The sequence below is a fragment of the Arthrobacter sp. JZ12 genome, assembly GCF_035189165.1.
Taxonomy (GTDB): Bacteria; Actinomycetota; Actinomycetes; order Actinomycetales; family Micrococcaceae; genus Arthrobacter_D.
This window is the reverse complement of sequence record NZ_CP045246.1, coordinates 683691-740535: the sequence shown is the minus strand read 5'-3', so window position 1 is coordinate 740535 and position 56845 is coordinate 683691. Positions and strand designations below refer to the sequence as shown.

General features: G+C 64.0%; 57 protein-coding genes and 1 pseudogene (1 of these 58 running past the window's edge). 29 read left to right on the top strand and 29 right to left on the bottom strand.

Annotated features, from left to right (window positions below; genetic code table 11):
• The 5 genes from GC088_RS03560 to GC088_RS03540 all read right to left on the bottom strand — a co-directional run.
• Positions 1-24, bottom strand: partial view of a carbohydrate ABC transporter permease gene (locus GC088_RS03560; RefSeq protein ID WP_323960572.1) — the 5' portion only. The gene continues 879 nt to the left of window position 1, outside the view; the window shows 24 of its 903 coding nt (coding positions 1-24); the start codon lies at positions 22-24; the stop codon falls past the left edge of the window.
• 62 nt (positions 25-86) lie between these two features.
• Positions 87-1379, bottom strand: coding sequence for an ABC transporter substrate-binding protein (locus tag GC088_RS03555; protein WP_323960570.1), 1293 nt, complete (start codon positions 1377-1379; stop codon positions 87-89).
• 91 nt (positions 1380-1470) lie between these two features.
• Positions 1471-2415: a D-2-hydroxyacid dehydrogenase gene (locus tag GC088_RS03550; protein ID WP_323960569.1), complete on the bottom strand. Its 945-nt coding sequence runs from the start codon at positions 2413-2415 to the stop codon at positions 1471-1473.
• Positions 2412-4385, bottom strand: a complete 1974-nt coding sequence (locus GC088_RS03545; RefSeq protein WP_323960567.1) for a beta-galactosidase trimerization domain-containing protein — start codon at positions 4383-4385, stop codon at positions 2412-2414. Before GC088_RS03545 ends, GC088_RS03550 begins: the two co-directional genes overlap by 4 nt.
• A 68-nt stretch (positions 4386-4453) precedes the next feature.
• Positions 4454-5338 (bottom strand): NAD(P)-dependent oxidoreductase, encoded by an 885-nt coding sequence (locus tag GC088_RS03540; protein ID WP_416377493.1) that lies wholly within the window; start codon positions 5336-5338, stop codon positions 4454-4456.
• A 138-nt stretch (positions 5339-5476) separates the two neighbouring features.
• On the opposite strand from GC088_RS03540, the gene GC088_RS03535 reads away from it, so the two are divergent.
• Genes GC088_RS03535 through GC088_RS03525 form a run of 3 tightly spaced genes read left to right on the top strand, consistent with a single transcriptional unit; the run spans position 5477 to position 8704 of the window.
• A complete protein-coding gene (locus GC088_RS03535) occupies positions 5477-6271 on the top strand; it encodes a hydroxypyruvate isomerase family protein (protein WP_323960562.1) in 795 nt (264 codons plus the stop codon).
• A 34-nt stretch (positions 6272-6305) separates the two neighbouring features.
• Complete coding sequence (locus GC088_RS03530; protein ID WP_323960560.1) at positions 6306-7064, top strand: LamB/YcsF family protein; 759 nt, start codon at positions 6306-6308, stop codon at positions 7062-7064.
• Positions 7061-8704: a 5-oxoprolinase subunit B/C family protein gene (locus GC088_RS03525; RefSeq protein ID WP_323960558.1), complete on the top strand. Its 1644-nt coding sequence runs from the start codon at positions 7061-7063 to the stop codon at positions 8702-8704. Before GC088_RS03530 ends, GC088_RS03525 begins: the two co-directional genes overlap by 4 nt.
• On the opposite strand, the gene GC088_RS03520 is transcribed toward GC088_RS03525, so the two are convergent.
• From GC088_RS03520 to GC088_RS03510, 3 genes are read right to left on the bottom strand one after another with little or no spacing between them, the layout of a single operon-like run.
• The gene (locus GC088_RS03520; protein WP_323960556.1) at positions 8701-9966 is read right to left on the bottom strand and encodes a sensor histidine kinase; all 1266 of its coding nucleotides are present in this window, start codon (positions 9964-9966) and stop codon (positions 8701-8703) included. The two genes, GC088_RS03525 and GC088_RS03520, sit on opposite strands and share 4 nt — an antisense overlap.
• Positions 9959-10669: a response regulator transcription factor gene (locus GC088_RS03515; RefSeq protein WP_416377492.1), complete on the bottom strand. Its 711-nt coding sequence runs from the start codon at positions 10667-10669 to the stop codon at positions 9959-9961. The genes GC088_RS03520 and GC088_RS03515 overlap by 8 nt, the downstream gene beginning before the upstream one ends.
• A gap of 8 nt (positions 10670-10677) precedes the next feature.
• On the bottom strand, positions 10678-11073 hold the full coding sequence (locus GC088_RS03510; RefSeq protein ID WP_323960552.1) for a hypothetical protein: 396 nt from the start codon (positions 11071-11073) through the stop codon (positions 10678-10680).
• Between the two features lie 397 nt (positions 11074-11470).
• Between GC088_RS03510 and GC088_RS03505 the strand changes: the two genes are divergently transcribed.
• The gene (locus GC088_RS03505) at positions 11471-13108 is read left to right on the top strand and encodes an ABC-F family ATP-binding cassette domain-containing protein (RefSeq protein WP_323960551.1); all 1638 of its coding nucleotides are present in this window, start codon (positions 11471-11473) and stop codon (positions 13106-13108) included.
• Here the strand turns inward: GC088_RS03505 and GC088_RS03500 are convergent.
• On the bottom strand, positions 13105-14310 hold the full coding sequence (locus GC088_RS03500) for a hypothetical protein (RefSeq protein ID WP_323960549.1): 1206 nt from the start codon (positions 14308-14310) through the stop codon (positions 13105-13107). The two genes, GC088_RS03505 and GC088_RS03500, sit on opposite strands and share 4 nt — an antisense overlap.
• 190 nt (positions 14311-14500) lie before the next feature.
• Between GC088_RS03500 and GC088_RS03495 the strand changes: the two genes are divergently transcribed.
• Together GC088_RS03495 and GC088_RS03490 are read left to right on the top strand one after the other, a co-directional pair.
• The gene (locus GC088_RS03495; RefSeq protein WP_323960547.1) at positions 14501-15778 is read left to right on the top strand and encodes a class I SAM-dependent methyltransferase; all 1278 of its coding nucleotides are present in this window, start codon (positions 14501-14503) and stop codon (positions 15776-15778) included.
• A gap of 94 nt (positions 15779-15872) precedes the next feature.
• Positions 15873-17264, top strand: a complete 1392-nt coding sequence (locus GC088_RS03490; protein ID WP_323960545.1) for a protein kinase domain-containing protein — start codon at positions 15873-15875, stop codon at positions 17262-17264.
• Between the two features lie 5 nt (positions 17265-17269).
• Here the strand turns inward: GC088_RS03490 and GC088_RS03485 are convergent, their stop codons facing one another.
• The 5 genes from GC088_RS03485 to GC088_RS03465 form a co-directional block, all read right to left on the bottom strand.
• Positions 17270-17497, bottom strand: coding sequence for a sulfurtransferase TusA family protein (locus GC088_RS03485; protein ID WP_323960543.1), 228 nt, complete (start codon positions 17495-17497; stop codon positions 17270-17272).
• 41 nt (positions 17498-17538) lie between these two features.
• A complete protein-coding gene (locus tag GC088_RS03480) occupies positions 17539-18597 on the bottom strand; it encodes a YeeE/YedE family protein (protein WP_323960541.1) in 1059 nt (352 codons plus the stop codon).
• A gap of 99 nt (positions 18598-18696) precedes the next feature.
• Positions 18697-19491, bottom strand: coding sequence for a maleylpyruvate isomerase family mycothiol-dependent enzyme (locus tag GC088_RS03475; protein WP_323960539.1), 795 nt, complete (start codon positions 19489-19491; stop codon positions 18697-18699).
• 18 nt (positions 19492-19509) lie between these two features.
• Positions 19510-20142, bottom strand: coding sequence for a TetR/AcrR family transcriptional regulator (locus tag GC088_RS03470; protein WP_323960537.1), 633 nt, complete (start codon positions 20140-20142; stop codon positions 19510-19512).
• A 156-nt stretch (positions 20143-20298) separates the two neighbouring features.
• Positions 20299-22101 carry a bifunctional metallophosphatase/5'-nucleotidase gene (locus GC088_RS03465; RefSeq protein ID WP_323960535.1) on the bottom strand — a complete coding sequence of 601 codons (1803 nt, stop codon included), beginning with the start codon at positions 22099-22101 and terminating at the stop codon, positions 20299-20301.
• Positions 22102-22318: 217 nt separating this feature from the next.
• Here GC088_RS03465 and GC088_RS03460 point away from each other — a divergent pair, with 217 nt between their 5' ends.
• The 4 genes from GC088_RS03460 to GC088_RS03445 all read left to right on the top strand — a co-directional run bounded on the left by GC088_RS03460 (position 22319) and on the right by GC088_RS03445 (position 25065).
• Positions 22319-22528 (top strand): prevent-host-death protein antitoxin of TAS system, encoded by a 210-nt coding sequence (locus tag GC088_RS03460; RefSeq protein WP_323960533.1) that lies wholly within the window; start codon positions 22319-22321, stop codon positions 22526-22528.
• Positions 22529-22594: 66 nt separating this feature from the next.
• Positions 22595-22738, top strand: a complete 144-nt coding sequence (locus tag GC088_RS03455) for a PIN domain-containing protein (protein ID WP_323960531.1) — start codon at positions 22595-22597, stop codon at positions 22736-22738.
• A 128-nt stretch (positions 22739-22866) separates the two neighbouring features.
• On the top strand, positions 22867-24627 hold the full coding sequence (locus GC088_RS03450; protein ID WP_323960529.1) for a S8 family serine peptidase: 1761 nt from the start codon (positions 22867-22869) through the stop codon (positions 24625-24627).
• Positions 24628-24768: 141 nt separating this feature from the next.
• Positions 24769-25065, top strand: a complete 297-nt coding sequence (locus GC088_RS03445; RefSeq protein ID WP_323960527.1) for a hypothetical protein — start codon at positions 24769-24771, stop codon at positions 25063-25065.
• 10 nt (positions 25066-25075) lie between these two features.
• On the opposite strand, the gene GC088_RS03440 is transcribed toward GC088_RS03445, so the two are convergent.
• From GC088_RS03440 to GC088_RS03410, 7 genes are all read right to left on the bottom strand, one after another.
• On the bottom strand, positions 25076-26638 hold the full coding sequence (locus GC088_RS03440) for an amino acid permease (RefSeq protein ID WP_323960525.1): 1563 nt from the start codon (positions 26636-26638) through the stop codon (positions 25076-25078).
• Positions 26639-26731: 93 nt separating this feature from the next.
• Positions 26732-28033 (bottom strand): glycosyltransferase, encoded by a 1302-nt coding sequence (locus GC088_RS03435; protein WP_323960524.1) that lies wholly within the window; start codon positions 28031-28033, stop codon positions 26732-26734.
• Between the two features lie 91 nt (positions 28034-28124).
• The gene (locus GC088_RS03430; RefSeq protein ID WP_323960523.1) at positions 28125-28460 is read right to left on the bottom strand and encodes a nuclear transport factor 2 family protein; all 336 of its coding nucleotides are present in this window, start codon (positions 28458-28460) and stop codon (positions 28125-28127) included.
• A 77-nt stretch (positions 28461-28537) separates the two neighbouring features.
• On the bottom strand, positions 28538-28984 hold the full coding sequence (locus GC088_RS03425) for a G5 domain-containing protein (RefSeq protein ID WP_323960522.1): 447 nt from the start codon (positions 28982-28984) through the stop codon (positions 28538-28540).
• A 209-nt stretch (positions 28985-29193) separates the two neighbouring features.
• A complete protein-coding gene (locus tag GC088_RS03420; protein WP_323960521.1) occupies positions 29194-30036 on the bottom strand; it encodes an LmeA family phospholipid-binding protein in 843 nt (280 codons plus the stop codon).
• 12 nt (positions 30037-30048) lie between these two features.
• Entirely contained in the window at positions 30049-31071 is a 1023-nt protein-coding gene (locus tag GC088_RS03415; protein ID WP_323960520.1) for a 1-aminocyclopropane-1-carboxylate deaminase, read from the bottom strand.
• Positions 31072-31109: 38 nt separating this feature from the next.
• Positions 31110-32735, bottom strand: coding sequence for a ribonuclease J (locus tag GC088_RS03410; RefSeq protein WP_323961896.1), 1626 nt, complete (start codon positions 32733-32735; stop codon positions 31110-31112).
• Positions 32736-33106: 371 nt separating this feature from the next.
• Here GC088_RS03410 and GC088_RS03405 point away from each other — a divergent pair, with 371 nt between their 5' ends.
• The 4 genes from GC088_RS03405 (at position 33107) to GC088_RS03390 (ending at position 38284) form a co-directional block, all read left to right on the top strand.
• The gene (locus GC088_RS03405) at positions 33107-34663 is read left to right on the top strand and encodes an alanine/glycine:cation symporter family protein (RefSeq protein ID WP_323960518.1); all 1557 of its coding nucleotides are present in this window, start codon (positions 33107-33109) and stop codon (positions 34661-34663) included.
• A 312-nt stretch (positions 34664-34975) separates the two neighbouring features.
• Positions 34976-36421 (top strand): APC family permease, encoded by a 1446-nt coding sequence (locus tag GC088_RS03400; protein WP_323960516.1) that lies wholly within the window; start codon positions 34976-34978, stop codon positions 36419-36421.
• Positions 36422-36625: 204 nt separating this feature from the next.
• A complete protein-coding gene (locus tag GC088_RS03395) occupies positions 36626-37201 on the top strand; it encodes an HNH endonuclease (RefSeq protein WP_323960514.1) in 576 nt (191 codons plus the stop codon).
• Positions 37202-37309: 108 nt separating this feature from the next.
• On the top strand, positions 37310-38284 hold the full coding sequence (locus GC088_RS03390; protein ID WP_323960512.1) for a hypothetical protein: 975 nt from the start codon (positions 37310-37312) through the stop codon (positions 38282-38284).
• Between the two features lie 170 nt (positions 38285-38454).
• On the opposite strand, the gene GC088_RS03385 is transcribed toward GC088_RS03390, so the two are convergent.
• Positions 38455-38994 (bottom strand): hypothetical protein, encoded by a 540-nt coding sequence (locus GC088_RS03385; protein ID WP_323960510.1) that lies wholly within the window; start codon positions 38992-38994, stop codon positions 38455-38457.
• Here GC088_RS03385 and GC088_RS03380 point away from each other — a divergent pair.
• The 5 genes and pseudogenes from GC088_RS03380 to GC088_RS03360 form a co-directional block, all read left to right on the top strand.
• Positions 38983-39138, top strand: a pseudogene (locus GC088_RS03380) (FAD-dependent monooxygenase); the annotation flags it as partial. The gene GC088_RS03385 and the pseudogene GC088_RS03380 overlap by 12 nt on opposite strands.
• A gap of 67 nt (positions 39139-39205) precedes the next feature.
• Positions 39206-39388: an FAD-dependent monooxygenase gene (locus tag GC088_RS03375; protein ID WP_323961895.1), complete on the top strand. Its 183-nt coding sequence runs from the start codon at positions 39206-39208 to the stop codon at positions 39386-39388.
• Positions 39385-39507: an FAD-dependent monooxygenase gene (locus GC088_RS03370; RefSeq protein WP_323960508.1), complete on the top strand. Its 123-nt coding sequence runs from the start codon at positions 39385-39387 to the stop codon at positions 39505-39507. The genes GC088_RS03375 and GC088_RS03370 overlap by 4 nt, the downstream gene beginning before the upstream one ends.
• Before the next feature lie 6 nt (positions 39508-39513).
• The gene (locus GC088_RS03365) at positions 39514-39975 is read left to right on the top strand and encodes an aromatic-ring hydroxylase C-terminal domain-containing protein (RefSeq protein ID WP_323960506.1); all 462 of its coding nucleotides are present in this window, start codon (positions 39514-39516) and stop codon (positions 39973-39975) included.
• Between the two features lie 139 nt (positions 39976-40114).
• The gene (locus GC088_RS03360; protein ID WP_323960505.1) at positions 40115-40696 is read left to right on the top strand and encodes a DUF6308 family protein; all 582 of its coding nucleotides are present in this window, start codon (positions 40115-40117) and stop codon (positions 40694-40696) included.
• A gap of 81 nt (positions 40697-40777) precedes the next feature.
• Here GC088_RS03360 and GC088_RS03355 read toward each other — a convergent pair whose 3' ends face one another.
• Genes GC088_RS03355 through GC088_RS03345 form a run of 3 tightly spaced genes read right to left on the bottom strand, consistent with a single transcriptional unit; the run spans position 40778 to position 43766 of the window.
• Positions 40778-41146, bottom strand: coding sequence for a cupin domain-containing protein (locus GC088_RS03355; RefSeq protein WP_323960504.1), 369 nt, complete (start codon positions 41144-41146; stop codon positions 40778-40780).
• Positions 41143-42384 (bottom strand): flavin monoamine oxidase family protein, encoded by a 1242-nt coding sequence (locus GC088_RS03350; protein ID WP_323960502.1) that lies wholly within the window; start codon positions 42382-42384, stop codon positions 41143-41145. The genes GC088_RS03355 and GC088_RS03350 overlap by 4 nt, the downstream gene beginning before the upstream one ends.
• Positions 42381-43766, bottom strand: a complete 1386-nt coding sequence (locus GC088_RS03345; protein ID WP_323960500.1) for an MFS transporter — start codon at positions 43764-43766, stop codon at positions 42381-42383. Before GC088_RS03345 ends, GC088_RS03350 begins: the two co-directional genes overlap by 4 nt.
• 134 nt (positions 43767-43900) lie before the next feature.
• Between GC088_RS03345 and GC088_RS03340 the strand changes: the two genes are divergently transcribed.
• The 8 genes from GC088_RS03340 (at position 43901) to GC088_RS03305 (ending at position 51520) form a co-directional block, all read left to right on the top strand.
• Positions 43901-45319: a PucR family transcriptional regulator gene (locus GC088_RS03340; protein WP_323960498.1), complete on the top strand. Its 1419-nt coding sequence runs from the start codon at positions 43901-43903 to the stop codon at positions 45317-45319.
• 765 nt (positions 45320-46084) lie between these two features.
• Complete coding sequence (locus GC088_RS15455) at positions 46085-46324, top strand: hypothetical protein (RefSeq protein WP_416377510.1); 240 nt, start codon at positions 46085-46087, stop codon at positions 46322-46324.
• Positions 46317-47126: an ABC transporter permease gene (locus GC088_RS03330; RefSeq protein WP_323960494.1), complete on the top strand. Its 810-nt coding sequence runs from the start codon at positions 46317-46319 to the stop codon at positions 47124-47126. Before GC088_RS15455 ends, GC088_RS03330 begins: the two co-directional genes overlap by 8 nt.
• Positions 47123-48268 (top strand): ABC transporter ATP-binding protein, encoded by a 1146-nt coding sequence (locus GC088_RS03325; protein WP_323960492.1) that lies wholly within the window; start codon positions 47123-47125, stop codon positions 48266-48268. The genes GC088_RS03330 and GC088_RS03325 overlap by 4 nt, the downstream gene beginning before the upstream one ends.
• A gap of 102 nt (positions 48269-48370) precedes the next feature.
• Positions 48371-49414, top strand: coding sequence for a polyamine ABC transporter substrate-binding protein (locus GC088_RS03320; RefSeq protein WP_323960491.1), 1044 nt, complete (start codon positions 48371-48373; stop codon positions 49412-49414).
• A 256-nt stretch (positions 49415-49670) separates the two neighbouring features.
• Positions 49671-49922, top strand: a complete 252-nt coding sequence (locus GC088_RS03315; RefSeq protein WP_323960490.1) for an FAD-dependent oxidoreductase — start codon at positions 49671-49673, stop codon at positions 49920-49922.
• Positions 49897-50847: a dihydrodipicolinate synthase family protein gene (locus GC088_RS03310; RefSeq protein ID WP_323960489.1), complete on the top strand. Its 951-nt coding sequence runs from the start codon at positions 49897-49899 to the stop codon at positions 50845-50847. The genes GC088_RS03315 and GC088_RS03310 overlap by 26 nt, the downstream gene beginning before the upstream one ends.
• Before the next feature lie 10 nt (positions 50848-50857).
• The gene (locus GC088_RS03305; RefSeq protein ID WP_323960488.1) at positions 50858-51520 is read left to right on the top strand and encodes a hypothetical protein; all 663 of its coding nucleotides are present in this window, start codon (positions 50858-50860) and stop codon (positions 51518-51520) included.
• Positions 51521-51832: 312 nt separating this feature from the next.
• Here GC088_RS03305 and GC088_RS03300 read toward each other — a convergent pair whose 3' ends face one another.
• Entirely contained in the window at positions 51833-52282 is a 450-nt protein-coding gene (locus GC088_RS03300; RefSeq protein ID WP_323960487.1) for a glycosyltransferase, read from the bottom strand.
• A gap of 136 nt (positions 52283-52418) precedes the next feature.
• Between GC088_RS03300 and GC088_RS03295 the strand changes: the two genes are divergently transcribed.
• Entirely contained in the window at positions 52419-53324 is a 906-nt protein-coding gene (locus GC088_RS03295) for an LAGLIDADG family homing endonuclease (RefSeq protein WP_323960486.1), read from the top strand.
• Between the two features lie 302 nt (positions 53325-53626).
• On the opposite strand, the gene GC088_RS03290 is transcribed toward GC088_RS03295, so the two are convergent.
• From GC088_RS03290 to GC088_RS03280, 3 genes are read right to left on the bottom strand one after another with little or no spacing between them, the layout of a single operon-like run.
• The gene (locus GC088_RS03290; RefSeq protein ID WP_323960485.1) at positions 53627-53791 is read right to left on the bottom strand and encodes an amino acid permease C-terminal domain-containing protein; all 165 of its coding nucleotides are present in this window, start codon (positions 53789-53791) and stop codon (positions 53627-53629) included.
• Positions 53770-54774 (bottom strand): amino acid permease, encoded by a 1005-nt coding sequence (locus tag GC088_RS03285; RefSeq protein ID WP_323960484.1) that lies wholly within the window; start codon positions 54772-54774, stop codon positions 53770-53772. Before GC088_RS03285 ends, GC088_RS03290 begins: the two co-directional genes overlap by 22 nt.
• An 18-nt stretch (positions 54775-54792) precedes the next feature.
• Positions 54793-55029 (bottom strand): hypothetical protein, encoded by a 237-nt coding sequence (locus GC088_RS03280; RefSeq protein ID WP_323960483.1) that lies wholly within the window; start codon positions 55027-55029, stop codon positions 54793-54795.
• A gap of 246 nt (positions 55030-55275) precedes the next feature.
• Between GC088_RS03280 and GC088_RS03275 the strand changes: the two genes are divergently transcribed.
• A complete protein-coding gene (locus tag GC088_RS03275; RefSeq protein WP_323960482.1) occupies positions 55276-56664 on the top strand; it encodes an FAD-dependent monooxygenase in 1389 nt (462 codons plus the stop codon).
• Positions 56665-56845 lie beyond the last annotated feature (181 nt).

The following is a 56845-nucleotide window of genomic DNA, read 5'->3' as shown; positions in this document are numbered from 1 at the left end:
AGCTTTGACGGGCTTAGCCGACATTCGCGGATGCTTCGGCGGGCTGCCGGATGTCGACGGTTGCTTGGGCTTCAGAATTGTTGACATCAGGCCTTCTCGATTTCGGCGCTGACTCCACTCACGAAATTGTTGGCGGCGTCGGAGACGCTGCGTTCACCGAGTGTGACCGCTTCCAGCTCGCGCGTGAGCATGGTCCGCCAGGAACCGGATCCGGCCGGAGCCTCGTAACGAGGACGCTGTTCCGTGGCTGCGACCTCTTTGGTAATAGCGATGACCTTCTGCTCGTCAGGTGTGGCGAACTCCTCGTATTCAGCCAGAAGCTTGGAACTGGGCGGTGCTCCTGCCGAAAGTCCCACCAACTTGAGCAGGTCGATCGAGTTCAGGTTGAAGCTCATCAGCTCGCCTGCTGCCTGGATCCGGTCGTCTTCGATGCCGGAGTACATGGCGAACCGGCTGTAGTAGGTGAAGTGATAACCGGCAGCAGCATCCTCGAGGGCCGGCATATCGCGCTGGTCAAACTCGTAGTCAGGGAAGGCTGCCGCATCATCAACAATGTGATTGGAGTTGGCGAACGTCACCAGCACCTTGTCACCGACGTCCGACCACCCCGGTTCGATTCCATCCTGCTCGCTGACTGTGGTGGTAACTCCGGCCTTTCGCAGCCTTTCCCACCACTCAATCCAAGCCGCGACCCCGTCGGTGCTGGCACCAAGCGTGCCTTCCTGGCTCCACAGGTCCTCGCCGTTCTGGCGAAGGAACGACTCAAACGGCATGTCGTGGTACGGACCGTACGTAGTTCCCCTGCGGCCACTCGGGTTGTTCTTGGTGTAGTCGGTCAGGAACTCAGCGAGGTTGTCCCACGTCAGGTTTTCGGGCAGCGCTACCCCATCCTCCTCCATGAAAGTCTTGTTGTAACGCAGAACCGGGCTGAACATCGACTTCGGCAGAGTGTTGAGTTCACCGTCCAATCGGTACAGCTCGATCTCCTTCTCCGTGAAGGCACTGAGGTCCAGTGAATCGACGTCCTCGAGGCTGCGGTAGATACCGGCATCCCGGTACGTCAGAACAGCAGGCGAGGGGATCCAGAAGACCTCGGGAACGTCCTTCGCCGCCATCTGGGTTGTCATGCGTTCCTGATAGGCGTTGTAGTCGCCGAATTCCGGCTCAACCGTGATGGTGGGATGTTCCGCACCGAAGGTTTCAAGAGAACTGAGGTAGGCCTTCTGACGGTCCGCTCCTCCCCACCAGGCGAAGCGGATTGTGCTGTTCCCGGCCTCGCCTCCACCGGACGGAGCACATCCGCTGAGACCCACCGCGCTCAAAGAGAGCGCGCCAATCCCGGTGAAGGCAAGGAAGTTCCTACGGCTGATGTCCTGCATGGTGTCCTTCTTTCGATACGGCGTTGTATGAATGATTTCTTAGTCGATCCCGGCGTGGATCGCCGTGGCCTGGTGTATTGGTAGCCCGGATTCAAGCCAAGGCAGAAACGTCGACCCGGTTCCTGTAGGGACGGTTGGAGGATCGTCTCCGCAAGTTGTCAAGGAAGATCTCCACACCGCGGGTAGCGGTAGCGGCGGTTGTTGCACCGTTGTGCGGTGTGATGATGACCCCCGGTAGCGTCCAGTAAGGCGAATCGCTCGGAAGTGGCTCTACCGCGTGCGCGTCGAGACCCGCTGCCGCGACTTTGCCGGACCGCAACGCGTCCAACAAATCCGAATCCCGCACGATGTTCCCGCGAGAGATGACGATTACGTGGGCTCCGTCGGGCAACTTCACGAGCACGGAAGAGTCGATGGCGCCCTCGGAATCCGGCGTAAGTGCCGCTGCCACGACGAGTACATCGCACGCGGCCGCAAAGCTGTGTAGCTGATCAGGACCGAACATCCGGTCCACCAAATCCGCATCCATGTCCGGTCTACGTCGCAGCGCGATGACCCGCATGCCGAAAGCGCGTGCCCGCAGAGCCAGCTCGCGGCCCACATTGCCGAACCCGTAGATGCCCATCGTCTGTCCGGCGAGTTCCGAATGGACGAACCGTTCCCAGCGGCGGTCGCGTTGGGAGTCGATCCATCGAACCGCTTTACGGTTCAGCATGAGTGCAAGCATCATCGCGTGCTCGGCCAACGGAACGGCACCGTTACCCGCAGACGAGGTGATCGGGATGCCACTGCTTCGCAACCGGGGCCCGACCTCGGACTCGACTCCCGCTGCCCAGGAGTGAACCCATTCGAGCGAAGAGAAAACTGGCAGTTCATCATCCCGCACGTTGCCCGCAACGATGGTGATCCTGGCGGGGTCAACGTCTAGGTCAGCGGCTGAAACCACCTGTACCTTCGGATACTCCACGCGCAGCCGTTCAGCGAGGGAAGCGGCTTGACTGCCGCGCACCAGCACCACGTCAACCGATGTGGTCACGGCTGCCTGCCCTCCAGCACAAGGACCTCGAAGTCTCCGACCTCGTCGAGCGTCAGCACAAGGTCGTTGCCCACGATGGTCGTCGACATCCCTTCCGGAGACACAAGGCTATGCACCCGCTGCCCGGCGGCTCCTGGAACCCGAACCGTAACTCCAGTAAAGGGAACCGCCGGGCCGAAACCATTCCGGCGTTGACCGGAATGGTTGAGCAGGTGAATGACCAGGCCCGCATCCGAGTGTCCCAGTACCACCTCCAGCTGCTCGGGCGCCTCGACAGTGACCTGCACGTCGGGACCCAGGAGTTCGACGACAAGGTCGACTGCCGCGTCCCTGATCCTCGTCAGTGAAAGGTCGCGGTATGCGGAGCCGGGCGTCCAGGGAACCTGGATGGCGCGTCCAGCCCCGAAGGAGCGCTCACCCAGCGCATGTTCTCCTCCGTGAACGTGCCCGTACGCTTTCTCGGGCGGACCGTAGGGCGCAGACGGAACGACTCGATGGCGCAGGCGCGCGTCAATCCGCCAGAGGAGAGAGTGGTGTCGGCCATACCGGGGAACCAGCGCCGAACCCTCAACCTGATCGGACCGATCTACTTGCACATAGGAGGATTTGAGGGCATGTGGGTCGCAATGGACGTTGGTTCGGCGTTCCCCGGGAAGCCAGTCGCTCACTGTGCCGTCATGGCGGACGCCGCTGGCACCCGTGGCCAACACCCGGCCTCCGTTTCGTACAAAGTTTTCCAACGCGCCATCCTGATCTTCTTTCAAAACCGGGAGATCTGGCAGAACCAGCACATGGAACCGTGCTAGTGGGACGCGTGCCAGGCTCCCAGCCGGAACGATGTCGAACGGGACGTGCCGCTCAACCAACGAGGAAAAGAGACCGTGGTACTCCGACAGGGAGTCCGAGTACCGGTCCGGCGATGTGCTCAGTGAGTCAGGCTTGATCAGTCCAACTCGCGCGGCGGGAAGCAAATCCTGATAGATGGCAGCATGATCGCGGTGGAAACGGGTGACGGCCGCGGCCGCCGGGAGGCAGTCGTACCTAATCCGTCCCGGCGCCCCCATGATGTACGTCGAAGGATTGCCTCCACGCGCAATCGTCTGGGTGAAGTACTGCGCAAACATGTGGGGTTGTTCGTCCGCCATCCGGTATGGCATGTCGAAAAAGGCAACGGAGTTCACGAGGACGGGCTTCTGTGGTTGCGAAACGCGGAACCCACCGACGGCCTCAGAGGTGGCGTGCGGCCAGAGTGTCCTGCCAAGCGCGTTGTTGGCCTCGTGGAACAGGATGTCCGCCGATCGACCCAAAATGAGACCTGCCTCGGGTTTTCGATCTGCAATATGCGCCCGGATCTTTGCGGTCAGCGCGTCAACGGTGTGCGCTGAGAACCGTTTCCAATCGAGATATCCAGGTGCCGAGGAATGTTCGGGCAGTTCGTCGATGCCGGTGAATTCGGTGAATTTCCTCCTACATGAACTGCAGTGGCACACCCCGTGCACACGGGATCCGTAATCCACTTCATTGAAGCCGAACCAATTGAAGAAGAAGCCGTCGACCGGGTACCGATCCAGGACCTCATCGATAATCTCCAGTGTGCGTTCCTGGTAGTACTCGCCGCTCGGGCAGACGCTTACCAGGTCTTCGAAGACCTGCAGTTCACCGGTCCTGGAAACGAAACACCATTCGGGGTGCTCCTGTGCAATACGCGGATGCACCTTGGAGAAGTCCATGCGGGCGAGAAGTCGCACACCCCGTTCATGGGCAGCGGCAACTGCGTCCCCCACCAGATCACCGCTCGACCGTGATCTAAGCAGCGGATTCCGTGTTTGGAACGGTAGGTCGGTTGGGTAGTGGGAAAGAATCCCACCAACGTTCAGGAGCCAGACGTTGGCGCCGTGGTCCTGAATGGCGTCGAGGGCGTCCTCAACATCGAGGTCGGCATCGATCTCGCGGAGATTCGTCTGGAACATTTGAAAAGGCCGATTCCACCAGCCGGTCCGAACCTGCTCGCCCGCCTGCGAGACGGGTACGGCGGCCGTCATGCGTTGACCGCTGCATTCGCATTGCGAGCGGAGGAGACCAGAATCGAGTGGTCTAGCCCTCCATCGCCACGCTCAACAATGGATTGCACAAGGCCGGAGACCAGTGAAGTGACCGGCAGGGAAAGCCCAGCCGTCCGGGCTGCGTCGTTGACTATGTTCAGATCCTTGTGGTGCAGCTCCGCTCGGAACCCCGGCCGATAGTCATCCTCGAGTACGCCGGCGGTCTTCCGGTCGATCACCGTACTGCCACCAAGACCCCTTGCAATAACGGATAAGGCAAGTCCGACGTCGGCCTGCTGGGCTTCAAGAAATACAACAGCTTCGGCGAGCATCTGTAGGTGCCCAGCCACCACCAACTGGTTGGCAGCCTTGACTGTCTGCCCCGCCCCCGATTCACCGACATGCACCACTGTGGTGCCCATGGCCCCCAGTTCCTTATGCCACCGCTCAAAGTCTCCTTGGTCTCCTCCGACCATGATGGAGAGGGAGCCTTCTTTCGCTCCTGCTTCGCCTCCTGATACAGGCGCATCCAGTACGCTGTAACCCTGGTCGCGGAACGCGGCTGCAATCCTCCGCGCCACCGCAGGGGAGATCGTGCTCATGTCAATGTAACCGGCTCCCGGACCGAGGGAGGCGAGAATACCTTCATCGCCCAGGGCCACCGCTTCAACGTCGGGGGAATCCGGCAGCATCGATATGACCACGTCCGCGGTTTCGACTGCTGCCCTCACCGACTCGACCACCGGAATTCCTAGAGCGGACGCAGCGTTTCTGCTTTCTTGACTGCGGCTGAAAGCCGAGACGGAATGACCCGCCTTGACCAAGTTGGCAGCCATCGGCCTACCCATGATTCCCAGGCCGATGAATCCTATCGAGGTCATACGGGCAATCTCCTTCGACTGTTCGTAAATCGTTGTATCAGTAAGCCGTAGCTTTGTGATGTGAGCCACAACGTGCATTAGTATTTCGATTTACCAACCGAGAGTCAACCCCTCGGGTACTGAAGCCGAAGGAGCACCGTGATCTTCACAGCGAACATCTCCATCCTGTTCACCGAGCTGCCTCTCCTCGAGCGCCCTGCAGCGGCCAGGGCAGCCGGATTTCGAGCAGTTGAATGCTGGTGGCCCTTTGAGCAACCCGTTCCAACACGCTTCGAGGTTGATTCGTTTCTTGCCGCGCTCGACCGCGCCGGGGTCGCTCTGAGCGGTCTCAACTTCTTCGCTGGGGATATGTCATCCGGGGACCGCGGTATCCTTTCCCATCCCGACCAACGCGAAGTTTTTGACGCCAACCTGGACGTGGTGCACGCGTTGGCACAGTCCACCGGCTGCCGGTCGTTCAATGCCCTCTACGGGCAGCGGCTTCCAGGGATCGAACCGGCCGAGCAGGAGGAGACTGCTATCGAAAACCTGAAGAGGGCCTCCGCCGCCGTGGCACCTTTCGACGGGCAGATTCTGCTTGAACCGCTCACTGGCGGCGAAAATGGCGACTATCCCCTCCTCAGGATGGAAGACGCGCTGGCCGTGGTCGACCGCGTCGGTTCATCCTCAGTGAAGCTCCTGTTCGATGCGTATCACCTGCACAACAACGGGCATGATGTGACGCAGGAGCTGAAGCGTCACGCTGAGCGAATCGGGCACGTCCAGATCGCTGATAGCCCGGGCCGAGGGCAGCCGGGAACCGGCCGCATCGACTTCCAATCCTTCTTCTCGGCTGTAGAAAGCAGCACTTACGAGGGCTTGATCGGATGTGAGTACCGCCCGCAGGGCCCCACAGTCCAAAGTTTCGAGTGGATGCGCCAGCATGTAGCGTGAGGGATGCCGTGCCGCACCCAGCAGGAGGATCACCATGGCGTCCATCGACCTCAACAGCGATGTCGGCGAATCGTTCGGCAGCTGGGCCATGGGCGACGACGCCGCCATGTTCCGCTCCGTCTCCAGCGCGAACGTGGCATGCGGCTTCCACGCCGGCGACCCCTCCACCATCGCTCAGACCTGCCGCGACGCCGTTGCCTCCGGCGTCACCATCGGCGCCCACGTGGGCTACCGCGACCTCGCCGGTTTCGGCCGACGCTTCCTCGACTGCTCCCCCACTGAACTCGCCGACGATGTCCTCTACCAGATCGGCGCGCTCGACGCGCTTGCCCGGTCGGCCGGCGGGCGGATCCGTTACGTCAAACCACACGGCGCCCTCTACAACACGATCGTCACCCACGAGGTCCAGGCACAGGCAGTGGTCGACGCCGTCCGCTCCTTCGGCGGCGACCTCCCCCTGCTGCTCCTGCCCGGCTCGGTCGCCCTGAAGAAAGCCGAAGCCGCCGGGCTTCGCGGAGTTGCCGAAGCCTTCGCCGACCGCGCCTACAATTCGGACGGCACCCTGGTCTCCCGCCGCGAACCCGGTGCCGTCCTGCACGACGAAAAGACCGTCGCCGCCAACATGGTCCGGCTTGCCACCGAGGGCGTCCTCATCGCGCGCGACGGTACCGCTCTGAAGACGAACGCCGAAAGCATCTGCCTGCACGGCGACACCGACGGCGCTGTGGCGATGGCCGCCGTCGTCCGCCGCGAACTGGAAGCCGCCGGCGTGACAATCCGGAGCTTTGTGTGACCCCTGTTTCGCTGTCAGGGGACCTTCCCGGGAAGGTGCGCGACATCCGATGGGCAGGAACGCAGGCCCTCCTCGTTGACCTCGACTCTTTGAACGCAGTCCTCGCCCTACACTCACACCTTCAGGAGCGTCCCCTCGAGGGGCAGGTCGACGTCCTCGCCGCCGCGGAGACTGTCCTCGTCGTCTTCCGTTCCTCCGCTGCCGCCCGTGCAGCCCGACCGGTCATCGCGGCACTGGATGTCGCGGCGCCCGCCATCGGCGCGGCATCCGCTGATCTGGTTCAGATCGAAGTGGTGTACGACGGCGAGGACCTCACCGAAGTGGGCCGGCTCACCGGACTGGGAGTAGACGGAGTCATCGCCGCCCACACCGACCAGGTATGGACCGCTGCCTTCGGCGGGTTCGCGCCCGGATTCGCCTATATGGTCGGCGAGCACGACGGTCTTAACGTCCCGCGCCGCAGCACGCCACGCACTGCCGTTCCGGCCGGCTCGGTGGCGCTGGCCGGCAACTTCTCCGCCGTCTATCCGCGCCGCTCCCCCGGCGGCTGGCAGCTGATCGGCCGCACCGCTGCACGCCTGTGGGACCTGCACCGAAGCCCGCCCGCCCTCCTGCGGCCGGGTATGAGAGTGCAGTACCTCGCGGTCCGCGAACTCATCGAAACCTCCAGCGCGCACCTCAACAAGGACGACGTCGGTGGCCCGCGCGGTAGTGCCTTCCCCTGCTCGCTCGAGGTTCTATCGCCCGGACCCCAGTCACTGCTGCAGGACCTTGGCCGGCTCGGGCTGGGCGACCTCGGCGTCTCTCCTTCCGGAGCGGCCGACCTCGTGAGTGCCCGCCAGGCCAACCGCCTGGTGGGCAATGAACCGGGGGACGCCGTCGTCGAAATGGTTTTTGGTGGACTGGCGGTGCACACCACCGGTGAGGTGACCGCGGCGCTTACCGGCGCCTCGGTGTCGGCCCGGATAACGGGGCCGTACGGGGAGCGATCAGCTCCGATGTGCGCCGGGTTCGCCCTGCACACCGGCGAGGAGCTGCACATTCCAACGCCCGACGCCGGCCTCCGCACCTATCTTGCCGTGCGCGGCGGCTTCGATGTTCCGCCGGTGCTGGGCAGCCGAGCGACTGACCTGCTGTCGGGGATCGGGCCGGAGCCGCTCAGCTCCGGCTCTGTGTTGCCGGTAGGTGAAGTGACCCGAGGGCACGTGGTTGGCGAGCCGGAGCCGTCGACGCTGCCCGCCGAACTTGTAAAAGACGATGGGCCGGTGACCCTGCGGTTCGTGCGCGGACCCCGCGACGACTGGTTCACCTTCAACTCCCTGAACACCCTCACCGGACAGGAATGGAACGTGACCGCCGAGTCCAACCGCGTGGGTCTGCGCCTCGGACTTCCCATCGAGGATCGTGCCGGAAAGGCGCAGCCGCTTGAGCGGGTCCGCGAAGGTGAACTGCCCAGCGAAGGGGTCGTTGCCGGGGCGCTGCAAGTGCCGCCGTCGGGCCTGCCTGTTCTGTTCCTCGCCGACCATCCGGTGACCGGCGGGTATCCGGTGATCGGCGTCGTCGTGCCCGAGGACCTGCCCACCGCCGCACAGCTCAGGCCCGGCGCGGCAGTACGGTTTGCGGAGGTGGACCCAGGCTAGGGGCGGGACCGCTTCGGGAGCATGAGCGTGAACGTCGTGTGCTCCTCAGGACCTAACACCAGGTGCCCGCCGATGGCGTCGGCCAGCTCGGACGCCACGGCGAGACCGATGCCCTCCCCCGAACCAGAACCCGAAGCCGCCGCAGAGCCGGAAGCATTCGATGCCGTCCGCCGCGCGAAGATGCGGTCGCTGCGCGGGCGAGGACCCTCGTCGCTGACGGACAGGCTGAGGTGGCTGCCGGCGTCGGCCGCCTGCACGGTGATGGCACCCTTCCCGTGATTGAGGGCGTTCTCGATCAGGACATCGAGAATCTGGTTCACCGGACCGGGGTTGGTGACCGCAGGAATTGCGCCCGAACCGCTGACGATCCTGCGGTTGCGTGCCTCTGTCTGGCGCTGCCACCGGTTGGCCGCTTCGGTCGCAACGGTGGCGAGGTCCAGCTCCCTGGCACCGGCCGGCCGATGCCCGCGCGCCAGTTCGAGGAGCTCGCTCACCGCCGTGGAAAGCCGGTCGATTTCGCCCAGCGAGTGGTTCAGCTGCGCGGCTACCGTCGGCGGGGTCTCCTTCCAGTAGCTCAGATCCTCTAGCTCGAGGCGCAGCGCGGTGATCGGCGTGCGGAGCTGGTGGGAAGCGTTGGCGGCGAATTCACGTTCCCGCCGCAAAAGTTCGGCGAGCGCCTGGGAACTCGTATGCAACGCTGTCCCGATCTCCTGCGCTTCGGGGACCGAGTACTGCTTCTCCTCGAGGTCGAATTTGCCGGTACCCAGCTGTTCGGCGACGACGGCGAGCTCCTGGAACGGTCGGGCTAGCAGCCGCGCCAGGATGAATCCGGCGAACGCCGAGAACACAATGAGCGCCAGACCGATGAGGACCACGGGCATCACTGCTCCGGCAACACGGTCGGCAACCAAAGTCCCGGTGCGTTCGAGTGTGACCGACGAGCCGTTGCCGAGTTGCCGGGTGACCCTGATGTCGTCCGGGTGGCCGGTCAGCTCCGGACCGGCGGAGAGCACGGCGCTTGTCGGATCCGTATAGCTGACCCGATCGCCTTCCTGCAGGAGTGTTTGCAGATAGGAAACTGTAATTCCCCTGCTCTCGGCGACATCGGGCAACGTGACGGCCAGCAGGTCCGCGGCGCGCTCGATCTTCTGCTGCTCGAACTGCAAGGCCTGGTCCGCCACAACGTAGGCCCGCGGCACGCCATAGAGTGCAACCACGACGATCGCCAGACCCACAAATGCCGCGATCAGCCGCTCACGCATCCTCCGGGCCGTCCTCCAGCCGAAAGCCTACTCCCCGCACTGTGACGACCCGGATGTCGCCTCCCGCGTCATCGAGCTTCTGCCTCAGCCTGCCGACCGTAACGTCGAGGGTCTTCGTGGAGCCGAACCAATTCTCGTCCCACACCTCGTCCATCAACCGTTCACGTGTGACCACCGCTCCCCGGTCCTGGTCGAGCAGCGCCAGCACGTCGAATTCCTTGGCCGTGAGCGGAAGCTCGGCTCCCCTTATCGAGGCGCGGCGGCCCTGCCGATCCAGTCGAAAGGTCGGCCCACCGGTGTCGGGCGAGGACGACGACGGCGCCGGCTGGCCGCGCACGACGGTGCGGCGAAGCAGCGCCCGGGTGCGGGCGAGCAGTTCGGCCAGCCCGAAGGGCTTGGCCATGTAGTCGTCCGCTCCAATGTCTAGGCCCACCACGCGGTCGAGCTCGCCGCCCCGGGCGGTAAGAATGAGGATGCCGCCGTTGAAGCCCGACTCGCGGATTCGGCGGCAGACCTCGAGACCTTCGATGTCGGGCAACCCAAGGTCCAGGACGATGAGGTCGAAGGGTTCGTGTGCTGCGAGGGTGATCCCGGGAAGGCCCTCCGAAACCCGCTGAACGTTGTAGCCCTCGCGCTCAAGGGTGCGTACCAGCGGCAGCGCGATGCCGTCGTCGTCCTCCACCAGCAGAATCGAGGTCCCCACGCTGGGAATCATACCGGTGGCCGGGCATTCGTATCCGGGCGTGGGTGGAAGAAGCGCGGGAGGAGCAGCACCATAATGAGAAGGCCGAGTGCCACCGAAATTACGCCCAGAACCGCGTTGCTTCCCATCCAAGCATCGGCGACGGTTCCGGGCAGGCCTACGGTGAGCGAGAGAAGATGCCCGATGACGGTGGCGACGGAGATCAACGCTAGAACGATACGACACCCAAAGCAGTAGTTCCGCCACAGCTTGAGGCTGGCGGCGGCTGCAAGGATGCCGAACACGAGCAATAACAGCGATAGGTACTGGGTATCGCGCAGAAACCGCAGCCCCTCGATCGCCTGAATGAGTGCGAGTCCCAGTCCCGCCGTCGTAATCACGATCCCGCGTAGCGGAGGGCGCATCAGCAGCCCCTGCCCAGCGCACAGGTAGCTTTGCCGCACCCGGTAAGTGCACTCATGGTTTCGGTTTCCTTCACGTCCCTTCGCGGCCGAAGCACTGCACCCTCCCCGAACGGTGGGAGGGTGCAGGCTTATTCAGTCCGGGCGGCGTTGCGCCGTCCGAATGAAAGGGTGCGGGAACGGTGGGGGGACACGTCCCCGCACCCCGTCCTGGGGGTACTGCTGATTTGAAGGTTCCGCCTGTGTCTGGACGGCTTCCCAGGTGTTGTTCCAACGTTATGAGAGGGCACGCAACAGCCGGGCAACAGGAGTTCCTCACCCGATCAACGATAAGGACACAGGGTGCGCCCCCATCTTGTTACCCGCGGGTAACTTCAGCGGTGGCTCCTAAACTGAACCAATGACTGCAACCCTCGTGGCCAAGGCGCTCTCCGGCGGCCACGCCCACCGCACATTGTTCTCCGGCCTGGATCTCACCGTCATCCAGGGTGACGTGGTCGGGGTGGTAGGAGCCAACGGTGCCGGGAAGTCCACCCTGCTTCGCCTGCTTGCCGGGGTGGATGAGCCGCTGGCGGGAACCGTGATGACGTCCCCGAAGGATGCGTTTGTCGGGTGGCTGCCGCAGGAACACGAGCGGACCCCGGACGAAACTGTGGAGCAGTACATCGCCCGCCGCACGGGAGCCGCCGCCGCAACAATCGCGATGGAGTTGGCAGCCGAGGAGCTGGGCACCGGAGCCAAGGGCGCTGACGACCGCTATGCCTCCGCCCTCGATCACTGGCTCGCCTCCGGCGCCGCCGATCTGGAGGATCGGCTCCCGGAGGTGCTTGCCGACGTCGCGCCCGGGGTTGCGCAGGACGCATTGGTGACGGGGCTGTCGGGTGGCCAGCTCGCTCGAGTGGCACTGGCGGCGCTGTTGCTCAGCCGCTTCGACATCGTGCTGCTGGATGAACCGACCAACGACCTGGACCTTGACGGGTTGGCGCGGCTTGAGGAGTTCATGCGGAATCTCCGGGGAGGGGCCGTTCTCGTGTCCCACGATCGGGAATTCCTGGCGCGCTGCGTGACCACCGTCGTCGAACTGGATCTGGCACAGAACTCCGTGGCCGTGTACGACGGCGGCTACGACGCCTTTCTCGAGGAACGCGCCGTGGCGAAGCGGCACGCCCGCGAAGCCTACGAGGAGTACGCCGAGAAGAAGCAGGACCTCGTTGCGCGTGCCCGCACGCAGCGCGAGTGGAGTTCGCAGGGCGTCCGGAACGCGATGAAGAAAAACCCGGACAATGACAAGATCCGGCGCCGTGCCAGCGTGGAGTCTTCCGAGAAGCAGGCGCAGAAGGTGCGTCAGATGGAGTCGCGGATCGCACGTCTCGAAGAGGTGCAGGAACCGCGCAAGGAGTGGCAGCTACAGTTCACGATCGGCTCGGCGCCGCGTTCAAGCTCTGTGGTTGCGACGCTCAACGCCGCGGTTGCCCGGCAGGGTGACTTCACGCTCGGTCCGGTGTCGCTGCAGCTCAACGCGGGCGAGCGGATCGGCATTACCGGTCCCAACGGTGCCGGTAAGTCGACGCTGCTGCGGCTGCTCCTCGGGCATCAGGCCCCCGACGACGGCGCTGCCTCGCTGGGTGGCAATGTCGCCGTCGGGGAAATAGACCAGGCGCGGAGCCAGCTTGCCGAGGACGCAACCCTTGCGGCGGCGTTCGAGGCCGCGGTGCCCGAGTTTTCCCAGGCGGAGGTCCGCACGCTGCTCGCCAAGTTCGGGTTGAAGACGGATCAGAGCGGCGCCCTGGTCGGCAGGCTCTCCCCCGGCGAGCGGACCCGGGCGGGGCTGGCGCTGCTGCAGGCGCGCGGGGTGAATCTGCTGGTGCTCGATGAACCCACCAACCATCTTGATCTTCCGGCAATCGAGCAGCTTGAGGAGGCGTTGGAGAGTTACACGGGAGCGCTCCTGCTGGTCACGCACGACCGGAGGATGCTCGCGAACGTGCGGCTCGACGCGCGCTGGGAGGTCGACGGCGGGCAGGTAAGCGTGCGCTAGACCGATGCCTTCGTCGGGTGGCTACCACGGGCATTCAGCCGCGCCCCACGCATTCTCGTTCCGGCCTTGACCACAAGGTACGGAAGCCAGCAGAACGGCTGAAATACAAGGGCGGCAAAGAAGAAGCCGGACCACACTTCCTCCTCCAGACCGGGGCGGCTGGGGATCAACGCCCAGACAGAGGCAATGAGCACTCCCCCGGAATAGATGAATATGTAGGGCCAGCGAAGGTAGCTGCGGAGAAAGTAGAAGAACCCGAATCCGAAAGCGAGGACACACAGGAGGCTGACTAGCGGGTTGAACGGCTCAAGGTACCCGCGCTCTGCCGCCAGCTGCTGGAAGAACACAGCAGTTAACAGCCAGACGAAAATCAGCCCCGTCAAAAACCAGGTCCGGGCCGGGTGCCGGGCGCGCCTGTTCTTAAGCTCAGGATCCTTGGCCTCTTCCGCCTGGCGGACCTGTTGGTCGAGCGCGACCCACCGGGTAGCAAGCTCCTGCTCGTCGGCCAACCAGCCATCCGAGAAGGTGTAAGGAACGAGGTCCCCCGCAGCGTTGAGATGCTCCAACCTGCCGGCGTCATCAAGAACCTGAGTGTCGTGTCGGAAAAGGACCCGCGGAGTGTAAAGCAGCGGAATTCCTGCACTCGCGAAGTGGCTCAGCCACAGGTCAACGCTCTCATCCTTGTGCGATGAGAAGGGCACGCTGAGCAGGTCCTGGCGGCCGTCGTCGTCGTACCGGATGTACAGGACAGGAGCAGTCTCAGTGACGGGCATGCCGCGGGGCGTCAGCGTCCGGCGGACGATAGCGAAGGACGCCACCACGGAGGTCACCGCGGTGAGTGGAATGGTCCGCCGGCGGGCCGGCTCGTCGATGGCAAGTTGCACGCCCTTGCCGAAGGGGCTGCGCCACTCCACGGACTCGATGCGCTCCCGGAACAGGGTGAACGCGGACAGGTGCGCGTAGTGCCAGCGCAACTTGCGCCAGTGCCCAAAGATCTTGACCGCCATCCAGGCTCCTGCCGGCACCACTGGCAGGAGAAGCAGGAGCCAGGCATTCCGGTGGACAACAAACAACAGCAACGGCGCGAGCGCGAGTGTCACCCCGCACAGGGTCCCGACGCCGAAGACAATTGCGGCCGTGGCGCGCCAGAACAAGTCCGGCGGAGTCAGCGCGTTCGTGGAAATCAGGCCTGGCTGGGTCATAAATCCCGTCCCCCCATGAGCAATCAAAAGGGCGAGATGCCCTCAAGCATCCTAGTTGCCTTCGGGAACGAATGCGGCCCACTGCTCAACTGTTCCCGGTCCCACGTGTCCGCCGCGTAATCGTTACATGCGTTGCCGACGTTCCATATACCTCTGGTCGCGGAGCTCAAACCGGAGTACACAAGAACCCATGGCGAAGACAAAGGGAGTAGCGCCACGGCTTGCCGAAGCCCTCGGGATCATCCTCGGAACCGATGAGATTCCGCTGCGGCTGAAAGCGTGGGACGGGTCCGAAGCGGGTCCGTCCAACGCGCCGGTCATCGAGTTCCGGTCCCGGCGCGGACTGCGTCGGATGCTCTGGTCTCCGAACCAGCTCGGCCTGAGCCGCGCGTATGTGGCCGGGGACATTGATGGTCCCGGCGACCTGTTCGAGAGCTTCTCCGCGCTGAGCTCGGTCGGCAAGTTCGCCGAGCTGAAGGCCTTCCGTCCTCCGACCCTCGGCGAGCGCTGGAGGCTGCTGCGCGCCGCCGTCGGAGTCGGCGCACTTGGCCTTCCGCCCGCTCCGCCGCCGGAGGAAATCAATCCGGACCGCGCCGGCCGGAAGCATTCGAAGAAGCGCGACGCCGCCGCGATTTCACACCATTACGACGTCGGCAACGACTTCTACGCGCTCGTCCTCGGTCCGTCGATGGTGTACTCCTGCGCGGTGTGGGAGGACCCGGACACCGGGCTCGACGCGGCTCAGGAGGCGAAGCTCGATCTGGTGTGCCGCAAGCTCGGCCTGCACGAGGGAATGCGCGTACTCGACGTCGGCTGCGGTTGGGGCAGCTTCGCGCTGCACGCAGCGCAAAACTACGGGGTCGACGTCGTTGGCGTCACTCTTTCGAAGGAGCAGGCGACGTACGCGCGCAAGCGGGCGGCCGACGTCGGGCTTTCAGAACGCATTGAAATCCGCGTGCAGGACTACCGCGATGTCGACGACGGCCCATTCGATGCCATCAGCTCGATCGGGATGGCCGAGCATGTCGGGCAGGAGCAGATCGACGCTTACGCGAGGAAGCTCCACGCGCTGCTACGACCCGGCGGGCGGCTCCTCAACCATGCAATCTCGTGGAACGCGGGCGAGATGCCGCCCGATCCGGACTCTTTCATCCCCCGCTATGTGTTTCCCGACGGCGAGATGCTCAGTCTCACGAGGATGATCGGAGCACTGGAATCGGCCGGGCTGGAAGTGCTCGACGTCGAAGCGCTGCGCCGACACTACGGGCTCACCCTTCGCGCCTGGGTCCGGAACCTCGAGGAGAACTGGGACGAGGCGGTGCGGCTTACGAGTGAGGGTAGGGCCCGGGTATGGCGTCTGTACATGGCGTCGAGTGCGCTTGGGTTCGAGCGGGGGCTGAACGGTGTGAACCAGGTGCTGGTGCAGCGCGCCGGCGGTCAGGATCCCCCGCTGCGGCGGGATTACTAGACAATGCCGTACCGTTGGAGTTAGCCCGGCAGCTATGTAGCGCTGACGACCCCATGTCGTCGCTCACCAAACAGACCTGCCAAGAAGGGAAATCATGGTCGAGACGACCACTGTCAGCGCTCCCGAGGTTTTCTTCGGCGGGCGGTACCGCCTGCTGGAGCGGATCGGGCTCGGAGCGAAGGGGACGGTACACCGGGCCCGGGACGAGTTCCTGGGACGGGATGTGGCGATCAAGATCCTGCCCACAGCCGCGCTCGACGAGGATCAACAACGCCGCAACGACGACGAGGTCAAAGTACTCGCACGGCTGAACCACCACAGCCTGGTTGCTCTGCTTGACGCCGGCTCGGACCTGAGCGACCCTGCTTCTCCCCGGGTCTATCTGGTCATGGAACTGGTTCACGGTCTCGACCTGCGGCACCGCCTTGCACTGGGACCCCTGGCATTGCGCCACACCGCGCAAATCGGATTCGATCTGGCCGAGGGCCTGAACTATATCCACAGCCAGTCGGTGGTCCACCGGGACATCAAGCCGGCCAACGTCATGCTCTTCGATTACGGCACTGAGGACGCCCGCATGCGGGCCAAGCTGACAGACTTCGGCGTCGCCGCCCTGGCCGGTACCAAGGAGGACAACGGCACTTACATGACGGGGACCGTCGCCTACATGAGTCCGGAGCAGGTCAGGGGCGAACCGATCAGACCCGCCAGCGATATCTATGCGTTGGGCCTTGTTTTGCTTCAGTGCATTACGGGCAAGCTGGAATTCCCAGGGCCTGCCGTGGAGAGCGCCGTCGTGAGGCTCTTCCGCGATCCAGAAATTCCGGCAGACCTCAACCCACAGTGGTCGGCCCTGCTGAGAGCAATGACCTCCAGGGACCCCTCTGAAAGGCCCTCTGCCCGCGAAGTCTCGATGGCGCTGTATGAGCTGACTTCCGCCGGCCGCTCCCGGCACAAGCTCGGTGATTCCCTCTTTCCGGACGATGAAGAGGAGCGGTTGGCTGCCGTCCGTCGTTACAACATCCTCGACACGCCGCCTGATGGTGCGTTTGACCGCGTAACATCGCTCGCCGCACGCATCTTCTCCGTCCCGACGGCAATAGTCAGCGTCGTCGACCACGACCGCATCTGGTTCAAATCCCACCACGGGACCGACGTAGAGCAACTCGACCGGGACCCGGGACTGTGCGCCTCAGCCATCCTCCAGGACGAACCTTGGGTCATCGAGGATGCCCCGACCGATCCGCGGGCCTTATCCAACCCCCTGGTAGCAGGCGAGTACGGCCTGAAGTTCTACGCAGGTGTTCCGCTGCGGACCCGCGATGGTTACAACCTGGGGACGCTCTGCATCCTGGATACTGAGTCCCGCCAGTTCACGCTCGAAGAGACCGGGATGCTCGAGGATCTAGCGGCCATCGTGATGAACGACCTGGAGCTGCGGCTCGAAAGCCGCAGCTCCAAAGTTGAACAGACTCAGTCAGGCTGATCCGTTCAGGCCTTCTGTACGGTGATGGTCCATTCTGCGTCGCCGCGGCGGTCGAAGTTGGTGACCGGGTAGCCGTTCTCGGCCGCCCACCGCGGGATGGAATCGGTGGCCTGCGTGCAGTCGAAGTTGATGACGAGCTCGTCGCCCACCGGGATGCTTTCGATTGCCGCCTTGGCTTCCACTAGCGGGAAGGGGCAGACCTGGCCGTCGGTTTCGAGGATGTGCTGTGCCATGGTGGAGGTCCTTCTTGCTGGATCTGTTGCTGCTGAGGAGGTTACTTGGCGGACGCGAAGGCGGGTTCCGCCGTCGTTCCGGTCTTCTTGCGGGGGGCGATGAACAGCTTGGCCGCCGCGCCGGTGCCCAGGATCATGAAGATCAGGGAAACCCAGCCCTGGTAGCCGAAGAGCGCGGTGTTTACCATTGCGTTGCCGATGGTGCAGCCGCCGGCCCAAGCCGCGCCGACGCCCATCAGCGCGCCGCCGCCGATGCTGCGGACGGTCTGCGTGGCGTCCGGAACGCGGACCTTGAACTCGCCGCTGAACTTGGCGGCGATGAAGGAACCGACCAGCAGGCCGAGCACCAGGAAGACGCCCCAGTCCACGAGCTCGGTGTCGCCTGTGACCAGGAATCCGGCGAGGTTGGAGGAAGGCGTCGTGATGCCGAGGCCCGACTCGCGGCCGGTTGCCCAGCTCAGCGGCCAGGCGAGGATCGCGATGATGCCGATGACCACGGCGGTGGTGAAGGCGCCCCACGGCTTGTCGAACAGGACCTTCGCGAGGCCGGTGCGGTTGGAGGGCAGCGAGGCGATGTTCAGCTTCGGCTTGCGCAGGTGGTACCGGACCGCGAGGGCGACGCCGGCACCCAGGACCGCGACCAGCAGCCACGGGCTGACGCCGAGTGACTCGTGGATGCTCGTAAGCGGGACAGTGATGGAACGCAGGGACTCCGTGGTTCCTGCCAGCGGGCCGGTCTTGGAGATCGAGGCGAAAAGAGCGTACGCAGCCAGAGCAATCCACGACCCGACCAGGCCTTCACCGGACCGGTAGTACGTTCCGGTGGCGCAGCCGCCGGCCAGCACAATGCCGAAGCCGAAGATGAACGCACCGATGACCGTTGCCAGCCAGGCGAAAGCGTCGCCTTCGAGGGCGATGATCCCGACCGCATCGAGCGCAAAGACGCCCACGCTCTGAATTGCGACGACGATCATGAAAGCGGTCAGCCAACGGGTGTTCTTGGCGATCCACAGGTCACGGAACGCACCCGTGACGCAGAAGCGGCCGCGCTGCATTGCGAACCCGAGGGCGGCTCCGAGCAGAAGTCCGGTAATCAACATGATTCAAGGGTCTCGACCCCTATACCCAGTGCTGAAAACGCGTTAACTTCGGTTGCTTGAGGTTACAGACTACGACGGCGGAGTTTGACTCGAGTGCGCCTAGAACGGAACCTTCGTCTTCAGGAGAGCCGCTCCCGCTACGGGGTCCTGTGACGGACGACCGGAAAGTATGCGGCAGAATTCAATCGCATCCAGCTCGAGGTGCTCGCCGCCGTCGTCGGTTCCCCAGGTGCCGCCGGCAGGACCGGTGAGATGCAGCCGGTAGGGCTGTCCGTGCCGTCCCGCCCACTCTCGGACGACGTCGTCGACTATCACCCCGTCATGTTGCTGGCTGAGCACGAGCTGTGTTCCGGTGGCGCGGCTGAGGTCGATGCGGTGCATCCATGGGTCGCGGGTGAGGATCACGTCCAGCAGGTAGCCGATGGTCCACCACTCCACTACTCCGTCTTGACCCTGCTCATCGGGCAGGCGCCGGTTTCGAATGAACGACGGCGTGAGACGGCGCCCGCGGGCCGCTTTCGGTCCGATCGCCTGCAGTTCCGCAGTGAGCTCCTGCGGCGTCTTACCCTCGCGCTCCGATACCTGCAGGCCGGTGAGTGCGTCGATCTGCTCGGCGCCGGTCCGTTTCATCTCCTTATTCGCCTTCAGGTTCTGGCGGGCCGTCTCCCAGGGCGTGGCCGCCATCGCGGCCATGCCGCAGATGTGGGCAACCATGGCGCGGACATCCCACGCCGGACAGTCGGTCGGCATAGTCCACTGGCCAGGCGAAAGGCCGACGACGGCGTCCGCCACTCGCGCGTATTCGTCTCGTGCCAGCCGCATGGCTGTGGTGCGTTCCAGCGCAGGACGGCGCGGGTGTTCTTTCGTCCCGGCCGCTGGAGTCTCGGTGATCATGGCAAAGTCCTTGAAGGATCAGTTCTTCTTCGTTGAAGAGGTGTCAGCTCTTTGGAGGGGCAGGTCCAGGCCGTCAACGTACATGTCGACGGCGCGGTCCAGCAGTTTCTCCCAGCGGTTGCCGCCGGGATCGTTGGCCAGTTGGGCGTCAATGAGCCCTCCCAGCAGCGCGGTGTAGAGGTCGATGTCTTCCTGCCGGGTCAGCCCAAAGGGTTCCAGTTCCTGTCGAAACCGTTCGAGCGCTTTGATCGAAGGCGCATAGGAATCGGGGGTAGGTTCGAAGCCGGGGATGGTTCGCTGGTTCATGAGCTGGAAGCGTGCGGGATCGCCGACGCAGAACGCGAAGAAGGTGCGCGAGTTCCATTTCAGGAAGTCCCTGACCGTCTCTCTCGGTGCATCACCTATTTCCGCTTCCATTTGGTCGAGGCAGTCCTGCCAGGCGTCGGCGAACATACTGTCAAAGATGGCGTTGCGGGATTCGAAGTGAGTGTAGAGGGACGGCGCCCGCATCCCCACGCTTGCCGCGACCTCCCGTAGGGTCACGGCAGCCAGTCCGTCCCGCCGGGCGATAGCCCAGGCAGCGTCGACGATTTCCCGGCGAACGGCTTCCCGCCGCTTGGCAACCCTATCGCTCGTAGGATTTCCTAACACAGTTAGGATTATGCGCTCCCGCTGGATTGACGTCAATGGGGTTATGGGTGCTCGTGCGCAGCGGCTAAAAAGGCGACGCCCCGGCACCTGGCCGAGGCATCGCCGTCGTACTGGTCTCCGCGCAATGACGGCGCGAGAGGGAGTCGCTTCTGCGTACTAGTTGAAGACGGGCTCTCCGTTTCGGGTGAGCTGCCAGTTCTGCTCGAAGAAGTCGGCCGGGTCGATGCTGCCCTGTGCCACCAGGTAGTCGATGAGGAGCTGGCGGATCTCGACGGTGTGGTTCGCAAGCACCGGAGCCGTAGCGATGTGCGGGAAGTTTCCGCCGCCCGACTGCCGGTAGTTGTTGGTGGCGACGGCGAAGCGCTGGGCCGCTTCGATCGGAGCACCGTTGTAGCTGAGGTTGACGATCCGCTCCCCTACCGGCTTGCTGATGTCAATGTCGTAGGAAACGCCGGAGAACATGTCGTAGTTGTAGTCAGGGGTGCCGCCGGCGTTGGTCAGCGTGGCAGGATCGATCAGAGTGCCGGGAGCGGTCTGGTTGAAGTACCTGGCCGAGAACTCGAGGTAGTCCTTGATGTGGGCACCGGTCATCTCGACACCGGAGAGGGTGTTCGGGAAGACGTAGAGGCCTGCCATGTCGCGGATGGTTACGGGACCCTCGGGGATGACGGCTGCACGGTTGAAGGGCGCCACAAGTGACAGGACCGGCAGGTCGGCGTTCGGGGTGCCTTCGAGGGCCTGGTCAAGCGCATCGGCCTGCACCTTGTTGACGAAGTCCATCACCGCGGTGTCGCGGTAGCGGGACTCGGCTGCCGACATGGTCGCTGTGGCGGTGCCGATCGGAGTGTTGACGTAGTCGATGGTGCGCTGGTGCTGGTCGGCAACTAGCTCCGATATCTCTGGATCCGCCGGCACCGTGTTGGCGTTCAGCAGTTCGGAGGAAGCCGAGGTGACCTCCCACTGTCCGCGGACCTTGGTCAGCTCGAAGTCCATCACTGAGAGGCGCTGGCCCCACTGCTTCGGTTCGGTGAGGAGTACCTGCTCGCCGGTCACCTCGTTGGTGATGAACTGCTCAGCGATTTCGCGGTGCTCGTGTCCGGCGAGGATGGCATCGATGCCGGGAACCTGCTCCGCAATTGCGGTGGAGGCGTTCTCCAGCGGAAGGCTGTCGCCGTAGGACGAGGTGCCGGAGGGGCCGGAGTGGGCACTGACAACGACGACGTCGGCACCTTCCGCCTTCATCTCTGGAACATACTTCTCAGCCTGCTCGACCATGCTGAGGAAGCGCAGTTCGCCCTCGACGTTGTTCTTGTCCCAGATGGCGCTGCCAGGAGTGGTGAGTCCGAGGATGCCGACCTTGATGGGCTTCTGTCCCTTGAGCTTGACGGTCTTCAGTACGTAGGGGGTGAAGGCGGCTTCGCCGGTGGTCCAGTCGGCCACGTTGGCGCCGAGGAGCGGGAAGTCGATCTGCTCCTCGAAGGTGCTCAGTAGCGGCAGTCCGTAGTTGAACTCGTGGTTGCCCACGGTCATCGCGTCGTAGCCCAGGGCATTCATGGCGGCAGCCATCGGGTGCGTTTCGCCGGTTTCCTCGACGGGTTCCACGTTGGCGAAGTAGTCAGTCAGTGCGGACCCCTGGACGGTGTCGCCGTTGTCGATCAGGAGGGTTGACTCCTCGCCTCGGTCAGCACGGACCTGTTTGACCAGGCTCGAGATCTTGGCGAGCCCGATGTCGTTGGATCCCGAGTCGGTGTACTCGGCGTTGGTGAAGTAGTCCCAGTTCTCGATGTAGCCGTGGAGATCGCTGGTGCCCATGACGGTGATCGTCGCGGTCTTGCCATTGGAGCCCTGATCGGCACCGGGTTCGGCTGATGCTGCGGGCGCGAGGCCCAGTGCTGCGACGCAGCCGAGGGCAACTGCCGCCACGGCTCGGCGCTGGCCCTTGAAGGAACGTTCTGACACGTGAAATCAACTCCTGTTCTGATGCGGTGAGCACAGGCTACGCACCGCCGGTGACACTTTGGTGACGCCTGATGCTTACCTGGGTGAACGGAGCGCCGTTTCTTCACAGCGGCAGTCTCACTCTCGACACGGTTGCTACACTTGCACGGAGGTGCAGCCATGACCACGATCCCTCATCGCGAGCTGCGAAACTCAAGCAGCAAAATCCTTTGAACGCGTGCGCGCAGGAGAAATCATCACTGGAACGAACAACGGCGAGGTGGCCGCGACCCTGATCCCGCCGTCGTCGTACCCGTTCGAGCGCCTACTGCTCTCAGGCAATGTCCGGGCCGCAAACCAGGGCGTAGTCGATTTCCGGCTCTTGCCGCGAACCAGCCATGGGGGCAGCTCCGCCGAGATTCTCGCGGACCTTCGCGGCGATCGATGATCCTGTACATCGACACCTCCGCAGCCTTGAAGCTGATCGTCGAGGAACCGGAATCAGGCTCGCTGGATGAAGAACCCGCGAAGTGCCGACGCCATCCACTGGGCCACTGCACTCCGTCTTGAGGCGGACACCTTTGTGGCGTACGACTGCGAACTGCTCACTGCTGCCCCGAACGCCGGTCTTAGCACTCCGGCACCGGAATGCACGTGAGTCGAACGTCGTCCGGAGCTGCGAATCATATTGCCTGCACGAACGATTCGGTAGATCCCCGTGCCAAAGTGCATGAGTTTTAGCGATCACTGTAAACGTTTTGTATGACGGCTGTTAGGTTCGCGGTCATGAAAATGACAAAGAGGCTTACTCTCAGCCTTGCACTCGTCGGTCTTCTCGGTACAACCTTCACACCGGCGGAAGCCTCGACTATCCCCGAGCTTGAGGGCGCTACCCTCTCCGCCTCGGTACAGGAGTTTCTTTCCTCTGCCGACGATTCCATGCAAGTCATCGTGACGTTCGACGACCGGTCGGGCCTCGATGCGTTGAAAGCCCTAGATCCGCAGGTCCAGACCACACGGACGCTCTCCATGGGACTGGCCACGCTTACGGCGGACCAGATTCGGGACATCGCCTCGTGGGGTACGACCCGCAGCATCTGGGAGAACGCCACGGACGATCTCTACCTCGAAGACAGCATCGGCATGATCAACGCAGACGACGTTTGGGCAGGCGAGGGCCTACGAGGCACCTACGACGGAACGGGAGTGACCGTTGCCGTCACCGACACCGGCGTCGACGCCACCCATCCAGACCTCACACACGGCAACAAGGTCATCAAGAACTTCGCTGTGGTCGGAGACCCGCTGAGCGATACCAATGTCGCGTTCGTGGATAACCCCACCACTGCTGACGACCACGGCCACGGCACGCATGTCTCGGGCACCATCGGCGGCACCGGCGCCGCCAGTGAAGGGAAGTTTCGAGGCGTTGCTCCCGCCTCGGACATCATCAGCTTCAAACTCGGTTCGGCCAATGTACTGGCCTGGTGGGCAATCCAGTCCTACGACTGGATCCTGACCGAAGGCGACGAACATAACGTGCGTGTGGTCTCCAACAGCTGGGGCGGTGGCGGAGGCAGCGATTACGACCCCGAAGATCCCGTCAACATTGCCACGAAGGCCGCTTACGACGCCGGCGTCGTCACCGTCTTCGCAGCCGGCAACTCGGGCAGCCCCAACACGATGGGACGCAACTCTGTCTCCCCCTACGTGGTGTCAGTAGCAGCCGCGAATAAGGACTTCACCCTCGCGAGCTTCTCCTCGACCGGTCGTCCCGACGGGAACCAGAACCGTAACTCGAGCGAAGGTCTCTACCGCCCCACCCTCACTGCTCCCGGCGTAGACATTGGAGCAGCCCGGGCGCTCACTGGGGCGCAAATGTCCTCGGGTGTTATCACTGAGAACCCGTTCTATACCCGGGCGAGCGGGACGAGCATGGCAACGCCGCACGTCTCCGGCGTGGTCGCCCTCATGCTGGAGGCCAACCCGGCGCTGACTCCGGCGAATGTCATCAGCATCCTCGAGTGCTCCGCAGCTGAGATGCCCGGCTACGCTTCCTTCGAAGTAGGTGCCGGCATGCTGGATGCCCAGGCCGCTGTCGCCATGGCGGAGAAGGGCAGGACCACCTGCAAGTCTTCCCTGTCAGTCAACGGCTTCGAGCCGATCGGTGAGGAGCAGCCGATCAGCGGAACGGTCCTGCCCGGCGGCTACGCGGTGGACACAGGGGTCTCCGAGATTGATGATGCTTTCTGGCGCTACCACAAGATCGAGGTCACCGAGGGCATGGATGCACTCCACACCCAGATCGCATGGAATAACCCGGCCGAGAACATCTACCTGCACCTTTACGACCCGCAGGGCAACGAAGTGGGTGCTTCGGCCGGGCTGCTCGCCGCGCCGATTACCGAGCGGGAGGTGCTGGTGACCTATCCGGAACCGGGCACCTGGACGGTCGGCGTCGTCGGCCGGGTCAACGCAGTGACCCCATACACCGGAACCATCCAGGCCTTCACGGAGGCCTCGACGAAGCCTGGGAACGGCAAGTAGTAGCCCTCAACCATCGGAAGGAACGACGGCGGCACCCAGCCCGGGTGCGGCCGTCGTTCTGTGTGTGGGCATGACCCCGTTGACACATCCGTCGATCCGAGGACGATCAAAGTACACACTTTCCACCGCACGGGAGTCAGCATGGCAGCGCGCGACGACGGCAAGAACGTTCCCATCCGGGTTGAGGTAGTTCCCGGCTCACCTGCCGACGCAGCGGGCCGTATCCCGGCCGAGCCGACGGATGAACGGTCACCCCTCACAGACGCCGGCTCTTTTGATGTCGACGACGACACCCCCCGCTACCGCGACGCCACCGCCCTAATTGCCGGCGGAGCTGCCGGTGCCACCTTTGTGGGCGTCGCCGTCGATCCGGCGGGAGACAACTCCCCCGGTCTTCCCGACGTCGGCTCTTTCGACGGCGCGGACGGCGGCGAGTAGCGCGCCCGACCTACCGCTCGTCCTCCTTCGGTGCGATTCCCGCACCGCCGAGTCCGACGTCGGTCTGCCGCTGCTGCTCGGGCATCCGCTCGCTGTAGCCCGGCCCGCCGGTCACCATGATGCTGCGCTTCCGTGAGTACAGGAAGTACACCGCAATACCGATCGCCATCCACACGAAGAACCGCAGCCAGGTTCCGCCCGTGAGGTTCAGCATCAGGAAGAAGCACAGGGCGATCGCGATGATCGGCAGCACCGGCACAAACGGCACTCGGAAGGACCGCTTCAGGTCAGGGCGGGTGCGCCGCAGGATGATCACACCGAGCGCCACCAGCATGAACGCAAACAGTGTGCCGATGTTCACCAGTTCAGCGAGGGTGGACAGCGGCACAAACGTGGCGATGATCGCGATGATGATCCCAGCCACCAGGGTGAACCGGTAGGGCGTTCCGAAGCGGGGATGCACTGCGCCCAGCGCCGGCGGGAGCAACCGGTCGCGGCTCATCGCGAAGCCCACGCGGGTCTGGCCCAGCAGCAGGATCATGGCCACCACAATCAGGCCGATGCAAGCACCGATCGCCACCACATTGCCCATCCAGTTGACGCCCACGGCGTCGAAGGCGGTAGCCAGCGGAGCGCCGTCGGCCGGGTCAATGTCCGAATACGGCCGTATGCCGGTGATGATCAGCGACACCGCCATGTACAGCACGGTGACGATCGCAAGGGATCCGAGGATGCCGATGGGCAGGTCGCGCTGCGGGTTGCGGGTTTCCTCCGCGGTGGTGGCGACGACGTCGAACCCGATGAACGCGAAGAACACCAGCGCCGCAGCGGCGAACACACCGCCCAGGCCGTACACGGTCGGTTCGAGGCCGAAGATCGTCTCCACGAGCGGGATGTCGAGCGCACCCGCCTCCGACGGCGCGGTTCCCTCGCTCGGTGGGATGAACGGGCTCCAGTTCGCCACATTGATGAAGAACAGACCCACGATGATCACCAGCAGCACCACGGACACCTTGATCGCTGTGACCACCTGGTTGATGCGGCTGGACAGTTTGATGCCGGTCATCAGCACAACGGTCAGACCCAGGATGAGCAGCCCGGCCGGCAGGTTCATGACGCCGGTATCCACGGAGGCAATCGCCTCGGGAATCGCGAAAGGAGTGCCCTCCAGGACCACGCCGAGGTACTGGCTGAACGACGTCGCAAGGGCCGCCGACCCAACCGTGAACTCCAGCACGAGGTCCCACCCGATGATGAACGCCACCAGCTCACCCAGCGTCGCGAAGGAGAACGTATAGGCGCTGCCCGCGACCGGGACCGTGGAGGCCAACTCCGCGTAGCAGATGGCACTGAGCCCGGCCACCACACCGGCAATAAGGAAGGAAAGCGCGACGGCGGGGCCCGCGTTCGCGCCGGCCGCCTGGCCTGTGAGCACGAAGATTCCCGCACCGATGCAGACGCCGACGCCGAAGACTATGAGATCCAGAGCGCCCAGGTTCTTTTTGAGCTTGTGTCCCGGCTCCTCGGTGTCACGGATGGACTGTTCGATGGATTTGGTGCGGAAGACACTCATTGTCTGGCCCCTTTGCCTGAACTCGTGATGGAATCACTGCGTCTTGCACGAGTCTAGGCCAGCGGGCGAAACTTCACACCGATAGAAGGTAAGTCAGCGGGAACCGGCCATCAGCCCCTCCACCAGGTCCACCAGCGCATCAACACCGCGCGACTCCTGGATGGCCTTCCCGATGCGCTGCGCGTGCCGCCGGTAGGACGGATCGGTGAGGATCTTGCGCACGGCCTTCGCGACGTCGTCGGGCTTGGCGCGGTTGGTGCGCAGGTTGATTCCGACGCCTGACCACGCAACCCGCGCCGACACTTCAACCTTCTCCTCCGTCTGACCGGCGACCACCAGCGGGATGCCGTGCCGCAGCGCGAACTGCACTCCCCCATACCCGCCGTTGGTGACGAAGACGCTGGTCTTGGGCAGGAGCTGGTCGTACGGGAGATAGGAGGAGACGCGCACGTTCGGGGGGAACGGTCCCGGAAGGGTGTCGGTGGGACGACCGCCGGTGGTGACCACGACGAGGACGTCGTCGTTCGCGAGACCGTCGATGGTGGGGCGGATGAGGTCGTCGTAGTCGCGGTTGGCCACGGTGCCCTGCGTGACGTGGACAACCGGGCGGCCGCTGTCGAGGTCGCCCCACCAGTCCGGCAGGTCGACGTCGACCGCGTTCCTGCCGCCGCCCTGCGAGACCGGGCCGACAAAGTGGACGTTGTCGGGGAGATCGGAGCGCGGGTACTCAAACTCGGATACGGAGAACTGGACCATGACGTCCGCGCGGCGCGGCCAGTCCATGAAGAAGCCCGGAAAGCTGCTGCCGGTGACGCCGAGCGCCACCTCGTCCGCGTACTTCTGCACCGGCCCGAAGAGCACCTTCTCCGCCATGACGCCCATCGCACGGTTGCGGAGCCGGCCGACGGGTCCACGCATCGGTGGAATGCCGAGACCGAACGGTGCGGTATCGCGGCTGGCGAGGCTGAGCGGCACAATGCCGCAGACGACGACGGCGGGTCGCTTCTCGCGCGGCGTGTTCAGCAGGAGGGACACACCGATGAACAGCGGCTCGGAAATGACCACATCGACGGGTGCTTCAGCGATGGCCCGCTGAACGGCGTCGTACTGCAACTTGGCGGGCCGCAGGAAGATGTTCCGCAGGTCGAAGCGGATGCCGTCGATGCCCTTGAGGCCTTCCCGCTCAGGGAAAGCTGCGTTGGGATCCATTTCGTCGAAGTCGGCCTCGGGCGGGAGCGGGAGGTAGGTGGCGCCGGTGGCCCGGACGCGGTCGGCGTAGGCCTCGCCGGTCAGGAAGCGGACGGTATGGCCACGGCTGATCAGGCCGGCGGTGACGGCGAGCATCGGAATGACGTGCCCGGCCGCGGGGCAGGAACAGACGAAGATCGATGCCATGGCGGACTCCTGGGAAAGAGTAGTTGCATCACTCTAGCCAGCCGGGGCTTGGGAATTTCTGGGACGACGACGGCGGACCCCGCCCTCTTCGCTAGACGGCCCCGCCGAAGTACACCTCCACCTGGCAGACGAGCCCGTCCTGCACGCGGGTTGCCTCGACGTTGCGGTAGGTGCGGCCGTCGACGTCGTACTGGTAGCGGTGCAGCACCACGCCGTCGGCCTCCACAATCTGCAGGGTGGTGGCCGGGGCGTCGAAGTGGTCAGCCGTGGGGAAGCACCGGGCCAGCCAGGTGTCCTTGTCCAGGTGGTCGTCCTGCGGGCTGGTGAAGGTGAAGTTGTCGGCCAGCAGGGACAGCGCCAGGTTCCGGTCCTGCTCGCGGTAGGCACGCACGAACTCGAGGACCGTCTCCCGGGGCGAAAGAGTCACACGACGATTCTGTTCCTCGCTGCGAACCCTGTCGAGAGGACGCCTGCCGAGAGGGCGCCGTCGATCAGCCCGTCAGGTCAGCCCTCGCAGCCCTGTCCGTCACCATCGGAGTCGAGACCGTAGATGTCGGAGCCGACCACAGTCACCGGACCCTGCGCGTAGGACGGTCCGTTGCCGCTTCCGCCTGCGCAATCCACGTCGCTATCGACCGGCACGCAACCGCCGGCATAGTTGGGATCGCAGTTGCCCGCGGGCACTGCCGCCTGAACCGGAGGCGGCGGCGGTGCAACCGGAACCGGCTTGGAACCGACGCCGATTACCTCGTTGACCGGCGCAACGCGTACTTCTTCGCCAACGGCAACTCGACCGGTCTCTACGCCGTCCGTGATCGTCACTTCAAAACGGGTTGCCTTCACGCCGGCAGCTCCGGCGACGAGCAATGCTTCGGTTCCGACCTCTGCGTTCGGGTCGTCCTGCCGAACCGAGTCGAACGGAATGGCCGACTCGACCCACTCTTCGGTCACGGTGACCTCAGGGGTTGGCGAGGGGGTAGGGGTTGGGCTCGGCGCAGGTGTTGGGCTGGCACTCGGGCTGGCAGCGGCGCTAGAGCTCACCGCGTTGATATCAGCGACAGCTGTGGAGCCGGCACCTCCACAACCAGTGAGAGCCAGCAGTCCGACGCCCAGTATGGCTGAACAGAGCTTCGCCTTGGCAGAAATTCCCGTGAACACAGTTACCCCCAGATACAAAAAGTGCTTGCGATGCATTCAGTATCGAGGTAGCGGATGCGGTGAATTCGCAGGTTCGGCGCAGTATTGCCTTGAGAATCGGCGTGGTTTCTGCGAACTCCGATGGCACGAAGGAGGCGCAGCCTCCCGGGTAACTGCGCGAGGGTCACGTCCTCGCCCCGCAGGTTCGCCCGGAATCCGTCCTCCTGCACCGCAACATCTCGCAGCACTAAGCCTTCGGGCAGCCCCTCAATCGTGTGCTCGATGGTCACGAACTGACGCACGACCGCGGCCGTCGCGTTGGAGAGAAAATCCGGCCCACCGAAGTCGATCGAACGCGGCTCAACGACCAGCCTGCCTCCCTCCGCCTCGACGGTGCCGGTAGCCTCGACCCGCAGCTCGCGCCCCAGGACCTCGACGCTGCGCACTACGCGGGCCTGTCCGCTCTCGGCCGCGCTGACCTCGGAGCCGCCGCCCAACTCCTCCGCAATAACGTCGAAGGGAACCGTCGCGTCGACTGTGAGCTGCTCCGCCACAAGACCGTCCGGTCCGGTCACCACTCCCTGCCCGACGGCGGACACATCGCGAAGCATCGAGCCCTCCGCTACCACTGTCCCGGCGTCGAGCACGACGTCGGCGAACCAGGTCTGGTCCTCGCCTAAGTCGGCGGGAGGTTCAGTGCCAGACGGCGCGGGGTCGGCGTCCGCCGTCGGCGACGGCGTAGGCCCGGCCTCACCACCGGAGGCCGGGTTCGTAGCCGCGAACCAGAAGATCAGGGCCGCAAGCATCAGGAGGACAAGCATCCCGACAGCACCGATCAGCCAGTCCTTCGCACGCGACCAGTTCATGAAGGCAGAGGCCTAGCCCCGGAACAGGCCGCTGTACGCGTTGAGAGCCAACTGGCCGCCGAGGTGGGCGTAAAGCACGTTGCTGTCAGCGGGGATCTCCCGGCTGGTGACCAGGTCGATCATGCCCGCCATCGACTTTCCCTCATACACGGGGTCGGTGATCATCGCTTCGAGCGAGGCGCTCAGGCGCATCGCCTCAAGGGTTGAGTCGACCGGGATGCCGTAGAGGTCGCCGGCCCAGCCCTCGAGGACGGTGATTTCGTCGTCGCGCAGGTCCCGCTCCAAGCCGATGAGGTTGGCCGTATTGCGGGCTATCCGCGCAACCTGGTCGCGGGTCTTGTCCAATGTCGCCGAGGCATCAATCCCCAGGACGCGCCGCCGTCGTCCGCCCGCGTCCTCAAGCGCAGCAAAGCCGGCGATCATGCCGGCGTGGGTGGAGCCCGTCACCGTGCACACCACGATGGTGTCGAAGAAGACGCCGAGTTCCTTCTCCTGCTCCTGCACCTCGTAGGCCCAGTTGGCAAAGCCGAGCCCGCCGAACTTGTGCTCGGATGCTCCCGCGGGAATGGCGTACGGCTTGCCACCGGCTGCCTCCACCTCGGCGATGGCGTTCTGCCAGGAATCTCGGATGCCGATGTCGAAGCCGGCGGCGTCGAGTCGCACGTCGGCGCCCATCAACCGGGAGAGCAGGATGTTGCCCACTCGGTCGGTGAGCGGGTCCGGCCAGTCCACCCAGTTCTCCTGCACCAGCAGCGCCTTGAGTCCCAGCTTCGCGGCCAGCGCAGCGACCTGCCGGGTGTGGTTCGACTGGTACCCGCCGATAGACACGAGTGTGTCGGCTCCCTGCGCGAGGATGTCCGGCACGATGTACTCGAGCTTGCGTGTCTTGTTCCCGCCAAACGCCAGGCCGGAATTGACGTCCTCCCGCTTGGCCCAGAGTTGGGCACCGCCGAGGTGCTTGGTGAGCCGCGGCAGATGGTGCACCGGGCTCGGGCCGAAGGTGAGCGGGTAGCGTTCGAAGTCCGTGATGGCCATGGTGCCTCTTTCTCGCGCGCGGTTGGGTGGTGGCTGGCTCAGGCGTCGACGATGATGACGGTGATGACCGGCTTGCGCCGCAGCGCCCGGTCCGACCAGCGGAGCAGCGCTTCGACAATGGCCTGCTCCGCTTCCGGGCCGGTCTTCTCCCGCTTGAGGCTGTGCAGTGCCTTTTCGACGACGTCGATCGCCTTGTCATGCTCGGCATCGGACAGTGTGAATCCAACAGGGAAGAACTCCGGGTCTTCCTCAAGATTCCCGGTATCCGGGTCGACGATGGCTAGTACGGTGAGCGCACCGTCCTCGGCCAGGCGGATACGGTCCTGCAGGGACTCCTCGGTGGCGGCTCCGGCAACCATGTTCTCCACGTACACGTAGTCCGCCGGAATCTTGCCGGAGACCCTGGCTACGCCGTCCTTGAGGTCCACCGTGGTGCCGTCTTCGACGATTAGCGCCTGCTTGGGGTTCACGCCGGTCCGGACGGCCAGCTCGGCGTTGGCCTTGAGGTGGCGGTGCTCGCCGTGTACCGGCATCACGTTGCGGGGGCGCACGAGGTTGTAGCAGTAGACAAGTTCGCCGGCGCTGGCGTGCCCAGACACGTGGACCTTCGCGTTGCCCTTGTGCACCACGTTGGCGCCGAGCTTGGTCAGGTCGTTGATAAGCCGGTAGATGGAGGTCTCATTGCCCGGGATGAGGGAGCTGGCCAGCAGCACCGTGTCACCCTCGGTCAGGTCGATCATGTGGTCCTTGCTGGCCATACGCGCAAGGGCAGCCATGGGTTCGCCCTGCGACCCGGTGCAGATCAGGACGGCCTTGGTGGGAGCCATCTTGTCCAGCTCCTTGAAGTCCACGAGCAGGCCGCGCGGCACGTTCAGGTATCCGAGCTCGCGGGCGGTCTTCATGTTCCGCACCATCGACCGGCCAACGAAGGCGACCTTCCGTCCGTACAGGTGGGCGGCGTCGATCACCTGCTGGATGCGGTGAATGTGGCTGGCAAAGCTGGACACGATGATCCGGCGCGGAGCGGTGCGGAAGACTTCATCGATAGCCGGGTTCAGGTCCTGTTCCGAGATTTGGAAGCCGGGGACGTCCGCGTTGGTGGAGTCCGGCAGGAAGAGGTCCACGCCCTCCTCACCGAGGCGGGCGAAACCTGCAAGGTCGGTGATTCGGCCGTCGAGCGGGAACTGGTCCATCTTGAAGTCACCGGTGGCCAGGACGAGCCCGGCGCCGGTCCTGATGGCTACGGCCAGACCGTCCGGAATCGAGTGGTTCACCGCCAGGAACTCAAGGTCAAACGGCCCGAACTTCTTCCGGTCCCCCTCCTTGACCTGCACTGTCTTGGCGGTGATGCGGTGTTCCTGCAGCTTGGTCTTGATGAAGGCGAGGGTCAGCTTCGCCGAGATGATCGGGATGTCAGCCCGCTCGCGGAGCAGGTACGGCACCGCACCGATGTGATCTTCGTGTCCGTGGGTCAGGACCAGCCCAACGATGTCGTCCAACCGGTCCCGCAGGTAGGAGAAGTCCGGCAGGATCAGGTCCACACCCGGGTGGTGTTCCTCGGGAAAGAGCACGCCGCAGTCCACGATGAGGAGCTTGCCGCCGAACTCGAAGACGGTCATGTTGCGCCCGATCTCCTCCAGGCCGCCGAGCGCTACGATGCGCATGGCTCCCTTGGCGAGCCTGGGAGGCGTCTGCCGCGCCCGTGGTGATGAGTGACGTGCGGTTCTGGTCATGGGATCCGATCTTCTATGTCGGACGGCGATCCCGGAGCCCAAATACCGTTGGTAGCGTGCTGCGTGGCGGCCGCCCTGCTGCTGGGCACGGCCCGCCACGGGAACAATGGGCGGGACGGCATACTCGAACCCGACTTTACACCGCTGCACCCTGCCACGACGGCGGACGCCACCTGCCAAATGGACCAATCGCGACAGGATGTGAGAAGCTTCACAGGTTTTGGTATCGTGCCTGCCGCTTTGTCCACCGACGACGGCGGCACCGAGCGTGCTACCCGCGCTCTCCTGAAGGGAAACCACTTATGAGCGGTGCTTTATCTGCCATCAATGGCGTGATCTGGAGCGACTGGCTGGTTTATCTCTGCCTTGCCTCCGGCGTTTACTTCTCTATCCGTTCCCGCTTCCTGCAGGTTCGGCACGTCAAGGGAATGCTTCAGCAGCTGGTTCACGGTGAGAAGTCGGCTTCCGGCGTCTCCTCGTTCCAGGCCCTTGCGATGTCCCTGTCCGGCCGTGTTGGCACCGGCAACGTCGCCGGCGTCGCCACCGCGATCGCCTTCGGCGGACCGGGCGCCCTGTTCTGGATGTGGATGATGGCCTTCCTGGGCGCGTCGACGTCGTTCATCGAATCGACCCTCGGCCAGATGTACAAGACCAAGGATCCGCTGACCGGCGAGTACCGCGGCGGCCCTGCCTACTATTTCTCCCGTGCACTGGCGCACACCAAGGGTGCCGCATTCTTCAAGGGCTACGGCTACGTCTTCGCCGCCGTGACCGTCCTGGCCTGCGGCCTCCTGCTGCCGGGGGTTCAGGCCAACTCCATGGCGACCGCCATCGACGGCGCGTGGACCCTCCCCGCGTGGGTTGTCGCCGTCGGCTCCGTGATTCTTCTCGCGCTCGTGATCATCGGCGGTGTGAAGCGCATCGCCAATGTCGCCTCGTTCGTAGTGCCGTTCATGGCCCTGGGCTACATCGTCCTTGCCCTGATCGTGGTCTTCATCAACGCGGCCCAGCTGCCGGAAATGTTCTCACTCGTCTTCCGCAGCGCGTTCGGCATGGACTCGGCTCTCGGCGCGATTGTCGGCATGGCCGTCATGTGGGGCGTCAAGCGCGGCGTCTACTCCAATGAAGCCGGCCAGGGCACCGGCCCCCACGCCGCTGCGGCAGCCGAGGTATCGCACCCGGCCAAGCAGGGCCTGGTCCAGGCCTTCGCCGTATACGTTGACACCCTGTTCGTGTGCTCGGCCACCGGCTTCCTGATCCTGTCCACCGGTGCGTACCGCGTCTTCTCCGGCGGCACCGAGGACGGCGATGTCCTCGCCGAGGGCGGCCTGCTCTCCGCCACCGCCGCCGTCGGACCGCAGTATGTGCAGACCGGCTTCGACTCCGTATTCCCCGGCGTCGGCGCCTCCTTCATCGCGATCACGCTGATCTTCTTCTGCCTGACCACGATCATCGCCTACTACTACATGGCCGAAACCAACCTTCGGTTCCTGCTGGGCAAGGCATCGAACCGCCTGATCCCCGGCCTGAACGCCAGCCTCGGGCGGGTCACCACCGTGGCCCTGCAGGTGGCCATCCTCATCGCCGTCGCCTACGGCTGCGTGAACACCGCCGCCGACGCCTGGCTGATGGGCGACATCGGCGTAGGCCTCATGGCGTGGCTGAACATCGTGGGCATCCTGATCCTGCAGCAGCCGGCGTTCAAGGCGCTGAAGGACTACGAGCGTCAGCGAAAGCTGGGCCTCGACCCGGTCTTCGATCCGCGTCCGCTGAACATCACCGGCGCCACCTTCTGGGAGACCTACAAGCCGTCCGGCCCGGAAAGGGACAACCGCGAGAGGGAATCCGCGCGCAGCTAGCGGACACTCCTTCCGGAGCTAAGCACAAGAACGACGACGGCGCTCGCCACCCAGGCAAGCGCCGTCGTCGTTGTTTTGGTGTCAGTTCCCGCGACGCTAGTTCAGGCCTCATGGGCTGCAAACCCGGGTCGGTCACACTCAAAAACGATGGACGACCGTTTTAGTATTGACGCGTCCAACCGTGCCGACGCACAATGCGACTGCTGCGGAAGTGCGTCTAGGTTAAACGACGGCGTGGCGCGCTTCACATTGGGTGTGTGGGGACGCCTGAATCTCAATCTGCCGGAAGCACGGCGCACTAAGCGAGGATCTATGCAACATTCACAAGCGGCGCAAGAGCCGGACACTTCCCTTCTCAAGGTCCTCGGAAACTGGGATGCCCTGGCTCTTGGTTTCGGGGCCATGATCGGCTTCGGCTGGGTTGTCCTAACCGGTGGCTGGATAGCGTCGGCCGGCACCATGGGCGCGGTCCTGGCCATGATCACCGGTGGTGTGATCATGGGCGTGGTGGGGCTGACCTACGCTGAGTTGACCGCGGCGATGCCCAAGGCAGGCGGCGAGCACAACTTCCTTCTCCGAGGAATGGGTCCTCGCTGGTCCTTCATTGGCTCCTGGGCAATCACCGGCGGATACGTAACGATCGTCGCCTTCGAGGCGGTTGCCCTGCCCCGGACGGCCCAGTACCTCTTTCCGAACCTCAGCCAGATTCCGCTGTGGGAAGTGGCGGGCTATCAGGTACACCTGACGTGGGCGCTGGTCGGCGCGATAGCTGCAGTGGTCATCACCGGGATCAATATCCTTGGGGTCAAGCTCGCCGGTGCCGCCCAGACCTTCGTGGTGGTTTTCCTTCTCGTCATCGGCCTCATGCTTGTACTCGGCTCCTTCACCGGGGGATCTGCCGCCAACATGGAGCCCTTCTTCACGGGCGGCTTGAACGGCTACTTCGCGGTCCTGGTTGTGGTTCCGTTCCTGTTCGTCGGATTTGACGTGATCCCTCAGTCATCCGAGGAAGTCAACATCCCGGCAAGGCAGATCGGCAAGCTGGTTGTCATTGCCGTCATCCTGGCAACGATCTGGTACGCCATGACCGTACTCACTACCGCCTCCTCGATGCCCGCCGGAGACATTGCCCAGGCTGACATAGCAACTGCCGATGCCATGGGAGCGCTGTTTGGCACCGATCTGATGGCGAAGGTGCTGATCGCTGGTGGAATCGCCGGCATCCTCACCTCGTGGAACTCGCTGCTTCTGGGCGCCTCGCGGCTCATGTTCTCGATGGCGCGCTCAGGCATGCTGCCGGCCTGGTTCGGCCGGCTGCACCCGAAGTACCGCACCCCGGCCAATGCCCTGCTGTTCATCGGCGTGCTGTCCTTCCTTGCACCGTTCTTCGGCGAGTCGATGCTCGTCTGGCTGGTGGATTCCGGCGCTCCGAGCATTGTCATCGCCTACATCCTGGTATCGATCGTGTTCGTGATCTTGCGCCGCCGCGAACCCCAGATGGATCGCCCGCTTCGTGTTGGCGGTGCGGGCAACGGCGGCATGATCATTGGCGTCGCCGCGGCGGTCCTGTGCGTCGGCCTGCTCAGCCTCTACCTTCCCGGAATGCCGGCCGCGCTCACCCCGCCCCCGTGGATTCTCTTCGGTCTCTGGTGGGTGCTTGGAGTGTTCCTGCTCTTCCGCATTCCATCGGGGATTGCTCCGGGTGAGGATGCTGAACACCGTCTGCTCGAACGCCTCAAGCAGCGAAACAGCAGATAAAACAGCTAAGAACAGCTGACCGGCGGATGCCGACTCCGCTCAGCGAAGGCCCGTCACCTTGGAAGGTGGCGGGCCTTCACTGTTGATGGTGCAGTTCTTGACGGGTCCGACGTCGACGCCCAAGTAGGGCACGGTGCCCACGCAATGCTCTAATTGCTGAGTGCCGAAATGGGGGAAGGTAATGCGGATGCATGGTGTCAGGCGATGAGTGAACTGGGCCGTATCTACTGGTCGAGGCAGCTTCTAAAGCTGGGCTACTCCGCTGCAGTTCTGTGGCTCGGATGGTCGATCATTACTCCCCTACTGCGCGGGCCCGCTGCTCCGGCGCAGGTTGCAGCCGGGCCCTCGGGAGCTGCGGACGTTCTCATGTCGATTTTCCAGCCGGTGCTGGACGCTGCTATCGCGCCGGCCGCGGTCCTGCTGGCGCTGGGCCTTACTGCCGCGGTCATCACCTCACGGGATGCACGACGCCGCGATCCAGTCCGGCGCTTCACTCGCCAGCAGCGCCGCGAAGGAATGGCTCGTGCGGACGGGCGGTGCGAGTTTGGTGTGGGTGCACGCCGCTGTTCCCGTCCTGCGGAGCACGGTGACCACTTCTATCCGTGGTCCAAGGGCGGGTCGACCACGCTGCAGAACTTTGTTGCGGCGTGCAGCAGGTGCAACCGTTCCAAGGGGGCGCGGATCCCGTCACCGAGCGTGCAGCGACGGATCGAACGACGACGCGTAGCTGATGGGTTGGACGCGGCGGACATTCTGGTCGGCGAGCGCGGGAGGCTCTAGGCGGCGCAAACCAACATCGGCCAAGCGCCGATCGTGCGTTCCCATTCCCCGTAAGCCTGAATGCGGCTAGCGTAAGGATTCCCATTGTCGAGTCTGGGGGAAACTTCGATGCGCCACATGATCAGCCTCACTACTGTCGCCGTAGCTACTGCGCTCGGGCTCCTCGGCTGCTCGATGAGTCCCAGTAAGGAGCCCTTACCCACTGTCGCAGCGTCCTCCACAGCATCGCCCACGGCGGAGCAAACTCCCGCGACATACGAACTCAATCAGACGTTCACTGCCACTACCTCTTTTGGGGCGACGCTCACGGTCGAATTGCCAGCCGCTGGCCCAGACGACATCGAACAATTGCGGACGGATTTGAAGGTCGAACCGGTTAGCTACGCGAAAGTACATATCGATAACCGGAAAGGCACCGAGGAGGTGTCGGTCTACCTCGTCACTATCTATGACGAGAACGGGACGGCGTACGAGTTCCAGGATCTGTCCGTGTATCACGTCGCCGACTGGGGCCCACACTATACGGATGCTCTCGGGGGCGTTGAGGGGACCTACGGCTACACCTTGACCGACGGCACCATCCTTGATGAAACCGTCGGTGACGATCTGAGCAGGCGATCCACCACACTCCAGAATCAGTACCTCAACGCGACGAATGCTTCCAAGCTGGAAGTCTCGACGGGCTGGCTGGCTTCTACAACAACGAAGCTTCCTGAACGCATCACCGGCATAACTATTCAACCTCAGGGACTTGGGGATGAGGTACCTATGACGCCGGGCGGGACGATGCCGACAGCTTCTGCCTCCCCTGCACCCACGGAACAGCAACCTGATGGGTCTGGAACGATTCCTGCGGACGATCCGCAGAGCGAACCAGGTCCGCCGGAGACCGAACATCCGGAACCCAACCCTGAGGACAAGTTCACATACGAGGAAGCCCTAGCCGCGTTGGAGGGCGGAATGCCGTACTACGAGGCCTTCTGCATTCGCTACGATCCCGTGACAGATGGCGGGCGTTCCCAGTGTGAAGGTATAGAAGCCGGGACAGTTGACCCGATCACCGGCGAGTACATCGGGGATTAGACTCCTCACCCTGCTAGCTTCGGTTTCGCTGCGCCAGGGCGTCCGCGCTGCGAGACTCCTTCCTGTACAGCGAATACTCCAACCCCACGAACACCGCGCTGCAGCGGCGGGTGGGAGCCCACGTGGAAAGCCCCGAGACAGATCATCACCGGGGCTTTCCCACTCGCTCGCTACTCCTGCTCGAGCCTGACTGTTGTGGTGGTGCCCAGCGCGCTGACTTCATAGCTGATTTCACCATTCTCATAGGTGAACTCTTTGCTCTCCTCGCTGGAAGCCAGAAGAGCAGACTGCATAGCCTCGATATCACCCTCGGAGGTCCAGATGTGCGGCTTATCCGCTTCCAGCGGCGCTTCGAAGCTTCCCACCCAGTAGAGGGACCGCGTGTCGCCGCCATCAGTCACCCACTCGACGGTAATCGTGTCCGCAGTGATAGTTGCTTGCTGGTAGGAGTCCTCACTGTTGGAGTTGCTCTGCTTCCACTCCCCCGTTAAGTCAGGCACCTCTGGCGCTTCATCGACCGCAGTGGTTTCCACACTTTCGGGCGCTTCAGACGTTTCTGGCGCGTTGTCAGCTTGGCCTCCGCAACCGCTCAGGGCCAGCGCCAGCACGGCCGCCCCCAGTATTAGCCTCTTCCCCAAATCAGTTCCTCTCAATCGGATGTCATCTCTAGAATCTACAGTTGGATCGAGGAACGAGGCGTGTCCGTTCATCGCGGAATGGAGGTGACCGGCTTCGCCCAGGACGACGACGGCGTCGACGTCCGTCTCAACGACGGCCAGCAAATGCACGCACAGTACCTGGTTGGCGCCGACGGTGGACGAAGCGCTGTCCGCAAGGCAGTGGGCATCGGGTTTCCCGGTTGGGATGCGACGAGGAGCAGGACCGGCGACTTAGCCAACCCTCGCCGACCTCTCCAAAGCGCTGACCGACATCTACGACACCGTCTTCGGCGTCCACTCCCCCACTTGGATCTCGCGCTTCACGGACTCCACGCGCCAGGCCGCCACATATCGCAGTGGCCGCGTGATCCTGGCCGGCGACGCTGCACACATTCACTCGCCATCGGGCGGGCAGGGCATCGGCTCGGGATCTAGGACGCCGTGAATCTGGGCTGGAAGCTCGCACTGGTGATCAGGAGTATCGCGCCGGCCAGTCTGCTGGGCACTTATCACTCCGAGCGGCACCCTGCCGGTGCCCGCGCCCTCAAGCACACTATGGCTTAGGCACTCATGCAGAAGTCCGATCCGCGCGTTGGTGCACTGGCCGACACGGTCGCCGACCTCCTGACCATTGACGAAGCCCGAATACGGCTGGCCGGACTCATTTCCGGGCTCGACGTCCACTACGACCTCGGCGAGGGCCACTTACTGCTAGGCCGCCGCATGCCCGACCTCGACATCCTCACCGCCGACGGCACGCGACGCGTCTTCACCCTGCTTCACGACGCTCGTCCGGTTCTCCTCAACCCTGGCGGGCCGGGAGCAGTAGAGCCGGGCCCGTGGGCGGACAGGGTGCAGTTGATCGACGCCACGTACGACGGCGAATGGAACCTCCCGGTGATCGGTCCGGTCAGCGCTCCTACCGGCGTGCTGATCCGCCCGGACGGCCACGTCGCGTGGACCGGAGACGGAACCGAGGCAGGCCTGAAGGGCTCACTGGCCAAATGGTTCGGTAGGTCATCAAGCCAATGACACGAGGATGGACTCGTTGCTTACGATGACGGCGGGGAATAGGTCAGAATCGCGCGATACGGTATGGGTACCCGTCCGCATTCGAACGCTAAACGGTTACTACAATTTGGGGGACTTCATGACTGCTGGCTTAGCCTCGTTGAAGAGCGTCGCAGAGGAAAAACTGGACAAGTACATGTCTCGATCCTCGGGTTACGCGTTCAACACTTATGACCTGCAGGGACCTGTGGATGCACCTCTGACGCCCGCTGACGTGCTCATGGCCAACCTGCTTAGCCTCCAGTTGAGCGCTCGAGATGTCATCCCCCTGTTCGCTGACGGTCATTCGCCTGCACAGAACCTTAAGCAGGCACTGGACGAGGCACTCACCGAGCTCAAAGACGCGAAACCTTTCGAGAGCTATGAAAATCTCTCCGATCTAGAGCACGCCGTCGCATCGCTTGCGGCCGCAAACACTGCCGCAATTCCAGTCAAATGGTGGACGGCAGTGACCGTGTCCAAAGTGCTGCATCGTCGCCGACCGCACATCGTGCCGATCATCGACAGCCGCGTCCACGCTTTCTATGGCACGAGAAGTCCGGCGGCCTTGCGCGCAGCGCTTTGGGAGGACATCAAGGAAAATCTGGATTGGCTCAGGGAACTGGCTGCGGACAGAAGAACCGCAGATGGGCGCAAGCTCTCGGTCTTGCGCCTGGCGGACATCGTTATCTGGATGTCCTAAGGCGCTGCTTAAACAGCAGCACCAGCACCGGGAACTCCCCAGTGCTGGCGCTAGCCTTCAAGCCTCACGAAGTCGAAACCGTCACGCCACCGGCGCCGGTACGGAGGCGGTGTTCAGCACCGCGTAGGCCTTGACGAGCGGCTTGCGGATGACCCAACGGCCGGCCCAGCCGTCCTCCATGGTAACCGTAACGCCCGGCGCCAGCGGGGTGACCTCGCCGTTTTCGTGCACCAGCTCGCCCTCGCCCTCGATGATGTGGATGTGCTCCACGTAGCCGGAGTGCGCCGTCGTAAATTCAACCTCGCTGACCCGCCAGAGACCGGTCTCGCCAGTGGGCAGCGAGGAGGTAACGAAGGTGGATGCTTCAGGTGCTCCGTTGAGGACGCGGTGGGAAGCGATGGCCTCGGCTGCGGGCCAGTCGGTGTTGGAAAGTTCGATGCGAGTGGTCATTTGGCTACCTCCGAGGTGAGTTCGATTGATTCAAGGACGCGCTGGGCTGCGCGCTGTCCGCTGCGGATAGCGCCCTCCATGAGTCCGGTGTAGTTGGGGTCTGCGTATTCGCCGGCGAAGTGCACATCGCCGATGGGTGCTTCCAGCGCTGCCGTGTCGGCGTCGGTCAGCGAGGAGGCGTGGGCGGTGTAGGCGCCCTGCGCGTACGGGTCTCGCGACCAAACGGTGGCAATCGCGGGGTCGCCGATCGCCAGGTCCGGCCTCAGTTCGCGTACTGCGCTGAGCCAGGACGAGGGGTCGTGCGCCACACCGGCCGCGTCGATCGCCTTGTGTGAGCCCATGAAGCTGTTGAGCACCGGCGCCACGTCGCCGCTGGCATCGACGGCGGTCCACGTCCAGTACCGCCCGGCCACCGACATCACGGCCGAAGTCTCGGGAGCCCGCTCCAGCGGAGCGTGCAGCTTCACCGCATGACCCTGGATCACACCGTCAAGTGCGCGCTCCCGCTCAGCGGTGGTCGGCATTTCAATTACCGAGCGGTCGCGCAGCACCGAGAAGGGAACGGCGACGACGACGGCGTCGAAGTCCTCCCGGCCGTCGGCGGTGGTGACCGTCGCCCCGCCGCCATCGCGGGATTCCACCCGGGTGACCGGCGTGTTCATGCGGATGGCACCGTCGAGCTGGGCGGCGAGCGCCTTGGGCAGGGACTGGTTCCCTCCCCCGACGCGCCAGCTCTTCTTCGGTTCGAAGGAGGCCACCTGGGTGAGCGCCCCGGCGGTCACCTCGTCCGCTCCGACGGCTGTGGAGATTTCGATGCGGGCGCGGAGCGTGTCCACGAGCTGGGGGTCGGCGTCGAGCTGTTGCAGGACATCCTCCGCTGTTGCGGAAGGGCCAACCTTCGCGACGACGGCGCCCGCGGCCTTGCCGGTCTCGACGATGTCGGCGGCGGTGAAGGGCACGTCACCGGGTTCGCGGACGTAGTAGCTCATGCCGGTCTCCACCAGCGAGAGTCCGTTCTCCTCGGCGAGGCGTTGCATCTCTGTGTAGGCGTCGAGCACGAACTCCGCCCCCCGTTCAATGACCCGAGGCCCGTCGAACGTCTGTATCTCCTCGGACCAAACCCGTCCGCCTACCCGGTCCCGGGCTTCAAAGACGGTGACGGTGTGGCCGGCGTCGTTCAGGCTGGTTGCGGCGGTCAGGCCGGCGAACCCGGCTCCGATCACTGCGATGCGGCTCATCGGGAGTACTCCTTGGCGGCAACCGGGGCAGCGGGAGCCAGGGACGAGGTCTCGGCCAGGCTGCGGCCCTTGGTCTCCGGCGACCAGGCGATGCAGACGATGAGGGCAACGATGGTCATGCCCGCTGCAATGAGCAGGGTGCCGCTCAGTCCGATGGTCGCGATGCCGATGGGCAGCAGGTACGTGCCGCTGGCGGCACCGATGCGGCTGATGCCCACTGCAATACCGACGGCGGTGGCACGGATCTGCGTGGGGAACAGTTCGTTGGGGTAGATCCACTGCAGCACGCTCGGGCCACCGGAGACGAAGGCGTAGAAGGCGAAGGCGCCGACGATGAACCAGGACGGTGCGTCCTGCCAGATTCCCAGTGCCATCAGCGGCAGGGTCATGAGGGCGAACGGCCAGACGGTCATCGGGCGACGGCCCCAGGACTCGATGAGCTTCAGTGCCGGGATGATGCCGACGGCAAACAGGGTGGCGATCAGCAGCTCACCAAGGGTGGAGGCGTTGGTGCCTTCGATGCCCGCAGTCAGCAGGATGATGCCGCCGAAGGTGTAGAGCGCGTACTGCGGGGTGATCTGCGCGAAGTACAGGACACCGCACATGATGATTCGCTTCAGGTAGCCGCCGCGGATGATGAGCTTGAGATCCTGGGCGAAGCTGCTGCGGGTCTCAGCAGCGGAGGTGGCGTCGGCCGGCAGCGAGGCATCGGGGCCGTAGACCTGCTTCATGACGGCGTCGGCCTCGGCAATGCGGCCCTGGTTGGCGAGCCAGCGCGGGGACTCGGGAATGCCGCGGCGCATGAGGACCACAATGATGCCCACCACGGCACCGCTGAAGAGCATCCAGCGCCAGTTCTCGTACCCGCCGGAGATGTTCACCACGAGGAAGGAAACAAGGAAGGCAGTCATCGCACCGACGGACCAGGCCAGGCCGGAGACGCCGATCATGAAACCGCGGCGCTTGCTCGGGGTGAACTCGGTGAGCAGCGACGTGGCAATCGGGTAGTCAGCCCCGACCGCGAGGCCGATGATGAAGCGCAGCACGATCAACTGCCAGGCGTCGGTCACGAAGGCCGACAGACCGCAGGCGACCACCAGCACGGCAAGGTCCAGCGCGTACATCTTTTCCCGGCCGATGCGGTCGGTGAGTGCGCCGAACACGATCGCGCCGAAGAAGATGCCCACCAGCGAGGAGGCGCCGATCAGGCCGGCCTCGACCGGCGTCGTCGTAATGTCAGCTGCGAAGCCCACAAGCGCGACGCCGATGAGGCTGAGGACATAGCCGTCAAGGAACGGGCCGCCGCAGCAGGCGATGAGGAGTTTGCGGTGGAATTTGGAGGTTGGCGCGTTGTCGATGGCGCCGTAGGTGTTGGTGCTCATAACCATCTTCCTTGATGAGTGAATGAACGAGACTGCATTCAGGTTAGGTGCACTGTGACGCAGGCCATATTGGCCTGAAGTAACAAATCCGCACTCCGCTATTACTCCAGTATGAACGGGTCTACGATCCCACCATGACCAGAGACGTTCTTCGGGTGGAGGATCTGGTGTCCACCGCGAGCCTGGACATCCGCGTCCTGGCCGGCAGCAGCGGGCTGCGGCGCGACCTGCTCTGGGCGCACAGCTGCGAGATGGAGGATCCCACCATCTACCTGGGCCCGCATGAGCTGCTGATGACCATCGGGCTGTGCGTGCCGAAGGACCCGTCCGAGCAGGCGGCGTTCGTGGCGCGGCTCGATGAGGCGGGACTCTCGGGCCTGATGATCGGCGACCATGATCCCGCGCCGCCGCTCTCCCCCGAAATGTTCTCCGAGGCCGACCGCCGGGACTTCCCGATCCTGCTGGCCGGCGTCAATACCGCCTACGCAGTGGTGGCGCGCCATGTGGCGGCGGCCAACTGGTCGACGGAGAGCCTGCAGGTGCTCAAGCTGAGCAAGCTGTACCACGTGGCGACCTACGCCGAGAAGGACCTGACCTCGCTGCTTCGCGAGGTGGTGCCCTCCCTGCGGGCAGGGCTGAGCATCGTGGATACGGTCACCGGCATCACCCTTGCCTCGGTGGCACACACCGAGGATGCCAGTACTGAAGTACGACGACGGCGGTACCAATTGCGCGGCAACCATCCGGCTGAGCTTGTGGTCGCCGAATACCCGGGTGAGGAGGTGGGCAGCTTCCTGCTGGTCCACCTGACCAAGATGCTCGAGGTGGCCACCGATGCGGTGTTGGCGGCCGCCGACCGGCGGGGTGAGCTGGCGGAGCGATTGCTGGCGGGACTGCTGAACGGGTCGGCGACTGAGGAGACGCGCGAGTTCCTGGCGCCGCATGTGCCGTCGAACGGGTTCCGGCTGGCGGCGTTGCCGCGTGGCCGGGTGGCAGCGGTTGGCCGTGCGGTGGCGCTGGCGGCGATGCCTGTGCTGCTTGGGACCGGGCGTGAGCACGGACTGGCACTGGTTCCAGTAGAGGAGCTGGCTGGGTTCCGGGAGTTGGTGGAGCAGTTGGGTGTGCAGGTGGGGGTGTCGTCGGTGTTCTACGACTATGTGGATACCCGGACCGCGGCGGTGGAGGCCGGCAAGGTGCTGACTGCCGCCGAGCACACTGATGCCCCGTGGACGGAGTTCGAGGGCAGCACGCTGTCGGTGCTGACACGGTCACAGCGGGAATCGGCGGAGATTGTGACGGGCGTACTGGGCCCATTGGCGAGCGATTCCCCGCGCATCGCCCTGCTGAGAGAGACGCTGTTCTGCTACTTGCGCAACGACCGCAAGTGGAACGAGACGGCTGCGGAGCTCGGAATCCATCGGCAGACCCTGTCCTACCGGCTGAAGCGGATTTCCGAGGAAACCGGCCGGGACCTGAACCGGACACCTGACCTTGCAGCGCTCTGGGTGGCGTTCCAGGCGTGGGAGAACATGCACGGCACGGGGACGAGCTAGCCGCGCGGATGAACAGGTCGTTCAAATTCATACGCTGAGCTAATAGGCTCCATCGCGACCGCACCCTAGTGTTTGTGTCCTGCCTCACTTCTTGACGAAAGCGATCAACGATGACCGCGTCAACCCTTGACACATCACTGAAAGCCCCACCCCGTCCGGTGGGCACCCGCATCCCACCGAAAAGCACGAAAAACAGGGTTGTCCTGACCCTGCTTCCGGCCGTCGCCTTCCTGGCAGTCTTTTTTCTGTATCCGCTGGCCAACATCGTCTGGCTGAGCTTCACCGACCCGTCGGTGGGCCTCGGCAACTACACGGACCTGCTCACCGACGGCATCTCGGTGACAGTCCTCGTTCGGACCCTTACGACGTCGGCCCTGGTGGCGCTGTTGACCCTGCTCATCGCCTACCCGTACGCCTACGCGATGACCAAGGTGTCCGCGAAGACCCGTGGAATCCTGACCCTGCTGGTCCTGCTGCCGTTCTGGACAAGCCTGATGGCCCGCAACTTCGCCTGGTACGTACTGGAGCAGCGCGGAGGACCGATCGATCAGTTCTTCTCGTTGCTCGGCATCGAGGGCATGGTCCTCCTGGGATCCCTGGCAGGCGTCACCATCGCCATGGTCCAGGTCATGCTGCCGTACATGGTGCTGCCGCTGTTCACCTCGCTCAACGGCATCGACACCCGGCTGATGGATGCGGCGATGAGCTGCGGAGTCCTGGTGGACCGCCTTCCGAACGGTGTACCTGCCGTTGTCGCTGCCGGGCATGGTGTCCGGGTTCTCCCTGGTCTTCATCATGTCCCTCGGGTTCTACATCACCCCCGCCATCCTCGGATCACCGCAGCAGTCCCTCATCTCGCAGCTAATCGCCACCCGCGTCACCGACCTGCTCGACTTCGGCAGCGCAAGCGCCCTGGGCGTGGTCCTGCTAGTGCTGGCCCTGCTGGTCCTTGCCGGCGTCGCCTTTGTCACCACCATGAGCCGACGGGAGCCGAAGAATGCTTAAGCGAAAGATCGCCGCCGAACGGCGGATCGGGTGGACCCTCCGCCTCTGGGTCCTGGGAGTTGCCGCACTGCTGCTCGCTCCTACGCTGATGGTCATCCCCATGAGCTTCGGCGCCGCGGAGAGCTTCCAGTTCCCGCCAAAGGACTGGTCGGTGCGCTGGTACGTGGAGTTCTTCACCTCGCGTGAATGGATGGCGTCATTGGCCAACTCGGTGCAGATCGCTCTCCTCTCATCCCTTCTGGCAACTATCGCGGGAGTGGGAGCGGCGCTGGGACTGGACCGGACGAAGTTCCGTGGCCGTGCAGCCGTCCGCGGCGGACTGATGGCACCGCAGATTGTGCCCGGAATCGTGGTCGCGGTCGCGCTGTACATCGCGTTCCTGCAGATGGGATTGACCGGAACCATCCTCGGCTTCATCCTCGCCCACGCGGTGATCGCTGTGCCCTTCGTGGTCATCGCGGTCTCCACCAGCCTCGCCGGTTTCGACCGGACTGTTGAGACGGCCTCCGCGAGCCTCGGCGCCGGGCCCATCACCACCTTCCGGCGGGTCCTCCTCCCCCTGCTGATGCCGGGCGTGCTCTCGGGCTTCGTGTTCGCGTTCGTGTCCTCGTTTGAGGAAGTCGTCATCGCGCTCTTCCTCCAGAGCCCCAACATCCGCACCCTGCCCGTGCAGATGTACAACAGCATCACCCTGGACATCGATCCCACCATCGCCGCGGCCTCCAGCATCATCGTGGTTGCCACCACCGGCATCCTCCTGCTCGCCCAGCTGGCCACCCGTCGAAAGGAAGCGTCGTCATGACCTCCAACTCCAAGAACCTCAGCCACGACATCCGCATCGACTCCGTTGTCAAGCAGTACCCCCACACCCAGCGGCCCGCCGTCGACAACGTATCCCTGGACATCGCGGCCGGCGAGTTCGTCACTTTCCTCGGCCCCAGCGGTTCGGGAAAGACCACAACGCTCTCGATGATCGCCGGTTTCACCTCCCTGACCTCGGGCTCGATTCTGGTGGGCGGCAAGGACATCAGCGGGCTCAAGCCGCACAAGCGGAACCTCGGCGTCGTGTTCCAGCAGTACGCCCTGTTCCCCCACATGACCGTCCGGGAGAACATCGGCTACCCCCTCCAGCAGCGCAAGTTCTCCAAGGCGGAGATCGCCGCACGGGTAGACGAGGCGCTGGAGCTGGTGAGCCTGACCAAGTGGGCGGACCGGCTGCCGCGGCAGCTTTCGGGTGGCCAGCAGCAGCGGGTCGCACTGGCACGCGCTGTTGTCTACGAGCCCGGTGCGCTGCTGCTGGACGAACCGCTCGGCGCCCTGGACAAGAAGCTGCGCGACGGGCTCCAGAAGCAGATCGCCCGGATGCACCGGGAGCTGGGCATGACCTTCATCTTCGTCACCCACGATCAGGAGGAGGCGCTGACCCTCTCCGATCGGATCGCGGTCTTCAACGAGGGCCGGATCGAACAGGTCGGTAGCCCCGAGGAGCTCTACGAACGTCCCGCCACACTCTTCGTGGCCGAATTCCTCGGCGAGTCCAACATCTTCCGTGGACGCACGACGGCGGATGGCCGGCTTGAGTGCGACCAGTTCGGCTTCGATCTGTCCGACAGCCAGCGGACTGCCTGCAGCGACGGCGCCGCGGTTGTTGTCAGGCCCGAGCGGCTCCACCTGAACCCTGCCGGTTCAGTGTCCCCCGCTGGGCACGTCGAGGCCGAAGCAGTCATCAAGGACATCACCTATGTGGGGAATCACCACCGGGTGGGCCTTGAATTCCCTGACGGCAACTGCGGATCAGCGATGCAGATCGCCGGATCCGCCGTACCAATGCTTCCCGGCGCACGCGTGACGGTGAGCTGGGACCCAGCCCACCAGAGCATCGTGAATGCCCCCGCCACCCCAGAGCAGAGAGTCACACCCAGCCTCGTAGCGGCGCACTCCTAGCTACAAGACCGTCCTGCTGCCAACGTCACCCAACCGGTGACGCTGATGCACCCTGCTCACATTCGAAACACCACCCACCACACGCTTTCAAAGGAGAATGCAATGAACATCAAGCCACTGATCGCAGGAGTAGCCGCTGTCGCTGCCGTAACCACCATGTCCGGATGCGCCGTCGGCGTTTCCGCAGCCGGAGAGGGCGAGGGCGAACTGACCTTCGTCTCGGCGGGAGGTGCTTTCCAGGACGCCCAGATCAAGGTGTGGCAGGAGCCCTACACCGCCGAGACCGGCACGGGCTTCGTCAACGACAGCCCCATCGACGACGCGAAGATGAAGCTGATGGTCGACAGCGGGAACGTCATCTGGGACACCCTGAGCGTGACCACCGGTACGTCGTTCCAGTACTGCGACGAGTACCTCGAGAAGCTCGACTTCAGCGTGATCGACAAGGACGCCTACCCGGAGGGCCTGGTCAGCGACTGCGGTGTGCCGGTCTTCGGCAACTCCCAGTACATGCTCTACAACACGGACGCCTTTGGTGGTAACCCTCCCACCACCGCTGCCGACTTCTTCGACCTGGAGAAGTTCCCCGGTAAGCGCCTGCTGCTTCCAGAAATCACGGTCGGCCTCATCGAGTTCGCGCTCATCGCCGACGGCGTGCCTCGGGATGATCTGTACCCGCTCGACGTGGAACGCGCCCTGGCCAAGCTGGACACCATCAAGAGCGAGCTGGTGTTCACCGAGACCTACGCGCAGGTTCAGCAGGCACTGGAATCGTCGCAGGTGGAAATGGCTCTGTCACTCAACGCGCGTGCGGCCCTCGCCATGCGGAACGGTGCTCCCTTCGCTCCGGTCTGGGACACCGTCATCATGACGACCGACTCCCTCGTCATCCCGAAGGGTGCACCCAATAAGGAGGAGGCAATGAAGTTCATCGCCTCGGTGCAGGACAAGGAGAAGCAGGCGGACATCGCGGAACTCCTCACCGTCAACCCGATCGATGAGGACGTCAAGCCGGAGCTCGACGAGGTCCAGCAGAGCATCTACCCCTTCGATCACGAGGAAGCCTTGGTCTACTCCGACCCAGCCTGGTGGGGCGAGAACCAGGAGAAGGCGATCGAGCTCTACAACGCCTGGAAGTCCAAGTAACCCGTAGCTCTCTCCGACCGCCACGGCGCCTCCAGTCTCCGGATTGGAGGCGCAGGCGGTTAGAACCGGATTGCGCCAGAATGAAACAACGTGACTGACAGGGCTGAGGTGACCCGTACGGGCTAGACGTTTCCCGCCGGCCGCGCTCGGAGGAAACCTACTGGCTGGCCGGTGACGAAGTCCGCCGCGGCAACCTCGAAGACTTCATGAAGCTCATCGACCCAGGCACGACCCGGGTCCTTACAGACACCATGAAGTGGCTGCCCCGCCCCTGGATCAGTTCGCCTACGTCAACGCGCTGCGCTGGACCGCCGGAGCCTCCGGGCATTGGTACCTGATGCACGAAGCCTCAGCCATCTACCGGCTCAAGAACGGCAACGACACCCTGATCAGAGCCATCGCCTCAGACGCAGACGCCGACATCCGCCTGAACTCCCCGGTCACCTCCGTCCGCCACACCGACGACGGCGCCACCGTCACCTATGGCGACGGGCAGGGGAACGCTTAGGAAATCACTGCCCGAAGCGCCGGCGGCCAAAACGTCAGAACTCACGGGCGTCTTCACCGCGCTGATCACCCCCTACACAGCCGAGGGACACGTCGACGAGCGATCACTGCCCCGGCTGGTCGATCGCAGCATCGACAGTGGCGTCGATGGGGTTGTGGCGTGTGGTTCAAGCGGTGAGTTCGCCGCCCTCAGTCACCAGGATCGGCGCTTCGTCGTGGAGAGGGTCGTGGATCAGGCAGCGGGACGGGTGCCGGTGATTGCCCAGACCGGTGCCATCAGCACGGCGGAAGCTATTGCCCTTACCCAGCACGCCGAGGCCGTCGGGGCTTCCACCGCCATGGTGATCACTCCGTACTATGACGCGCTCCCTGCTGCCGAAGTGGAGCATTACCTGCGCGACGTCGCTGGCTCGGTCAGCATCCCGATTAAGATCTACAACTATCCAGCGGCAACCGGTCTCAATTTGATGCCCGAGACGGTCGGCAAACTTGCGCAGGAAGTTCCGAACATCCGGTACATCAAGGACACGAGTGGTGACCTTGCCCAAGCCCGGGGATTGGTTCGTGACTACGGGGACATCATCTCGACGTTCATTGGCTGGGACCCGTTAGCGCTGGACGCCCTACTCCTCGGCGCCGCAGGAGTCATGGTCGGTACGGCGAATGTTGTTCCGTCTCAGTTCGTGTCTATCCGGCACGCGGTACTCGCGGGCGATGTGGAACGGGCAAGGGAGGACTGGCAGCAGATCCGAGCTCTCGTCGAGGCAATCTCCAACGCTCCTTTCGCGCCGGCTGTGAAGGCCGCGCTTGAGGTGGAAGGGTTCCGGGCTGGTGATTCACGCAAGCCGCTTCTCGGTTTGGATCAGCAGAACTCCACGGCGGTTGAGGCTGCGGCAAGGTCAAGGCTCCTGCCCCACGCTTCCTAGCACCTACTCAGTGGGGTTCGACGCTCCGGCCGCAGCGGCCTGGTCGACCGAGAGCCTCGGCGTTCAGCCTGAGCAAGCCGTGCCACATGACGCCAACGAGGACGCCAGTGTGCGGAAGTACGACGACGGCGCTACCAGCTTCGCGGCAACTATCCGGCTGAGCTGGTGGTCGCCGAATACCGGAGGCGAGGAAGTGGGCAGCTTCCTGCTGGTCCACCTGACGAAGATGCTCGAGGTCGCCACCGACGCCGTACTCGCCGCGGCCGACCGGCGGTGCGAACCGTCGGACCGGCTGCTGACGGGACTGCTCAACGGGTCGGCAACGGAGGAGACACGCGAATTCCTGGTCCCACATCTGCCGTCGGACGGGTTCCGGCTGGTGGCGCTGCCGCGAGGACGGGTTTCTGCGGTGGCGCGCGCGGTGGCGCTTGCGCAGTCGCCGGCACTCCTCAGCACCGGGCATGAGTACGGGCTGGCGCTGGTTCCGGTCGAGGAGTTGTCCGCGTTCCGCTGCCTGGTCGGCGAACTGGGTGTGCAGGTCGGAGTGTCCTCGATCTTCTACGACTACGTCGACACCCGGACCGCGGCAGTGAAGGCCGGAAGGTCCTCACTGCCGCCGAACACACAGCAGCACCGTGGACCGAGTTCGAGGGAAGCACCCTCTCAGTGCTGACCCGGTCACAGTGGGAATCCGCGGAAATTGTGACGGGGGTACTCGGTCCACTCGCGAGCGACGGCAGTACAACTGAGTTCCCGCATGCTATGCTTCGGGTCTAAATATCGTATTTTTACGATATCTACCTACGAATCGAGCGAAAAATGGGCAGACCACCTGGTGCAACGAACAAAACTCCGAGAGAGCTTCGAGCCGAAGCGAAGCGTCTCATGGAGAAGGCCAAGTATATGGAGAAGCTCGCCGCTCTGAAGCAACCGAAGAAGAAGTAGGTACTGGTCTATCGGGTGAGGGCATGGGCGCCGAGACCAGCTAGGGAAAAGTTGGCGACGAAAGTTGAGAAAGGTACTCCATGCGGGCCCGGGATCCGCTGGGGCATCCGTTTATCGGGGAACAAGTACTTCTGATCACCTGCTCATCACTACACCCGACAGCCTGATGATCAGCGCGGGCAGCGTCCTCCAACAGATCGAGCAGCGCATCTAAACCACGCGATCCCTCGATCGCCTTGCCGATCCGCTGTGCGTGCTGCTGGTAGGAGGGATCGACGAGGACCTTGCGCACGGCCTTCGCGACGTCTTCGGGCTTGGCACGGTTGGTTCGCAGGTTGATGCCGGTCCCCGACCACGCAACTCGTGCCGTCACTTCGGCTTTCTCCTCCGACTGACCTGCAACCACCAGCAGAAAACTGTGGCGTAGCGCGAATAAGCTTGCTGATATGCAAATTGGTGGCGGTCTTGCCGACAAGACACCAGTATTCACGGCCAATGGTTGGGTGAACCATGGGGACATTCGACCCAGTGATTATGTCTACTCACCGTCAGGTGAGCCAGTAAGGGTCCTGGCAACCACGGGTTCAACCCCACAAGAGTGCTATGAGGTGCACTTTGACAAGGACGTGAGCATAGTTGCCTCGAAAGATCACCTGTGGTCGGGCTATCGCCAGTATCGGCACGGCGACACGAAGGTTCGCGGTAAGGATGGCAAATATCGCCACATCACCACGGGCGGCTTGGTGAGACGGGACCTCACTTGGACTACGGAGCAGATTGCCGCACTCCCCCGGAGCGTGCGGCACGGGTCAGCGGGTGACCGTTTCGTGACAAGCCGCTCATTCAGAATCCTTATGCCGGAGCCCTTGAGGATGCGCAAGCGTGGCGATTTGCTTGTTGATCCGTATCTTTTTGGAGTGTGGCTGGGGGACGGCAATCAGACAAGTGGGCACGTCTCTGTGGGCAGGGAGGATCACGAGTGGATCAATTCTCTGGGCGGCAATCCAGTCCCCTCCAACTCGACTGAAGGGAGGAGCGGCGTTCACTTTCCGGGCCTCAAGGGTCTCCTTGTCAAGGAAGGGATTCTTTCTGGCAAGCACATTCCCGTGAAGTACCTTCACTCGTCAAAGAAGCAAAGATTGGCCCTTTTGCAGGGGCTCATGGACACGGACGGCAGTGCCCTTAAGGCGGGCAATTGCGAGTTCGTTAACACGAACCTTGCGCTTACGGACGGGGTTGAATTTATCCTCTCCTCACTCGGAATCAAGTACAAACGGACAGAGCGCGTTGGCAGGTTCAACGGCGTGGAGCACAAGCCGTTTGTGCGGCTTGCGTTTGTTTCCCCGCTCCCAATGTTTCGGCTTGAGCGGAAGCTACAGCGGCAACGCTTTGAGCTTGCGGATCAGTCCATGACACGCAACGTTCAGCGTGCCGAATCCGTGGGAGTTGTGTCCGCACAGTGCATCGCGGTTGAGGGCTCCATGTACCTAGCTGGGAATCAAATGGTCCCAACGCATGACTGTGATGAGTGAGGCAGGACGCCCGGGCTTGAGGATCGGGCTGTTCCCGCGCCAAGTGAACAGCTGGTCCATGTAACGCCACTTCAGAAGATTCGAGCCTGAGTGCCTGACTGAAGGACAGCGCCCTCTCAGCGTTCTTGTGCTTCAGCAGGCGGGTGGTGGCTAGCCGCGCTGCGGATTCTTCCTTGTTCCGCCGCAATCAGCGGTGCGCGGCGCGGAAGTTCGCGTGGGCATCGAAGCGTAGCCCGGACCGCCGGTGACCAAGAGCTGCGCTTCCGCGAGTACAGGAAGTACACCGCGAGGCCGGTGGCCATTCAGGCAAAGAACCGGAGCCAGGTTCCGCCGGTGAGGTTGAGCATCAGGAAGAAGCACAGCGCGATGGCCAGGATCGGCAGCACCGGCAAGAACGGCACGCGGAAGGACCGCTTCAGATCCGGCCGGGTGCAGCGCAAGATGATCACCCCGAGCGCCACCAGCATGACGCGAACAGGGTCCCGATGTTCACCAGTTCCGCCAGCGTGGACAGCGGCACGAAGGTCGCGATGATGGCGATGACGATTCCCGCGAGCAGCGTGAACCGGTAAGGCGTCCCGAACCGGGGGTGCACTGCCCCGAGCGCCGGGGGCAGGAGCCGGTCCCGGCTCATCGCGAACCCGACGCGGGTCTGGCCCAGCAGGAGGATCATCGCGACGACGATCAGGCCGATACACGCACCGATCGCCACCACGTTGCCCATCCAGGTGACTCCAACGGCGGTGAATGCGGTTGCCAGCGGCGCGCCGTCGGCCGGGTCGATGTCCGTGTAGGGCCGGATTCCGGTGATGATCAGCGAGACCGCCATGTACAGCACGGTGACGATCGCGAGGGAGCCGAGAATGCCGATCGGCAGGTCCCGCTGCGGGTTGCGAGTTTCCTCCGCGGTGGTGGCGATGACATCGAACCCGATGAACGCGAAGAACACCAGCGCCGCCGCCGCGAACACGCCGCCCAGCCCGTACACGGTCGGCTCGAGCCGGAAGATCGTCTCCACCAACGAGATGTCGAGCGCGCCGGCTTCACTGGGTGCAGTGCCCTCGCTCGGCGGAATGAACGGCGACCAGTTGGCGACGTTGATGAAGAACAGACCGACGATGATGACCAGCAGCACCACCGCCACCTTGATCGCCGTCACCACCTGGTTGATGCGGCTCGAGAGCTTGATGCCGGTCATGAGCACCACCGTCAACCCGAGGATGAGCAGCCCGGCCGGCAGGTTCATCACGCCGATATCGACCGAGGCGACCGCTTCGGGAATCGCGAACGGAGTGTCTGCCAGCACCACGCCGTGGTACTGGCTGAACGACGTCGCCAGAGCCGCAGAGCCAACCGTGAACTCCAGCACCAGGTCCCAACCGATGATGAAGGCCCCCAGCTCGCCCAGCGTCGCGAACGAGAAGGTGTAGGCGCTCCCTGCCACCGGCACGGTGGACGCCAGTTCCGCCTAACAGATGGCGCTCAAGCCGGCGACAACACCGGCAAGAAGGAATGAGATTGCGACGGCGGGACCCGCGTTCGCGCCGTCCGCCTGCCCCGTGAGCACGAAGATTCCCGCGCCGACACACACGCCGACGCCGAAGACAATGAGATCGAGCGCGCCGAGGTTCTTCTTCAGCTGGTGGCCCGGCTCCTCGGTGTCGCGAATGGACTGCTCGATGGATTTCGTACGGAACACACTCATGGCCTGACCCCTTGCTCTGGGACTGTGACTGCTCTCACTTACGTCTGGCTTGAGCACGATTCTATGCCCGTGGACGGGACTTACAACTGGTGAGTGAGAAGGGAGATGCGGGGGGGCGTTCGCTGGTCCTTCCATTTCCAATGTATTGCTGGGAAGGAGGCTTGCGGCAAGACCCCGGTCATGCCTCACACTGGCTCGGATGCATCCGAACAGTGCACCGCAACAGCATGAAAAGGCGCGGTTTGAATGGCTGACGTGATTATCGCCGGAGGCGGCCCCACCGGGATGATGTTGGCCGGTGAGCTCGCCCTGGCTGGAGTGGACGCGGCGATCATCGAGCGCCGCCCGACATCGGAACTGGTGCGCTCCCGTGCCGGCGGCTTCCACTCGCGAACGATTGAGATCCTCGATCAACGCGGCATCGCCGACCGGTTCCTCGCCGAGGGCCAGCCCGTCCAGGCGGCATTCTTCGGAACCACGATGCTGGACATGAGCGACTTCCCTACCCGCCACCCCTACACGCTCGGCCTGTGGCAGAACCACATCGAGCGAATCCTGGCCGGCTGGATCGAGGAGCTCGGGGTGCCGTTCCATCGCGGAATGGAGGTGATTGGCTTCGCGCAAAACGACGACGGCGTCGACGTCCACCTCAGTTACGGCAAGTCGGTACGCGCTAAATACCTGGTCGGCGCCGACGGCGGGCGGAGCACTGTCCGCAAGGCGGCCGGCATCGAGTTTCCCGGCTGGGATGCGACGCGGAGCAGCCTGATCGCGGAGGTCGAGGTGATCGCGGAGACACCCTCGGGAATGCGCATCGATGAGGTGGGCGTCCACGGCCTCCACCTGATGGAGGACGGACGAACCACGCGGGTAGTCGTCACCGAGAAGCACCTTGGACCGGCGACCGAGCCAACCCTGTCTGACCTCGCCAAGGCACTGACCGACATCTACGGCACCGACTTCGGAGTCCATTCCCCAACCTGGATCTCGCGGTTCACCGACGCCACCCGGCAGGCCGCGGCCTATCGCAGCGGCCGCGTGCTGCTGGCCGGGGACGCCGCGCACATCCATTCTCCGTCCGGCGGTCAGGGAATCGGACTCGGGATCCAGGACGCCGTGAACCTCGGCTGGAAGCTCGCCCAGGTGGTCAAGGGCATTGCGCCCGCTGCCCTGCTGGACACCTATAACGCCGAGCGGCACCCCGCCGGTGCCCGCGCACTGAAGCACACGATGGCACAGGCGCTCATGCAGAAGACTGATCCGCGGGTCGGCGCGCTGGCCGACACCGTCGCCGACTTGCTCACAATCGACGAGGCGAGGAAGCGGCTGGCCGGGCTCATCTCCGGTCTGGACGTCCACTACAACCTCGGTGACGGGCACCCGCTGCTCGGTCGCCGCATGCCCGACCTCGACGTCGTTACCGCCGAAGACCCCGTGCGTGTGTTCACGCTCCTGCACGATGCCCGTGCGGTGCTCCTCAATCTCGGCGAGCCAGGCAGTATCGATGTGGGTCCGTGGACGGACCGTGTGCAGTTGGTGAACGCAAAGTACGACGGCGAATGGAACCTTCCGGTGATCGGTTCAGTCAGCGCTCCTACCGGCGTGCTCATCCGGCCCGACGGCCATGTGGCTTGAACGGGAGGCGGAACCCCGGCTGGGTTGGAGGACGCGTTGGCCAAGTGGTTCGGGTCTGCACCGCGCTAGCGCTCGGCAGGCTCCAGGGCCTTCAGGTCCGCCAGTGCTTTGACGCCGCACCCTAATCACCTCAAGATTGCCGCCTCGGCACGAAGGCCGACGATACCGCGAGTATCCGCAT

Bases quoted from the DNA above. Each gene is read 5' to 3' on its own strand.
- GC088_RS03555 (WP_323960570.1), bottom strand. From the start codon at position 1,379: ATGCAGGACATCAGCCGTAGGAACTTCCTTGCCTTCACCGGGATTGGC.
- GC088_RS03545 (WP_323960567.1), bottom strand. From the start codon at position 4,385: ATGTTCCAGACGAATCTCCGCGAGATCGATGCCGACCTCGATGTTGAG.
- GC088_RS03540 (WP_416377493.1), bottom strand. From the start codon at position 5,338: ATGACCTCGATAGGATTCATCGGCCTGGGAATCATGGGTAGGCCGATG.
- GC088_RS03530 (WP_323960560.1), top strand. From the start codon at position 6,306: ATGGCGTCCATCGACCTCAACAGCGATGTCGGCGAATCGTTCGGCAGC.
- GC088_RS03520 (WP_323960556.1), bottom strand. From the start codon at position 9,966: ATGCGTGAGCGGCTGATCGCGGCATTTGTGGGTCTGGCGATCGTCGTG.
- GC088_RS03510 (WP_323960552.1), bottom strand. From the start codon at position 11,073: ATGCGCCCTCCGCTACGCGGGATCGTGATTACGACGGCGGGACTGGGA.
- GC088_RS03505 (WP_323960551.1), top strand. From the start codon at position 11,471: ATGACTGCAACCCTCGTGGCCAAGGCGCTCTCCGGCGGCCACGCCCAC.
- GC088_RS03500 (WP_323960549.1), bottom strand. From the start codon at position 14,310: ATGACCCAGCCAGGCCTGATTTCCACGAACGCGCTGACTCCGCCGGAC.
- GC088_RS03495 (WP_323960547.1), top strand. From the start codon at position 14,501: ATGGCGAAGACAAAGGGAGTAGCGCCACGGCTTGCCGAAGCCCTCGGG.
- GC088_RS03490 (WP_323960545.1), top strand. From the start codon at position 15,873: ATGGTCGAGACGACCACTGTCAGCGCTCCCGAGGTTTTCTTCGGCGGG.
- GC088_RS03485 (WP_323960543.1), bottom strand. From the start codon at position 17,497: ATGGCACAGCACATCCTCGAAACCGACGGCCAGGTCTGCCCCTTCCCG.
- GC088_RS03480 (WP_323960541.1), bottom strand. From the start codon at position 18,597: ATGTTGATTACCGGACTTCTGCTCGGAGCCGCCCTCGGGTTCGCAATG.
- GC088_RS03475 (WP_323960539.1), bottom strand. From the start codon at position 19,491: ATGATCACCGAGACTCCAGCGGCCGGGACGAAAGAACACCCGCGCCGT.
- GC088_RS03455 (WP_323960531.1), top strand. From the start codon at position 22,595: ATGAAGAACCCGCGAAGTGCCGACGCCATCCACTGGGCCACTGCACTC.
- GC088_RS03450 (WP_323960529.1), top strand. From the start codon at position 22,867: ATGAAAATGACAAAGAGGCTTACTCTCAGCCTTGCACTCGTCGGTCTT.
- GC088_RS03445 (WP_323960527.1), top strand. From the start codon at position 24,769: ATGGCAGCGCGCGACGACGGCAAGAACGTTCCCATCCGGGTTGAGGTA.
- GC088_RS03440 (WP_323960525.1), bottom strand. From the start codon at position 26,638: ATGAGTGTCTTCCGCACCAAATCCATCGAACAGTCCATCCGTGACACC.
- GC088_RS03435 (WP_323960524.1), bottom strand. From the start codon at position 28,033: ATGGCATCGATCTTCGTCTGTTCCTGCCCCGCGGCCGGGCACGTCATT.
- GC088_RS03420 (WP_323960521.1), bottom strand. From the start codon at position 30,036: ATGAACTGGTCGCGTGCGAAGGACTGGCTGATCGGTGCTGTCGGGATG.
- GC088_RS03415 (WP_323960520.1), bottom strand. From the start codon at position 31,071: ATGGCCATCACGGACTTCGAACGCTACCCGCTCACCTTCGGCCCGAGC.
- GC088_RS03410 (WP_323961896.1), bottom strand. From the start codon at position 32,735: ATGCGCATCGTAGCGCTCGGCGGCCTGGAGGAGATCGGGCGCAACATG.
- GC088_RS03405 (WP_323960518.1), top strand. From the start codon at position 33,107: ATGAGCGGTGCTTTATCTGCCATCAATGGCGTGATCTGGAGCGACTGG.
- GC088_RS03400 (WP_323960516.1), top strand. From the start codon at position 34,976: ATGCAACATTCACAAGCGGCGCAAGAGCCGGACACTTCCCTTCTCAAG.
- GC088_RS03395 (WP_323960514.1), top strand. From the start codon at position 36,626: ATGAGTGAACTGGGCCGTATCTACTGGTCGAGGCAGCTTCTAAAGCTG.
- GC088_RS03390 (WP_323960512.1), top strand. From the start codon at position 37,310: ATGCGCCACATGATCAGCCTCACTACTGTCGCCGTAGCTACTGCGCTC.
- GC088_RS03385 (WP_323960510.1), bottom strand. From the start codon at position 38,994: ATGAACGGACACGCCTCGTTCCTCGATCCAACTGTAGATTCTAGAGAT.
- GC088_RS03365 (WP_323960506.1), top strand. From the start codon at position 39,514: ATGCAGAAGTCCGATCCGCGCGTTGGTGCACTGGCCGACACGGTCGCC.
- GC088_RS03355 (WP_323960504.1), bottom strand. From the start codon at position 41,146: ATGACCACTCGCATCGAACTTTCCAACACCGACTGGCCCGCAGCCGAG.
- GC088_RS03350 (WP_323960502.1), bottom strand. From the start codon at position 42,384: ATGAGCCGCATCGCAGTGATCGGAGCCGGGTTCGCCGGCCTGACCGCC.
- GC088_RS03345 (WP_323960500.1), bottom strand. From the start codon at position 43,766: ATGAGCACCAACACCTACGGCGCCATCGACAACGCGCCAACCTCCAAA.
- GC088_RS03340 (WP_323960498.1), top strand. From the start codon at position 43,901: ATGACCAGAGACGTTCTTCGGGTGGAGGATCTGGTGTCCACCGCGAGC.
- GC088_RS15455 (WP_416377510.1), top strand. From the start codon at position 46,085: ATGGTGTCCGGGTTCTCCCTGGTCTTCATCATGTCCCTCGGGTTCTAC.
- GC088_RS03330 (WP_323960494.1), top strand. From the start codon at position 46,317: ATGCTTAAGCGAAAGATCGCCGCCGAACGGCGGATCGGGTGGACCCTC.
- GC088_RS03325 (WP_323960492.1), top strand. From the start codon at position 47,123: ATGACCTCCAACTCCAAGAACCTCAGCCACGACATCCGCATCGACTCC.
- GC088_RS03320 (WP_323960491.1), top strand. From the start codon at position 48,371: ATGAACATCAAGCCACTGATCGCAGGAGTAGCCGCTGTCGCTGCCGTA.
- GC088_RS03310 (WP_323960489.1), top strand. From the start codon at position 49,897: ATGGCGACGGGCAGGGGAACGCTTAGGAAATCACTGCCCGAAGCGCCG.
- GC088_RS03290 (WP_323960485.1), bottom strand. From the start codon at position 53,791: ATGCTGGTGGCGCTCGGGGTGATCATCTTGCGCTGCACCCGGCCGGAT.
- GC088_RS03280 (WP_323960483.1), bottom strand. From the start codon at position 55,029: ATGAGTGTGTTCCGTACGAAATCCATCGAGCAGTCCATTCGCGACACC.
- GC088_RS03275 (WP_323960482.1), top strand. From the start codon at position 55,276: ATGGCTGACGTGATTATCGCCGGAGGCGGCCCCACCGGGATGATGTTG.